General features: G+C 64.6%; 54 protein-coding genes (2 of these 54 cut by a window edge). 16 read left to right on the forward strand and 38 right to left on the reverse strand.

Annotated elements, in window-relative coordinates; translation table 11 throughout:
* A protein-coding gene (gene fabV, locus AC1DSJ_RS18670) for an enoyl-ACP reductase FabV (RefSeq protein WP_175169028.1) crosses the window boundary here: on the forward strand, positions 1-1,070 show its 3' portion. 121 nt of this gene lie to the left of the window's left edge; only the last 1,070 of its 1,191 coding nucleotides appear in the window; its start codon lies off the left edge, out of view; the stop codon is at positions 1,068-1,070.
* Between the two features lie 45 nt (positions 1,071-1,115).
* On the opposite strand, the gene AC1DSJ_RS18675 is transcribed toward fabV, so the two are convergent.
* From AC1DSJ_RS18675 to AC1DSJ_RS18685, 3 genes are all read right to left on the reverse strand, one after another.
* A complete protein-coding gene (locus AC1DSJ_RS18675; RefSeq protein ID WP_342065963.1) occupies positions 1,116-1,424 on the reverse strand; it encodes a hypothetical protein in 309 nt (102 codons plus the stop codon).
* Positions 1,425-1,636: 212 nt separating this feature from the next.
* Positions 1,637-2,359 carry a phosphoserine phosphatase SerB gene (serB, locus tag AC1DSJ_RS18680; RefSeq protein ID WP_175169030.1) on the reverse strand — a complete coding sequence of 241 codons (723 nt, stop codon included), beginning with the start codon at positions 2,357-2,359 and terminating at the stop codon, positions 1,637-1,639.
* 18 nt (positions 2,360-2,377) lie between these two features.
* Positions 2,378-3,283, reverse strand: coding sequence for a LysR substrate-binding domain-containing protein (locus AC1DSJ_RS18685; RefSeq protein WP_175169031.1), 906 nt, complete (start codon positions 3,281-3,283; stop codon positions 2,378-2,380).
* Positions 3,284-3,533: 250 nt separating this feature from the next.
* On the opposite strand from AC1DSJ_RS18685, the gene AC1DSJ_RS18690 reads away from it, so the two are divergent.
* From AC1DSJ_RS18690 to AC1DSJ_RS18700, 3 genes are read left to right on the forward strand one after another with little or no spacing between them, the layout of a single operon-like run.
* Positions 3,534-4,610, forward strand: coding sequence for an ABC transporter ATP-binding protein (locus AC1DSJ_RS18690; RefSeq protein WP_441371013.1), 1,077 nt, complete (start codon positions 3,534-3,536; stop codon positions 4,608-4,610).
* 13 nt (positions 4,611-4,623) lie between these two features.
* The gene (locus tag AC1DSJ_RS18695; protein WP_441371012.1) at positions 4,624-6,270 is read left to right on the forward strand and encodes an ABC transporter permease; all 1,647 of its coding nucleotides are present in this window, start codon (positions 4,624-4,626) and stop codon (positions 6,268-6,270) included.
* Positions 6,271-6,293: 23 nt separating this feature from the next.
* Positions 6,294-7,277 (forward strand): ABC transporter substrate-binding protein, encoded by a 984-nt coding sequence (locus AC1DSJ_RS18700; protein ID WP_441371011.1) that lies wholly within the window; start codon positions 6,294-6,296, stop codon positions 7,275-7,277.
* A 25-nt stretch (positions 7,278-7,302) separates the two neighbouring features.
* Here AC1DSJ_RS18700 and AC1DSJ_RS18705 read toward each other — a convergent pair whose 3' ends face one another.
* On the reverse strand, positions 7,303-7,980 hold the full coding sequence (locus tag AC1DSJ_RS18705) for an ABC transporter ATP-binding protein (RefSeq protein ID WP_054421812.1): 678 nt from the start codon (positions 7,978-7,980) through the stop codon (positions 7,303-7,305).
* Between AC1DSJ_RS18705 and AC1DSJ_RS18710 the strand changes: the two genes are divergently transcribed.
* Positions 7,979-8,629: an arylesterase gene (locus tag AC1DSJ_RS18710; protein ID WP_054421810.1), complete on the forward strand. Its 651-nt coding sequence runs from the start codon at positions 7,979-7,981 to the stop codon at positions 8,627-8,629. The genes AC1DSJ_RS18705 and AC1DSJ_RS18710 overlap by 2 nt on opposite strands.
* Before the next feature lie 118 nt (positions 8,630-8,747).
* Here the strand turns inward: AC1DSJ_RS18710 and AC1DSJ_RS18715 are convergent, their stop codons facing one another.
* Positions 8,748-10,712, reverse strand: coding sequence for a SurA N-terminal domain-containing protein (locus AC1DSJ_RS18715; RefSeq protein WP_054421809.1), 1,965 nt, complete (start codon positions 10,710-10,712; stop codon positions 8,748-8,750).
* A 356-nt stretch (positions 10,713-11,068) separates the two neighbouring features.
* Between AC1DSJ_RS18715 and AC1DSJ_RS18720 the strand changes: the two genes are divergently transcribed.
* The 3 genes from AC1DSJ_RS18720 to AC1DSJ_RS18730 all read left to right on the forward strand — a co-directional run bounded on the left by AC1DSJ_RS18720 (position 11,069) and on the right by AC1DSJ_RS18730 (position 14,216).
* Complete coding sequence (locus tag AC1DSJ_RS18720) at positions 11,069-12,361, forward strand: M20/M25/M40 family metallo-hydrolase (protein ID WP_476760364.1); 1,293 nt, start codon at positions 11,069-11,071, stop codon at positions 12,359-12,361.
* Between the two features lie 201 nt (positions 12,362-12,562).
* The gene (gene ugpQ, locus AC1DSJ_RS18725) at positions 12,563-13,312 is read left to right on the forward strand and encodes a glycerophosphodiester phosphodiesterase (protein WP_441371010.1); all 750 of its coding nucleotides are present in this window, start codon (positions 12,563-12,565) and stop codon (positions 13,310-13,312) included.
* A gap of 13 nt (positions 13,313-13,325) precedes the next feature.
* Entirely contained in the window at positions 13,326-14,216 is an 891-nt protein-coding gene (locus AC1DSJ_RS18730; protein WP_054421803.1) for a 23S rRNA (adenine(2030)-N(6))-methyltransferase RlmJ, read from the forward strand.
* Between the two features lie 136 nt (positions 14,217-14,352).
* Here AC1DSJ_RS18730 and AC1DSJ_RS18735 read toward each other — a convergent pair whose 3' ends face one another.
* The 3 genes from AC1DSJ_RS18735 to AC1DSJ_RS18745 form a co-directional block, all read right to left on the reverse strand.
* On the reverse strand, positions 14,353-15,789 hold the full coding sequence (locus tag AC1DSJ_RS18735; protein ID WP_441371009.1) for a dihydrolipoyl dehydrogenase: 1,437 nt from the start codon (positions 15,787-15,789) through the stop codon (positions 14,353-14,355).
* Between the two features lie 293 nt (positions 15,790-16,082).
* Positions 16,083-16,814 carry a glutathione peroxidase gene (locus AC1DSJ_RS18740; protein ID WP_054421800.1) on the reverse strand — a complete coding sequence of 244 codons (732 nt, stop codon included), beginning with the start codon at positions 16,812-16,814 and terminating at the stop codon, positions 16,083-16,085.
* 180 nt (positions 16,815-16,994) lie between these two features.
* Positions 16,995-17,195 carry a heavy-metal-associated domain-containing protein gene (locus AC1DSJ_RS18745; RefSeq protein WP_054421799.1) on the reverse strand — a complete coding sequence of 67 codons (201 nt, stop codon included), beginning with the start codon at positions 17,193-17,195 and terminating at the stop codon, positions 16,995-16,997.
* A gap of 163 nt (positions 17,196-17,358) precedes the next feature.
* On the opposite strand from AC1DSJ_RS18745, the gene AC1DSJ_RS18750 reads away from it, so the two are divergent.
* Both AC1DSJ_RS18750 and cueR read left to right on the forward strand, forming a co-directional pair.
* Positions 17,359-19,638, forward strand: a complete 2,280-nt coding sequence (locus AC1DSJ_RS18750) for a heavy metal translocating P-type ATPase (RefSeq protein WP_175169036.1) — start codon at positions 17,359-17,361, stop codon at positions 19,636-19,638.
* Positions 19,639-19,655: 17 nt separating this feature from the next.
* The gene (cueR, locus tag AC1DSJ_RS18755; protein ID WP_054421795.1) at positions 19,656-20,048 is read left to right on the forward strand and encodes a Cu(I)-responsive transcriptional regulator; all 393 of its coding nucleotides are present in this window, start codon (positions 19,656-19,658) and stop codon (positions 20,046-20,048) included.
* A 130-nt stretch (positions 20,049-20,178) separates the two neighbouring features.
* Here the strand turns inward: cueR and rlmD are convergent, their stop codons facing one another.
* From rlmD to surE, 10 genes are all read right to left on the reverse strand, one after another.
* Positions 20,179-21,714, reverse strand: coding sequence for a 23S rRNA (uracil(1939)-C(5))-methyltransferase RlmD (gene rlmD / locus AC1DSJ_RS18760; RefSeq protein ID WP_441371008.1), 1,536 nt, complete (start codon positions 21,712-21,714; stop codon positions 20,179-20,181).
* Between the two features lie 105 nt (positions 21,715-21,819).
* Complete coding sequence (locus tag AC1DSJ_RS18765; protein ID WP_441371007.1) at positions 21,820-23,001, reverse strand: MFS transporter; 1,182 nt, start codon at positions 22,999-23,001, stop codon at positions 21,820-21,822.
* A gap of 96 nt (positions 23,002-23,097) precedes the next feature.
* On the reverse strand, positions 23,098-23,994 hold the full coding sequence (locus AC1DSJ_RS18770; RefSeq protein ID WP_441371006.1) for a LysR substrate-binding domain-containing protein: 897 nt from the start codon (positions 23,992-23,994) through the stop codon (positions 23,098-23,100).
* A 43-nt stretch (positions 23,995-24,037) separates the two neighbouring features.
* Positions 24,038-24,385 carry an Imm51 family immunity protein gene (locus AC1DSJ_RS18775; RefSeq protein ID WP_054421790.1) on the reverse strand — a complete coding sequence of 116 codons (348 nt, stop codon included), beginning with the start codon at positions 24,383-24,385 and terminating at the stop codon, positions 24,038-24,040.
* Between the two features lie 241 nt (positions 24,386-24,626).
* Entirely contained in the window at positions 24,627-25,379 is a 753-nt protein-coding gene (locus AC1DSJ_RS18780) for a TorF family putative porin (RefSeq protein WP_054421788.1), read from the reverse strand.
* A 425-nt stretch (positions 25,380-25,804) separates the two neighbouring features.
* Positions 25,805-26,431 carry a hypothetical protein gene (locus tag AC1DSJ_RS18785; protein WP_441371005.1) on the reverse strand — a complete coding sequence of 209 codons (627 nt, stop codon included), beginning with the start codon at positions 26,429-26,431 and terminating at the stop codon, positions 25,805-25,807.
* 167 nt (positions 26,432-26,598) lie between these two features.
* Positions 26,599-27,378, reverse strand: coding sequence for a 3'-5' exonuclease (locus AC1DSJ_RS18790; RefSeq protein ID WP_054421784.1), 780 nt, complete (start codon positions 27,376-27,378; stop codon positions 26,599-26,601).
* The gene (locus AC1DSJ_RS18795; RefSeq protein WP_054421782.1) at positions 27,375-28,238 is read right to left on the reverse strand and encodes a peptidoglycan DD-metalloendopeptidase family protein; all 864 of its coding nucleotides are present in this window, start codon (positions 28,236-28,238) and stop codon (positions 27,375-27,377) included. Before AC1DSJ_RS18795 ends, AC1DSJ_RS18790 begins: the two co-directional genes overlap by 4 nt.
* A 17-nt stretch (positions 28,239-28,255) precedes the next feature.
* Positions 28,256-29,080: a protein-L-isoaspartate(D-aspartate) O-methyltransferase gene (locus AC1DSJ_RS18800; RefSeq protein WP_054421780.1), complete on the reverse strand. Its 825-nt coding sequence runs from the start codon at positions 29,078-29,080 to the stop codon at positions 28,256-28,258.
* Positions 29,065-29,823: a 5'/3'-nucleotidase SurE gene (gene surE, locus AC1DSJ_RS18805; RefSeq protein ID WP_054421778.1), complete on the reverse strand. Its 759-nt coding sequence runs from the start codon at positions 29,821-29,823 to the stop codon at positions 29,065-29,067. Before surE ends, AC1DSJ_RS18800 begins: the two co-directional genes overlap by 16 nt.
* A 180-nt stretch (positions 29,824-30,003) precedes the next feature.
* Here surE and plsY point away from each other — a divergent pair, with 180 nt between their 5' ends.
* Positions 30,004-30,645 (forward strand): glycerol-3-phosphate 1-O-acyltransferase PlsY, encoded by a 642-nt coding sequence (gene plsY, locus AC1DSJ_RS18810; RefSeq protein WP_054421776.1) that lies wholly within the window; start codon positions 30,004-30,006, stop codon positions 30,643-30,645.
* Positions 30,646-30,815: 170 nt separating this feature from the next.
* Here the strand turns inward: plsY and tsaD are convergent, their stop codons facing one another.
* Entirely contained in the window at positions 30,816-31,847 is a 1,032-nt protein-coding gene (gene tsaD / locus AC1DSJ_RS18815) for a tRNA (adenosine(37)-N6)-threonylcarbamoyltransferase complex transferase subunit TsaD (RefSeq protein WP_175169040.1), read from the reverse strand.
* Positions 31,848-31,957: 110 nt separating this feature from the next.
* Here tsaD and AC1DSJ_RS18820 point away from each other — a divergent pair, with 110 nt between their 5' ends.
* From AC1DSJ_RS18820 to AC1DSJ_RS18830, 3 genes are all read left to right on the forward strand, one after another.
* On the forward strand, positions 31,958-33,250 hold the full coding sequence (locus tag AC1DSJ_RS18820; protein WP_054421772.1) for an NCS2 family permease: 1,293 nt from the start codon (positions 31,958-31,960) through the stop codon (positions 33,248-33,250).
* Between the two features lie 260 nt (positions 33,251-33,510).
* Positions 33,511-34,533: an LLM class flavin-dependent oxidoreductase gene (locus tag AC1DSJ_RS18825; protein WP_054421770.1), complete on the forward strand. Its 1,023-nt coding sequence runs from the start codon at positions 33,511-33,513 to the stop codon at positions 34,531-34,533.
* Positions 34,534-34,708: 175 nt separating this feature from the next.
* Positions 34,709-35,083: a thioredoxin family protein gene (locus AC1DSJ_RS18830; RefSeq protein WP_006222300.1), complete on the forward strand. Its 375-nt coding sequence runs from the start codon at positions 34,709-34,711 to the stop codon at positions 35,081-35,083.
* Between the two features lie 63 nt (positions 35,084-35,146).
* On the opposite strand, the gene AC1DSJ_RS18835 is transcribed toward AC1DSJ_RS18830, so the two are convergent.
* From AC1DSJ_RS18835 to AC1DSJ_RS18915, 17 genes are all read right to left on the reverse strand, one after another.
* Entirely contained in the window at positions 35,147-35,734 is a 588-nt protein-coding gene (locus AC1DSJ_RS18835; protein WP_346550026.1) for an IMPACT family protein, read from the reverse strand.
* Between the two features lie 34 nt (positions 35,735-35,768).
* Positions 35,769-36,572, reverse strand: a complete 804-nt coding sequence (locus AC1DSJ_RS18840) for a transporter substrate-binding domain-containing protein (RefSeq protein WP_054421768.1) — start codon at positions 36,570-36,572, stop codon at positions 35,769-35,771.
* Between the two features lie 16 nt (positions 36,573-36,588).
* The gene (locus tag AC1DSJ_RS18845) at positions 36,589-37,362 is read right to left on the reverse strand and encodes an ABC transporter permease (protein ID WP_175169043.1); all 774 of its coding nucleotides are present in this window, start codon (positions 37,360-37,362) and stop codon (positions 36,589-36,591) included.
* Positions 37,359-38,357, reverse strand: a complete 999-nt coding sequence (locus tag AC1DSJ_RS18850) for an ABC transporter substrate-binding protein (protein ID WP_054421765.1) — start codon at positions 38,355-38,357, stop codon at positions 37,359-37,361. The genes AC1DSJ_RS18845 and AC1DSJ_RS18850 overlap by 4 nt, the downstream gene beginning before the upstream one ends.
* A 65-nt stretch (positions 38,358-38,422) precedes the next feature.
* The gene (locus AC1DSJ_RS18855) at positions 38,423-39,193 is read right to left on the reverse strand and encodes an ABC transporter ATP-binding protein (protein ID WP_175169044.1); all 771 of its coding nucleotides are present in this window, start codon (positions 39,191-39,193) and stop codon (positions 38,423-38,425) included.
* Positions 39,194-39,356: 163 nt separating this feature from the next.
* A complete protein-coding gene (locus tag AC1DSJ_RS18860) occupies positions 39,357-40,595 on the reverse strand; it encodes an MFS transporter (protein WP_175169045.1) in 1,239 nt (412 codons plus the stop codon).
* A gap of 150 nt (positions 40,596-40,745) precedes the next feature.
* Positions 40,746-42,350: an ABC-F family ATPase gene (locus AC1DSJ_RS18865; RefSeq protein ID WP_476760365.1), complete on the reverse strand. Its 1,605-nt coding sequence runs from the start codon at positions 42,348-42,350 to the stop codon at positions 40,746-40,748.
* Positions 42,351-42,467: 117 nt separating this feature from the next.
* Positions 42,468-43,454: an LD-carboxypeptidase gene (locus AC1DSJ_RS18870; protein ID WP_346550031.1), complete on the reverse strand. Its 987-nt coding sequence runs from the start codon at positions 43,452-43,454 to the stop codon at positions 42,468-42,470.
* Positions 43,451-43,975: a tRNA adenosine(34) deaminase TadA gene (gene tadA, locus AC1DSJ_RS18875; protein WP_346550032.1), complete on the reverse strand. Its 525-nt coding sequence runs from the start codon at positions 43,973-43,975 to the stop codon at positions 43,451-43,453. Before tadA ends, AC1DSJ_RS18870 begins: the two co-directional genes overlap by 4 nt.
* Positions 43,968-44,816 (reverse strand): HAD family hydrolase, encoded by an 849-nt coding sequence (locus tag AC1DSJ_RS18880; RefSeq protein ID WP_175169048.1) that lies wholly within the window; start codon positions 44,814-44,816, stop codon positions 43,968-43,970. The genes tadA and AC1DSJ_RS18880 overlap by 8 nt, the downstream gene beginning before the upstream one ends.
* A gap of 346 nt (positions 44,817-45,162) precedes the next feature.
* Positions 45,163-45,690, reverse strand: a complete 528-nt coding sequence (locus tag AC1DSJ_RS18885) for a hypothetical protein (protein ID WP_245636267.1) — start codon at positions 45,688-45,690, stop codon at positions 45,163-45,165.
* Positions 45,691-45,961: 271 nt separating this feature from the next.
* Positions 45,962-46,303 (reverse strand): monovalent cation/H(+) antiporter subunit G, encoded by a 342-nt coding sequence (mnhG, locus tag AC1DSJ_RS18890; RefSeq protein ID WP_054421756.1) that lies wholly within the window; start codon positions 46,301-46,303, stop codon positions 45,962-45,964.
* Positions 46,300-46,581, reverse strand: coding sequence for a K+/H+ antiporter subunit F (locus AC1DSJ_RS18895; RefSeq protein ID WP_054421755.1), 282 nt, complete (start codon positions 46,579-46,581; stop codon positions 46,300-46,302). Before AC1DSJ_RS18895 ends, mnhG begins: the two co-directional genes overlap by 4 nt.
* A 2-nt stretch (positions 46,582-46,583) precedes the next feature.
* Positions 46,584-47,066, reverse strand: coding sequence for a Na+/H+ antiporter subunit E (locus AC1DSJ_RS18900; protein WP_054421752.1), 483 nt, complete (start codon positions 47,064-47,066; stop codon positions 46,584-46,586).
* Positions 47,066-48,697: a monovalent cation/H+ antiporter subunit D gene (locus AC1DSJ_RS18905; protein ID WP_342065976.1), complete on the reverse strand. Its 1,632-nt coding sequence runs from the start codon at positions 48,695-48,697 to the stop codon at positions 47,066-47,068. Before AC1DSJ_RS18905 ends, AC1DSJ_RS18900 begins: the two co-directional genes overlap by 1 nt.
* A complete protein-coding gene (locus AC1DSJ_RS18910; RefSeq protein WP_054421748.1) occupies positions 48,694-49,038 on the reverse strand; it encodes a Na+/H+ antiporter subunit C in 345 nt (114 codons plus the stop codon). Before AC1DSJ_RS18910 ends, AC1DSJ_RS18905 begins: the two co-directional genes overlap by 4 nt.
* Positions 49,038-51,953: a monovalent cation/H+ antiporter subunit A gene (locus AC1DSJ_RS18915; protein WP_054421746.1), complete on the reverse strand. Its 2,916-nt coding sequence runs from the start codon at positions 51,951-51,953 to the stop codon at positions 49,038-49,040. Before AC1DSJ_RS18915 ends, AC1DSJ_RS18910 begins: the two co-directional genes overlap by 1 nt.
* 555 nt (positions 51,954-52,508) lie before the next feature.
* Between AC1DSJ_RS18915 and AC1DSJ_RS18920 the strand changes: the two genes are divergently transcribed.
* Entirely contained in the window at positions 52,509-53,495 is a 987-nt protein-coding gene (locus tag AC1DSJ_RS18920) for a tripartite tricarboxylate transporter substrate binding protein BugE (RefSeq protein ID WP_441371004.1), read from the forward strand.
* 396 nt (positions 53,496-53,891) lie between these two features.
* Positions 53,892-54,923, forward strand: coding sequence for a hypothetical protein (locus AC1DSJ_RS18925; protein ID WP_441371003.1), 1,032 nt, complete (start codon positions 53,892-53,894; stop codon positions 54,921-54,923).
* Here AC1DSJ_RS18925 and AC1DSJ_RS18930 read toward each other — a convergent pair.
* Positions 54,877-55,785, reverse strand: coding sequence for a DMT family transporter (locus AC1DSJ_RS18930; protein WP_476760366.1), 909 nt, complete (start codon positions 55,783-55,785; stop codon positions 54,877-54,879). The genes AC1DSJ_RS18925 and AC1DSJ_RS18930 overlap by 47 nt on opposite strands.
* Positions 55,786-56,268: 483 nt before the next feature.
* On the reverse strand, positions 56,269-56,442 hold the final stretch of the coding sequence (locus tag AC1DSJ_RS18935) for an AAA family ATPase (RefSeq protein ID WP_441371001.1). The gene runs 2,454 nt beyond the window's last position; 174 of the gene's 2,628 nt are visible here — the last part of the coding sequence; the start codon falls outside the window, past its right edge — the gene reads right to left on this strand; it ends in the stop codon at positions 56,269-56,271.

The raw sequence follows: 56,442 nt of genomic DNA on the forward strand, positions 1-56,442 counted from the left end.
CCAAGCGCGTGCTGGTGTTGGGCGCGTCGACCGGATATGGCTTGGCGGCGCGCATCAGCGCAGCGTTCGGCTGTGGCGCACAAACGCTGGGCGTGTTCTTCGAACGCCCGGCCGAAGCCACCAAGGCGGGCACGCCCGGCTGGTACAACAGCGCCGCCTTCCATCGCGCGGCCGACGCCGCCGGCCTGTATGCCAAGAGCATCAACGGCGACGCCTTCTCTGATGAGATCAAGCAAAAGACCATTGCCGCCATCAAGGCGGATCTGGGCCAGGTTGACCAGGTGATCTACAGCCTGGCCGCGCCGCGCCGCACGCACCCGACGACGGGCCAGGTCTTCAATTCCACGCTGAAACCCATCGGCCACGCCGTGAACCTGCGCGGCCTGGACACCGACCGCGAAGTGGTGAAAGAGTCTGTGCTGGAACCGGCCACGCAAGCCGAGATCGACGCCACCGTTGCCGTCATGGGCGGCGAAGACTGGCAGATGTGGATCGACGCGTTGCTTGAAGCCGGCGTGCTGGCCGAAGGCGCCACCACCACCGCCTTCACGTACCTGGGCGAAAAGATCACGCACGACATCTATTGGAATGGCTCGATCGGCGCCGCCAAGAAAGACCTGGACCAGAAGGTGCTGGACATCCGCGCCAAGCTGGCTGCGCGCGGCGGCGACGCGCGCGTGTCGGTGCTGAAAGCCGTGGTCACGCAAGCCAGCTCGGCCATCCCGATGATGCCGTTGTACCTGTCGTTGCTGTTCAAGGTAATGAAGGCGCAAGGCACGCACGAAGGCTGCATTGAACAGGTCTACGGCCTGTACAAAGACAGCCTGTGCAGCGACACGCCCATCCTGGATGCGGACGGCCGCCTGCGCGCCGACTACAAGGAACTGGACCCGAGCGTGCAGGAACAAGTGCAGGCGCTGTGGAACCAGGTCACCAGCGACAACATCTATCAGCTGACCGATTTCGCCGGCTACAAGCAGGATTTTCTGCGCTTGTTCGGCTTTGAAATTGAAGGTGTGGATTACGAAGCCGATGTGGACCCGGCCGTTGAAATTCGCGGTTTGATCTAAGCGCTTGGCGCCAAGCGGGGGGATTGCCCCCCCGCATTTACCGCATCAGAGATATTCCAGCGTCACCACGCGGCGCTGCCGCTCGGGCGCGCCATTGGCGGCGGGTTCGGGGGTAAAGGTTCTGGTGCTGACCTTGACGACATTGTCACGCACCAAGGCCGGCTGGCCGGCGGGCGCCACGCAATTCACCTGAGGCATCGACCGGGCGGAGAGGCCCGTCGTACCCACCTGACAGCGGGTCTGCTCAACAATGGCGCCCACGAACCGGATGGTGCCTCCCGCGGCATTCGCTGCCAGCGGAACCCACATCGACACAGACAGCGTGGCGGCAATAACGGAGACGCGAATAGTCATGATCACTCCCAGTCGTTGGCAGAAAGACACAAATAAATGTCTTTCTTGTTAGTGATTACGGCTGGTTAGCGAACAACTTAAGTCATGCACGGCGGGCATGACCGTGCCGCTTCCATCAACGCTCCTTGCCGTAACCTTCGTACCTAACGATGTCAATCAGACTACGCTCAAGTTTTATTCGGATCAATCCGAAATTTATCTAAAAGCGCCGCTTACTTTGCGTCTTCTGTCCGAATCAGCGCCAGCAGCTGATCCAGTCCGCCTTCATCAATCGCGACATTCACTTCCTGGCGCACCGCCGGTTTGGCGTGATACCCCACGGACAAACCCGCTGCCCGCATCATGGGAAGATCGTTCGCGCCATCGCCCACGGCAATGGCGCGTTCCGGCCCGACGCCACGTTGTGCGCACACTTCCAGCAACTTGCGGCGCTTTTCCTCGCCGTCGCAGATGTCGCCCCACGCTTGCGGCAACAGCTTGCCCGTCAAGCGTCCATCGACAATGTCCAGCACGTTGGCGCGTACATCGTCCAAGCCCAATCGCACACGCAAACGGTCGGTGAAACACGTGAAGCCGCCCGTCACGAGCAGGCACGTCAAGCCGGCCGCTTTGCATGCGGCGATCAACGTTTCAGCGCCTGGGTTGATGCGCACGCGCTGTTCGTAGACCTCATCCAGCAAAGCTTCAGGCATGCCGGCCAGCAACGCCACGCGGTCTCGCAGGCTTTGCTTGTAGTCGACGATGTCGCCACGCATCGCGGCTTCGGTCAGGGCAGCCACTTCGGCCTTCTTGCCCATCAGGTCGGCCATTTCGTCCAGCGTCTCGATGGAGATCAGCGTGGAGTCCATGTCGAAGGCGATGACGGCGTAGTCGGACAATGCAAGCGGCGGCGTGATGCCACGCCACTGCACGCCGGGAATGGCAGAGGGAAACATGGGGGAGTCCTTCGTCTTTCAGGGATGAGCCAGGCCGTGCTGCTGCGCACACAGCCATGCGATGAACAATTGCGCCGACGCCGCCGCCGGGCCGTCTTGCCGGTACAGCGCATGAATGCCGGCGTTGGGCAGGTGCGGCTGGGCAAAGAGCGGACGCAGGCGGTCCGCGCGGATATCGTCTTCCAGCAAGCACCACGGCGCCAACGCAATGCCCAGGTCATTCATGGCGGCCTGCATGCACAGAAATTGATGATCGAAGACCGGCCCTGGCAATTGCGCCGGCACATCCACCTTGGCCAACGCAAACCAGCGCGGCCAGTGATCCATGCCGCCGGATATTTTCAATAACGGATGCGCAAGACAATCGGCCGGCGTGTTCAGCCGGTTGCGTTCGATGAAACGCGGCGACGCCACTGGCACATGGAAATCATCCAGGCAATGCACGCAAGCCAATTCGGCGTGCGTCATGAATCCATGGCGGATGAGCACATCGCTGCCGGTGTCACCCCCACGATCCAGAAACGGACGGGCCTGCGTGCTGAGCTGCACGTCGATACCAGGGTGCTGCGCCTGGAACGTCGACAGGCGCGGGATCAGCCACTTCATGGTCAGCGACGGYGTGGCGCACACGCGCAGCACGCCSCCATAGGCGGGCGACTTCAGMGCGGCSGTGGCGGCAGCGATGCGTTCCAGGCTGGCCTGCACTTCCGGGAAGTACGCCTGCGCGCACGGCAGCAGCGCAACGCCTCGCGCTTCGCGCGCGAACAGCGGCTGCCCCACATACTCTTCAAGAATGCGGATCTGCTGGCTGACGGCGCTATGCGTAATGCTCAGCTCGTCGGCGGCGGCGGTGAAGCTGCGCAAACGCGCCGCCGCTTCAAACACGCGCAACGCCTTCAATGGCGGCAGACTCGGCCCCGCCATCTCAGCGCGCGTCCGCCCGTGCGCCGGCGCGGCGCAAGCCTGTGCTGCTCTTGTTCACGTTTACCCTTGTGATTTATGTATGGGCAGCGTGGCCATGCCGTCCGCGCCTGCCCTATTCTGTTCTGCCGCATTCTAGGGGATAGCGGCGGCGCCGACCTCTTAGAAAATCTAACGCCATGTCTTAAAAAACACTGCTGGTCGACCGCAACAGCCGTTCCTATGATGCCGGGAACCTAAGCAGGAACTGAATATGGCATCGATCACAGTAGACGGCATCGCCAAGACTTTCGGCGGGCAGCAGGTGTTGCGCAATCTGTCGCTGCACATTCCCGACGGCGCGTTCTATACGCTGCTTGGCCCCAGCGGTTGCGGCAAGACCACCTTGCTGCGCTGCATTGCGGGTTTTTACGCGCCGGATGGCGGCCGCCTGCTGTTCGATCAAGACGACGTGACGCATGTGTCCGCGCATCGCCGTGACATCGGCATGGTGTTCCAGGACTACGCCCTCTTCCCCGACAAGACCGCGTTTGACAACGTGGCGTATGGCTTGCGGGCGCGCGGCGTGGCGCGTGCAGAGCTCACGCGCCGCACTAACGAAGCGCTGGACAATGTGGGCCTGCTGGCGCTGGCTGACCGCTACCCCGCCCAGATGAGCGGCGGGCAGCGGCAACGCGTGGCGCTGGCGCGCGCACTGGTGATCCGGCCGCGCGTGCTGCTGATGGATGAGCCGCTGTCCAACCTGGACGCCAAGATGCGCCTGCAAATGCGCGACGTCATTCTGGACCTGGTGCGCGAAGCTGGCATCACCACCGTGTTCGTCACGCACGACCAGGAAGAGGCGCTGGCAATGTCAGACCGAATCGCCATCATGGACCACGGCAACATCGCGCAGTTGGGCACGCCCGAAGAACTGTACGGCACGCCGGTGAATGCGTATGTGGCCGACTTCATTGGGTCGGCCAACGTCATTCCCGTGCCCGCGCAAACGGGCCTTGCCGGCGCGCCGGATGGGCATGTGCGCTATGAATTGTGTGGCCTGGGGTTTGATGGCGTGCAAGGCAGCGCGCGCCTGGACGCCAATGGCGTGCTGATTGCCCGGCCCGAGGAACTGGCGCTGATGTCGCCCGCGCCTTACGTGCCCAACACGCTGCCTGGCAAGGTGCTGCGCCGCCAATACCTGGGCTTCAAGACCGCGTACCGCATCCTGTTGGACAGCGGCGCCGAGATTCGCGTGGAGCTGCATGCGGGCAACATGGTTGCGCAGTTCCAGCCGGGCGAAGCCGTGCAGGTGCTGATCCCCGCCGACAGCCGCGTCGTCAACGCCTGAGGACACGCACGCCATGAAAATCAAATGGTGGCCTTGGGGCATCCTGACCGCAATCAGCCTGGTGCTGCTGCTGTTCTTCGTGCTGTATCCGCTGGGCGTGCTGTTCAGCAACAGCATCACCGGCCAGGACGGCGGCTTTTCGCTGGAAGGCTTCAAAGCCCTGCTGGCAGATTCGCAATATCTGGAGGCCTTCGGCAATACGCTGATCCTGGGCTTGGCGGTTACCACCTGCACCGTGCTGGTGGGCGTGCCGTTCGCGTATCTGGTGGCGCGCTACGACTTTCCGCTGAAGAACCTGGTGGCGATCCTGCCCGTGCTGACCATCGTGATCCCCGAGATCATCGTGGGCCAGTCGTGGCTGCTGATCCTGGGCAACAACGGGCTATTGACCAATCTGTTGGGTGACGCGGGCATCTCGCTGCCGTCGTTCTATGGCTGGACGGGCATGGTGTTTTCCATGACGCTCGTCTACTACACGTACATCTATCTGGGCGTGCTGGCCGCGCTGCGCGGCTTTGACGGGCAGCTGGAAGAAGCGGGCTTAAGCCTGGGCACCCCGCCGCTCTTGACCAAGCTGCGCGTGCTGGTGCCGGTGCTGCTGCCCGCCGTGCTGGTCAATGCGCTGGTCGTGTTCACGCTGGTGGTCGGCAACTTTGCGCTGGCGATGCTGCTGGGCAGCCGCGTGCCGCTCTTGTCGGTCATGACGTACAACACCTTCGTCAGCGAAATGGGCGGCAGCCCCACGCTGCAAAGCGCGATGTCGGTGGTGTCGATCGCCATCGTCGCCATCGTGCTGTTCTTTCAAAAGCGCGTGGTGGAACGCAAGGTCTACACCATGACGCAAGGCCGGGCGCCGGCCGCCGTGCGCGTGCGGTCATGGACCGCCGTGCTGTATGCGGGCGGCGTGGGCCTGGTGATTCTGGTGTCGATGCTGCCGCTCATCATCGTGTTCATTGCCGCGTTCACGAAGACCAGCGGGCCCGTCATGCAATGGGGCCAATGGTCGCTGGCCAGCATGCAGCGCGCGGTGCATGGCGCGCCTGAACCGATCTTGAACTCGCTGAAGTTCGCCTCGCTGGCGACGGTGCTGGGCGTGGGGTTCGCGGTGCTGGTCAGCTATCTGACCATCAAGAAGCGCAGCGCCTTTACCCAGGTGCTGGACTACATCGTGGTGCTGCCGCTGACCATTTCCGGCACGGTGCTGGGCATTGCGCTGGTGCAAACCTTCAACACCGGCTGGCTGGTGCTGGCGGGCACCTCGGGAATCATGGTGCTGTGCTACACGGTGCGCCGTTTGCCGTTTGCGGTGCGCAACGCGTCGTCGGTGCTGTTCAACATTCCCGACTCCATCGAGGAAGCGTCGATCAGCCTGGGCGTATCGCCGCTGATGACGTTCTTCAAGGTGATCCTGCCCGCCATGAAGGCGTCGATCATCTCGGCCGCCATCCTGATGTGGCTGACCACGATTTCCGAGCTGTCGGCGTCCATCGTGGCCTACAGCGGCGGCCTGGAAACCATGCCCATCGCCATCTTCCGCCAGGTTGACGGCGGCAGGCTCGGCATGGCCTCGGCCTATGGCGCGGCGCTGGTCACGGTGATCGTGCTGCCCATCATCGTGTCGGTCAAAGCATTCCGCATCAAGCTGTTCTCCGGCAAATAACCCTCTCGACCCAAAGGCTCATCATGCAACTCAAGCACCTGATTCAGACCAGCGTCCTGGCCGCCTCGCTCGCCGTTGGCGCCGCGCACGCCCAGAACGTCGTGCTGTACTCGTCGAACAACACGGAAACCATCGAGACCGCGCTGGATGCGGTGAAGAAGACGCAGCCGAAGCTGAACGTGCAGCCCGTCACCGGCGGCACGGGCACGATGATGAAGCGTATTGAAGCCGAATCGCAGAACCCGCGTGGCGACTTGTTCTGGAGCGGCGGCTTTGGCACGCTGGGCGCCTACCGCCAGCACCTGCAACCGTATCGCCCTGCCGATCTGGACAAGATCCCCGCCGAGTTCCGTGGCCCGGACGACCTGTGGGTGGGCACGAACGTGCACGTCATGGTGATGATGGTGAACGAGCGCCAGCTGAAAGGCCTGCCCGCGCCCGCCACGTGGTCGGACCTGATGCAGCCGCAATGGAAGAACAAGTTCGCCATCACGGACCCGTCCAAGAGCGGCACGGCCTACATGCTGGTGTATGGCTTGTATAAGCAGTTCGGCCAGGAAGGCCTGGACAAGATCGCGGCCAACGCCGTCATCACCGCATCGTCCGGCACCACCTACAAGGGCGTCGCGGCAGGCGAATACGCCGTGGGCATGACGCTGGAATATGCGGCGCAGGAATATGTGGCGGGCGGCCAGAAGGAGATCAAGCTCGTCTACCCGAGCGAAGGCAGCTACCTGGCGCCCGAAGGCATGTTCATCATCAAGGGCGCAAAGAACCTGGACGCGGCCAAGGCCTTGTACGACGGTCTGCTGAGCAAGGAATCGCAGGAAGCGCAGCTGGTGAAGAACTTCCGGCGCCCCACGCGTACGGACGTCGCCGTGGCCAGCCTGACCACGCTGCCTGATCTGGCGAAAGTGAAGATCTTCCCCGTCAGCCAGGAAGCGGCCGCTACCGATTATGAAGCGGTGGTTGCGGCCTGGAACCAGGCAGTGGCGAAGTCGAAGTAATCAAGGCCGGGCCGGCCAGCACGCATTAGTCGTTCTGAACCATCCGGCCCGCGGCCAGCACCAGTTGGCGCCCGCAACGGGCGGCCAATTGCGGGTCGTGCGTGACGAGCACCAGCGTGGTGCCGTGCTCACGGTGCAGGTCGAACATCAGGTCGATAACCGTGACGCCGGTGGCCGCATCCAGGCTGCCGGTGGGTTCATCGGCAAACAACAGATCGGGTTGCACGACAAAGGCGCGTGCAAGCGATACGCGCTGTTGCTCGCCGCCCGACAAGGTGCGCGGGTAATGATGCAGCCGCGCGCCCAGGCCCACACGTTCCAGCATGGCCTGCGCGGCTTCGCGCGCGGGCTGCCCCGCGAGCTCCAGCGGCAGCATGACGTTTTCAAGCGCCGTCAGGTTGGGCAAGAGCTGAAATGACTGGAACACAAACCCGACGTGATTGGCGCGCAGCCGCGCCCGGCCGTCTTCATCCAGGGCGAACAAGTCCTGCCCGGCCAGGTGCACGCTGCCCATGCTGGGAACATCAAGACCTGCCAGCAGTCCCAACAACGTGGACTTGCCCGAACCGGAGCTTCCGGTGATGGCCACGGCGCTGCCCGCCTGCACCGTAAAATCAATACCTTCCAGGATAGACAGCGTCCCGCCGGCATCGGCTACCCGCTTGCCCAGCCCTTTCACCTCGATCGAATTCTTGCTATCCATGCGCCTATTTTCCCTTCTGCGTCTTACGTCTGCCCTGGCGATTGCCGCCACGGTGCTTCCCGCCCACGCTCAGACCGCCGCGGCGGCCGAGGGTTCCGCATCGCGCACCGTGCTGGTAGTGGGCGATAGCCTGTCCGCCGAATACGGCATCAAGCGCGGCACGGGTTGGGTGCCGTTGCTGTCCGCTCGGGTTTCCGAACAATACCCTAAGTACCAGGTCGTCAACGCCAGCATCAGCGGCGATACCACCAGCGGCGGCGTGGCGCGCTTGCCTGCGCTGCTGCGCCAGCATGCGCCGGCTGTCGTGGTGTTGGAACTGGGATCGAATGACGCCTTGCGCGGCCTGTCGCTGTCGATGACCGAACAGAACCTGCGCGCCATGACGCAAGCGGCGAAGCAGGCGGATGCCCAAGTGCTGATCGTGGGCATGCAGATCCCGCCGAACTATGGCCGCGATTACACGCAACGCTTTGCCCAGCTGTTCCCTGCGGTCGCCAAAGACGAAAACGCCCGGCTCGTGCCCTTCCTGATGGAAGGTATCGCAACGAACCGGGCGATGTTTCAGGCTGACGGCATCCATCCGAACGAGGATGCCCAGCCGCAATTGCTGGACAACGTGTGGCCGACGTTGCGGCCTCTGTTGAACTAGGGCCTGCCGATCAGCAGGCCCCGGCGGGGGTGCCCCAGACGGGTACGCCCCGGGCGAGTCAGCCCCAGGCGGGTACGCCCCACGCGGGTACGCCCCACGCGGGTACGCCCCAGGGGGGTCAGCCCGCCGCTTGCGGCGCTTCGCCGCGGATGACTTCAGCGGCGTTGGGCAGCACCTGCACCTTGTACTGCTCGCGCAGCATCTTCACGACCGCTTCCGCTTCGGCTTGGCCCAGGCCACCCGACAACTGCTGCGTCAGGCGTTCCTTGGCGGACGCGTCCACCGAGCCGGCTTCGATCTTTTCCAGACGAACCAGCGTGTAGTCCACGCCCGATTGCACGCCGGCGTAGCCGGGCAACGGCGAAGACGGCAGACGCATGGCGGCGTCCACCACGGCTTGCGGAACGTCCTTCGGATCTTGGCGCGACACGACCACGGCAGGCGAGAAGCCTTCCGGCGCTGCCGCCGGGTTGGCCTTGTCAGCCGCCAGCGCAGCTTCACCGGCCTTCTTGGCGGCTTCGGCCGAACGCTCGTCCATCAGCTTGGCGCGGATGGATTCGGTGACCTTGTCCAGTGCAGGAATGTGCGCCGGCTCGATGTTGGCGACACGCACGGCCACCATCATGGCGGGCGACAGTTCGATCACGCCGGAGTTCTGCTTTTCACGCAGCACGTCGGGCGAGAACAGCACTTGGCGCACGCGCGGGTTGTCCAGCACTTCGGCATCGGGGCTGTCGGCAGCCGAACCCGGGCCAACCTTGTCAGCGGGCAGCAGGCCTTCGCGGGTGACGCCCGTGGCGGTGCGCAGCTTCAGGCCAACCGCATCGGCGGCGGGTTGCAGGCTGTCGCGCTGGTCATAGACCTGCTTGTTCAGCTGGCTGGCCATTTCCGAGAAATGCACGGCGGCAAGCTGCTTGCGCACTTCGCCGGTGATCTGGTCCTTGACCTCGGCCAGCGGCTTGATGGCGGCGGGCTGAATTTCAGTGACCTTGATGATGTGCAGGCCGGACGGGCTTTCGACCACGCCAGACACCTGGTCCTTGGCTTGGCTGAAGATCGCCTTTTCCAGCGGGCCAGACAACATGCCCGGCGCCAGCCAGCCCAGATCGCCACCGTTGGTGGCCGAGCCGGCGTCCTGCGAGTTCTTGCGGGCCAGTTCAGCAAACTGCGCCGGGTCGGCGGCAGCCTGGCGAGCCAGGTCGTCGGCCTTCACGCGGGCAGCCTTGCGAGCCTCTTCCGAGGCGCCGGGGGCCAGCTCGATCATGATGTGGCTGGCGCGGCGGCGTTCGGGCTGGCCGAAGCGGTTCTTGTTCTGCTCGTAGTAGGCCTTCAGGTCTTCGTCCTTGACCTGAATGCCCTGCGTGGCGGCGGCTTCGTCGAGCACCAGGTATTGCACCTGAACCTGCTCGGGAATTTGAAGCTGCTGCTTGTTGGCGTCGTACCAGGCCTGGATGTCGGCCGGGGTAACGGTCACTTGCGAGCGGAAGTCGGCGGCGGCGAAGCGGCGCAGTTGCACCGTGCGCTGCTGCGTCAACGCCGTTTCCAGCGAGGCCACCACTTCAGCGGGCGCGCGGGCCGATTGGCCAACGGGCTCCAGCACGCGGGCAACCGCCAGATCACGGCGCAGGCCGGCTTCGAACGACGTCGGCGACATGCCTTGCGCCGCCAGCACCTGGCGATAGCGCTCGGGCGAGAAGCGGCCGTTGTCCTGCACTTCCGGAATGGCGGCGATGGTGTTGCGCAGCGTTTCGTCCGACACCGTGAAACGGTTGTCGACGGCAACGTTGGCCAGCAAACGCTGATTGATCAGCTCGTTCAGCAGGCGCTCGCGCATGGCCGGGGTGTCGACCAATGCCGGGTCAAAGCGTGCGCCCATACGGGCACGCATCTGCTCCAACTGGTTGCGGTGAGCCTGATCAAACTCGGCACGCGAAATAGGCTGGCCGGCGACAGTCGCCAACTCAGGCTCTTTGCGCATGAAGCTGTCATAGCCTTGAATCCCGACCAGGAAGAAGGACGGCACAATCAGAAGCAGCAGGATGAGCTGCATCCAGCGCCGATGGCTGCGAATAAATTCGAACATGGAATCCCTGTTGCCGCACTCCGGGGGTGTCCACCCAGAGCCGCACGAAAACGCATAAAAAAAGGCGAAGTCGATTCGCCCTATTCCCATACCGGTTATTACCGGATCAGCGGGCGGATTTTAGCATTTCTCATTCATATGGGAGCTTGAGATTCTCTTCAGATTTTTCCGAACCCCTTGGATCTGTCCCCGCCGCATGGAACCCGGGCGCCGTCAACCCGGGAAATACCTATTTCGGGCGCCTTTCCGCGTCCGTATCTTGGGTGCCGGGACTGGCCTCGCGCAACGCGCTGCCGCCCGACGCCGCGACCTCCGCCGGCGCCCCTTTCCTAAGCAACAGTTAAAGGGTTCGATCAATGCCACTCACCTCCCCCCGCCTGCACGTCCTGCGCACCTGCCTTGCTCTGGCCTTTCTGGGCGGCGCGCACGCCGCGCTGGCCGCCCCCGTCGCCCCCGTGCACGAGGCCGCGCAAGCCCAAAAGCAGGGCATGCTCGACACCATGCGGGACCTGGTCAATATCGAGTCCGGCAGCAAGGACGTCGAAGGCGTCGAACGCATCGCCGAACTGATCCGCGACCGGTTGAAGGCGCTGGGCGGCACGGTGGATATCATCCCGGCCACCGACGTGTTCCGCCTGGACGACACCCCCGAGAAGGTCGGCCCCATGGTCCACGCCGAATTCAAGGGCACCGGCACCAAGAAAATCATGCTGATCGCGCACATGGACACGGTCTACCGCAACGGGATGCTGAAAGACCAGCCGTTCCGGGTGGATGGCGACAAGGCTTACGGCCTGGGTATCGCTGACGACAAGCACGGGGTCGCGACCATCATCCACACGCTGACGCTGCTGCAAAAGCTGGGTTTCCGCGATTTCGGCACGTTGACGGTGCTGATCAATGGTGACGAGGAAATCAGCTCGCCCGGCGCCCGCAGCACCATCACGCGCCTGGGCGCGGACCAGGACGCCATTTTCTCGTTTGAAGGCGGCGGCGTGGAACCCCGCCTGACGCTGGCCACCAGCGGCATCGGCGCGGCGTACCTGACGGTGCAAGGCAAGACCTCGCACGCGGGCGCCCGCCCCGAAGGCGGTGTGAACGCGCTATATGAACTGGCGCACCAGCTGCTGCAGCTGGACAAGCTGTCCAAGCCCGAAGACGGGCTGAAGCTGAATTGGACGGTGGCCCAGGCCGGCACCAACCGCAATGTCATTCCTGGCCAGGCCACCGCCCAAGCCGACGCCCGCGCGCTGCGCGTGTCGGACTTTGACGCCCTGGCGCGCACGCTGGAAGAGCGCGTGCAGAAAAAGCTGCTGCCGGAATCCAAGGTCAGCGTGAAGTTCGAAGTGCGCCGCCCGCCGCTGGAAGCCACCGAAGCGTCCCGCGCACTGGCGCAACACGGCGTGAAGATCTACCAGGAGCTGGATCTGCCCATGAAGGTGGTTGACCGCGCCAGCGGCGGCGGCACCGATGCCGCCTTTGCGGCCTTAAAGGCGCGTGGCCCGGTGATCGAAGGCATGGGCCTGMGCGGCTTTGGCGCGCACTCCAATGATGCGGAATATATCCAGATCAACAGCATCGTGCCGCGTCTGTATCTGGCCAGCCGGATGATCATGGACGTGTCGCAGGACAAGGTGTCGTCGAAGTAAGCGGCTTTGGTTCGCCGCCGCGGCCCGTCATGGCCCGGCGGCGCAGCGCCTGCGACTGGCGCCCGCGCTTGAGCCCGCGTCTTGAGCCCGCGTCTTGAGCCGGGGCCTGTGCCCTATGCCGCGCCCGCTCTCCCCTCAAATCGCCCCCCAAGAAGGAGTATCCTTGCAACCCTGTCCATAAGAACCCCAAGCAACACCAAAATGACCGCAAAACTCCCGTCCTGGCCCTATTCCCGTTACATCGCGCACCGCGGCGGCGGTCGTCTGGCTCCGGAGAACACGCTGGCCGCCATGCGCGTGGGCGCCGAGCACGGTTTCACGATGTTCGAATACGACGTGAAGCTGAGCCGCGACAACGTGCTGGTGCTGATGCACGACGACAACGTCGATCGCACCTCGAACGGGCAAGGCCCGGCCGCGGACAAGACCTACGCCGAACTGGCGCAACTGGACTTCGGCAACTGGCACTCGGCCGCCTACGCCGGCGAACCGCTGCCCACGTTTGCCGCCGTCGCCCGCTACACGGTCGCCAACCACATCGCCAGCAACGTCGAGATCAAGCCCTGCCCCGGCCGCGAAGCCGAAACCGGCGCCGCCGTGGCGCTGGCCTGCAAGCAATTGTGGGCAGGCGCCAGCACGCCGCCGCTGCTGTCCTCGTTCGCCGAAGAAGCGCTGCAAGCCGCGCTGGAAGTGGCGCCCGAGATCCCGCGCGCGCTGCTGGTGGAAAAGGTTCCCGCCGATTGGCGCGAACGTCTGGTCAAATACGACTGCGTCGCCCTGAACATCAACCAGAAAGACGCAACCCGCGAACTGATCGACGCCGTGCATGCCGCCGGCTACCGGATCGCGGCCTGGACCGTCAACGACCCCGAACGCGCCCGCTTGCTGCTGGACTGGGGTATTGACGGCATTTTCACCGACGAGCTGGCCGCGATCCGGCCGGCCGCCTGAGGCAGAACGCCCCGTGTTCAGTTACCGCCACGCCTTTCACGCCGGCAACCATGCCGACGTGCTCAAGCACGCCATCCTGGTTCACACCCTGGATTACTTCAACAAAAAAGACGCGCCCTATTGGGTCGTGGACACGCATGCCGGCGCCGGCCTGTACAACCTGGACGGCGACTGGGCGAATAAAACGTCCGAGTTCGTCGACGGCATTGGCCGCCTGTGGGACGCCAAAGACCTGCCCCCGCTGCTGGCCGACTACGTGGCCCGCATCCGCGACTACAACACCAATGGCCGCCTGAAGCGCTACCCCGGTTCGCCGTGGCTGGCGCTGGACGTGATGCGCCCGTCGGACCGGCTGCGCCTGTTCGAAATGCATCCGACCGAAATCGACACGCTGGTCGTCAACCTGGAACACCAGGGCCGCGCTGCGCAACGCCAGACGACCATCTACGGTGACGACGGTTTCGAAGGCGTCAAAGCGCTGCTGCCGCCGCCAACGCGCCGGGGCATGGTGCTGATCGACCCGTCGTACGAAGACAAGCACGACTACCGCCGCACCCTGATCACGGTGAAGGAATGCATCAAGCGTTTCGCCACCGGCACGATCGCCGTGTGGTATCCGCTGGTGCAACGCCGTGAAGCCAGCGAAATGGCCCGCCATTTCGAAAACCTGAAGGTCAAGAGCTGGCTGCACGCGACGCTGACCGTCAAAAAGGCGACGATTGACGGCTACGGCCTGCACGGCAGCGGCATGTTCCTGATCAATCCGCCGTGGACCTTGCACGAAGGGCTCAAGCAAGCGATGCCGTACCTGGCCCGCGAACTGGGGCAGGACGAACGCGCAGGCTTTACGTTGCAATACCGCGAGAATCCGTTCCCCGTGCCGAAGAAGCAGTCGGACGATTGACGGGTTTTGTGCGAACGAAAAAATGCCGCGATTTTTGATCGCGGCATTTTTTTTGACCGAGTGATGGGGTTTCGCGCGATGGGCGAAGCGCGATACGGCGATCACAAGCACACCGCTGACGATCGCGCTTAACCCATCACACCGTTTCCTGCTCCGCCGCCTCGCTACGCAACGCTTCCTGCGCCCGAGCCAGCTTCGCCGCCGCATCCCGCAACGCGGTACGCAGGCCTTCTTCGATGACCGGGTGGTAGAACGGCATTTCCAGCATGCGCGCCACCGTCAGTTCCTGCTGCACGGCCCAGGCCAGCAGGTGACCGATGTGTTCGGCACTCGGCCCCACCATTTCGGCGCCCAGGAAGCGCCCCGACGCGATGTCGGCGTACACGTGCAGCATGCCCTTGTTCTTCAGCATGACGCGCGAACGGCCTTGATCGCTGAAATCCACTTCGCCGACCACGAACGTACCCGGGATCAACCGGCCATAACCCTGCCCCGCCAAGGCAATCTGCGGGTCCGAGAACACCACCGCCAGCGGCGCGCGGCGCAAGCCTTGGCGCACCTCGGGGAAGCGCACCGCGTTTTCACCCGCGATGCGGCCTTCGTCCGCGGCTTCGTGCAACAAGGGCGCATCCGCATTGGCGTCACCCGCGATGAAGATGGGCGAATCGCCCGCCTGCATCGTTTCGCGGTCGAACACCGGCACACCGTGCGCATTCAGTTCCAGCGACGTGTTCTCCAGCCCTAAGCCGTCCACGTTCGCGCGGCGGCCCGTGGCTACCAGCGCATAGTCAAAGCGTTCCGTACGTTCGCTGTTATCCAGCGTCACGTAACGCACTTCCACTTCGTCGCCCACGCGGGTGGTTTCCAGCACTCGGGCATCCGGGTCCAGATAGAACTCGCGCTGGAAAATCTTGCGGGCGGACTGGCGCACTTGCGGGTCGCTGATGCCGCCCAGGCTGCCGCTGACGCCAAAGACGCGCACATCCACGCCCAGCCGCGCCAGCGCCTGCCCCAGCTCCAGCCCGATGACGCCGGGGCCGAACACGGCCACGCGGCGCGGCAGGTCGTCCCACGCAAACACGTCATCGTTCACGACGAGGCGGTCGCCCAGCGCGCGGAACGGCGGCGGCACCGACGGGCGTGAACCCGTTGCGATGACAACGCGCGACGCATGCACTTCAGTGTGCTCGTCCACGCGCAGCACCGTATCGGACACGAAGCGGGCATAGCCGCGCAGCTTGTCTTCGGCGGGAATGTTCTCGACGCCTTCCAGCACAAAGCCCACGAAGCGGTCACGCTCACGCTTGACGCGGTCCATCACTTCCACGCCGTCCACCGAGATCTCGCCACTGACGTGCACGCCAAACGCCTCGGTATGCGCGGCGTTGTGGGCGGCTTCGGCCGCGGCGATCAGCAGCTTGGACGGCATGCAGCCCACTCGGGCGCAGGTGGTGCCATAGGGTCCGCCTTCAATCAGCAGCGCGCGCTTGCCCGCGGCCTTCGCGGCGCGATAAGCGGCCAGACCGGCGGTGCCGGCGCCAATGACGGCGATATCGGTGTGCAGAGTTTTCATGATTGGGGTTCCCCCATAGGTTGCGGGTAGCAGGGATTCAAAAGGCGAGTTCCGCCTTATTACGCATCCTTGGGACGAACAGCGTCCGGCGGCGCCCGTGACGGGCCGCAGCAGGAATGCAATAAGGGTGCGTAAAAAGGGAAACTCGAGCGGCCTGGCCTGGCCTTCAACTCGGCGGGCTTTAACGTGTCAGCCTCAGCCCGGCGGCAACGGGACGGCGAACTTGCGCCGCCCCGTTGCGCCGGCCAGGCGGGGAATGCTCCCCTGCCCGGCTGACAGACTGGCTGACCGACTTAGGCTGCGAAGTGCGCCTTCAGGTCTTCCAGGCCGCCGATCAGCGCGCCATTGATGAACACCTGAGGAGCGGTGCCCTTGCCGGACACAGCGCCGATCACACGGCCCCGGACCTTGTTTTCCAGCGGGATTTCGATCGGGGCGTAGCCCTTTTCATCCAGCAGCGCCTTGGCTTCCACGCAGAACGGGCAGCCCGGCTTGGAGAACACGACCACCTGGTCGGGCTTCTTGGCCGTGGGGGCAATGTGAGCCAGCATCGTGTCGGCGTCCGACACTTCAAACGGGTCGCCTTCCTTTTCCGGTTCGATGAACATCTTCTGGACGACGCCGTCCTTCACCAGCATCGAATAGCGCCAGCTGCGCTTGCCGAAGCCCAGGTCGCTCTTGTCGACCAGCATGCCCATGCCTTCGGTGAACGCGCCGTTACCGTCGGGCAGCAGCGTGATGTTGGCCGATTCCTGGTCCTTGGCCCATTCGTTCATCACGAACGTATCGTTGACCGACACGCAGACGATGCTGTCAACGCCAGCGTTGAAGAACGCGGGAGCCAGTTCGTTGTAGCGCGGCAAGTGGGTGGACGAGCAGGTCGGCGTGAAAGCGCCGGGAAGCGAGAAGACGACAACCGTCTTGTTCTTGAACAGATCGTCGGTCGTGACCTTCTTCCACGTGTTGTCTTCACGGACGGGGAACGTTACGTTCGGAACACGTTGGCCTTCGCGGTTTTGCAGCATTCAAATCTCTCCTTGGGTAGCGGGGTTTGTTTAACCACCATGGAAAGAATGATAAATCTCAGCTATCGATTAAGCAAATTTAATTAACTAAATTGATCGATAGCTTTTTGCAATGAACAAATAACTGCTGGAAAAGAGGATCTATCATAAACCGCCTTTCCAGCAGTGCAGCATGCAGGCTTATACGCGCGCCGGCTCGTAGCCCGCATCGCGGATGGCGGCTTCGACCTTGTCAGCCTGGTCCGTCCCCGTGATGGTCACGCGGTGCGTGGGCAGGTCCACGGTAACGGTCGCGCCCGGGGCAGCCTGGTTCACGGCGCCGGTGATGGTCTTCACGCAATGGCCGCAAGTCATGTCAGGCACTTGGAATTCGATGCTCATCGTTTTTCTCCGTAAGTTCTTCAGGGTAGCGGGACGTTTTTTCCACGCCATGGAGCGAACTTTAAACGTTCCCATCATGGCAAGGTCAAGCGTAGAATGGCGCTTGACCTTCCCACGATGGGAAGGATGAAACTGCAAGCTCCCCTCCAAAACGAGAACAGCCATGAGCGTTGCCAGCCCCTCAACCACCCAGTTGGAACTCGCCATTGAAGGCATGACGTGCGCGTCGTGCGTCAAGCGCGTGGAAAAGGCCCTGACCCACGTTCCCGGCGTCGCCCAGGCTCAGGTCAACCTGGCGACCGAACGCGCGCTGGTGTCGTATGACCCGTCCTCGGCCCAGCCGCAAGCGATGGTCGATGCCGTCATCAAGATGGGTTACGAAGCCCGGCCCATTGCCGCGCAGGACGACCACGCCGAACGCCAGTCCCAAGCGCGGGACGCCGAAGCCCAGCGCTTGCAGCGCGCCTTCACCGTGGCGCTGGTGCTGACCTTGCCCGTGTTCCTGCTGGAAATGGGTTCCCACCTGATTCCCGCCATGCACCATTGGGTGCTTGCCACTATCGGCCAGCAAAACAGCTGGCTGCTTCAGTTTGTGCTGACGACTGCGGTCTTGGTCTGGCCGGGCCGCCATTTCTTCACCAAGGGGTTTGTGGCCCTGTGGCGCCGCGCGCCCGAGATGAATTCGCTGGTCGCGCTGGGCGCAGGCGCAGCGTGGGGCTATTCGGTGGTGGCGACCTTTGCCCCCGATTGGCTGCCCGAAGCGGCGCGCAACGTCTACTTCGAGGCCGCCGCCGTCATCGTGACGCTGATCCTGCTGGGCCGCATGCTGGAAGCGCGCGCCAAGGGCAAGACCGGCGCCGCCATCAAACGTTTGATCGGCCTGCAACCGCGCACGGCGCGCGTCATGCGTGATGGCCAGGCGCTGGATGTGGAAATCGAAAAGGTAAAAACGGGCGACATCGTCGTCGTGCGGCCGGGCGAAAAGATTCCGCTGGATGGCGACATCATCGAAGGCACGTCCTACGTTGACGAATCCATGCTGACCGGCGAACCGGTGCCCGTCGAAAAGCAGCCCGGCATGCAAGCCACGGGCGGCACCTTGAATACATCGGGCAGCTTCACGCTGCGCGTCACGCACACGGGCGCCGACACCATGCTGGCCCGCATCATCCGCATGGTGGAAGCGGCCCAAGGCGCCCGTTTGCCCATCCAGGCGCTGGTCGATCAGGTCACCGCCTGGTTCGTGCCCGCCGTGATGGCCGCCGCCCTGCTCACTTTCCTGACGTGGTTTTTCCTGGGGCCCTCGCCCGCGCTCTCGCATGCGCTGGTGAACGCCGTGGCCGTGCTGATCATCGCCTGCCCCTGCGCGATGGGGCTGGCGACGCCCACGTCCATCATGGTGGGCACGGGCCGCGCGGCCGACATGGGCGTGCTGTTCCGCCAGGGCGATGCATTGCAAACGCTGCGTGATGTGAACGTGGTGGCCTTTGACAAGACCGGCACGCTGACGCTGGGCAAGCCCACGCTGACGGAACTGGAACCGGCTGCGGGCCATGACGGCAACGACGTTCTGCAATGGGTAGCTTCGGTGCAAGCGCGGTCAGAGCATCCGATTGCGCTGGCCATTGTGGCCGCCGCATCGGAACGCAAGATGGAACTGCTGCCTGCCGACGGCTTTGCCGCCATCACCGGGGCGGGCGTTGAAGCGACCGTGGCCGGCCGCAAGGTGCTGGCGGGCGCCGCGCGCTTGATGGCCGAGCGCGGCGTGGACGTCAGTGCGTTTGGCGCGCGCGCCACGGATTGGGGCAATGAAGGCAAGACGCCCATCTATGTGGCGATCGACGGCCAGGCCGCCGCCATGATGGCCGTAACGGACCCGATCAAGCCGTCGGCCGTGTCCGCCATCGCGGCGCTGCATGCGCAAGGCTTGAAGACCGCCATGATCACCGGCGACAACCGCTACACGGCCAACGCCGTCGCGCGCCAACTGGGCATTGATGAGGTGCGCGCCGAAGTGCTGCCCGACGGCAAGGTGGACGCCATCCGCACGCTGCGCGAAGGCGGCCGCAAGGTGGCGTTCGTGGGCGACGGCATCAATGATGCGCCGGCGCTGGCGGCGGCCGACACGGGTATCGCCATCGGCACCGGCACGGACGTCGCCATCGAAGCCGCGTCGGTGGTGCTGATGGCCGACGACTTGCACGGTGTGCCCAACGCCATCGCGCTCAGCCGCGCCACGCTGGCCAACATCCGCCAGAACCTGTTCTGGGCATTTGCCTACAACGCCGCGCTGATTCCGCTGGCGGCCGGCGCCTTGTATCCGGCGTTCGGCTTGTCCTTGTCGCCCATCTTCGCCGCGGGCGCGATGGCCTTGTCCAGCGTCTTCGTGCTGGGTAATGCGTTGCGCCTGAAGGCGTTCCGGCCGCGCGCGGCGCAGGCCTGATCTACCGGAGACCCATGATGAATATCGGCGAAGCCGCAAAAAGCTCGGGCATTTCGGCCAAGATGATCCGTTACTACGAAAGCATCGGCCTGATCGGCCCGGCCGTGCGCACCGACTCGGGCTACCGCGTGTATAGCGACCATGATCTGCACACGCTGCGCTTCGTGCGCCGCGCGCGGGACCTGGGCTTTTCCGTGGAGCAGATGAACGAGCTGCTGGCGCTTTGGAAGGACCGCAGCCGCGCCAGCGCCGACGTCAAACGGATTGCGCTGGAACACGTAGAGGAATTGGAGCGCAAGGCGCAAGCCCTGCGCGACATGGCGGCCACGCTCAAGCATCTGGCGCAGCATTGCCATGGCGACGACCGGCCGGATTGCCCGATTCTTGAGAACCTGGGGCAGTCGCACTAAGAGGCGTCAGCGCAGACGCGTCGGCAAGCCACCAAGGCCTGCCGGCTCAGACGCATCAAACTCCAAACGGACCGGAGCAAACAGGCCGGAGCAAACGGGCCGGCGTTGCGACCGGCCCGATTGCTTGGGACTAGCTTTGCGCTTCGCCCGGGGGCTGTTCGGCCTGTTCAGCCTGCTCTGCCTGTTCCGCTTCCGCCGCAACGCGTGCGTGATACGCATCCGTCGCCGCTTGTTTGGACGCCGCCTTCTCCGCCGCTGCAGCAGCCTTGGCTTCTTCCGCCGCGATGGCATCAGCCGCGGCCTGGATGGCGCGCTGACGGGCGCGTTCCTTCACTTCCGCAACACCCGCCGCATCCAGCGATTTGAACACGGCGATGGATTCCACGTGGCCCGTGTGCGGGAACATGTTGATCACGCCGGCGCTCTTCAAAACATAGCCGCCTTCATGCACCAGGATGGCGGCGTCGCGCGCCAGCGTGGCCGGGTTACAGGACACGTAGACGATGCGGCGCGGCCGTTCTTCCGCCGACAATTCCGACAGCGCCTGCGACACGGCGTGCGCGCCTTCGCGCGGCGGGTCGATCAGCATGCGGTCGAAGTAACCCAGGCTGCGCAGCCAATGCGCATCCACTTCAAACAGGTTCAGCGTGGCGAAGCTGGTGCGGTCGCCCAAGCCATGGCGCGATGCGGCGTCAAACGCGCGGTCGGTCAGCGCCTTGCTGCCTTCCACGCCCACGGCTTCGCGGCCTTGGGTGGCCAGCGGCAACGTGAAGTTGCCCAGGCCACAGAACAAGTCGGCCACGCGGTCGGTGGGCTGCACGTCCAGCAGCTTCAACGCGCGCGACACCATCGCGCGGTTGATGGCGTGGTTGACCTGCGTGAAGTCTGTGGGCCGATACGGCATGCGCAGGCCGAACTCCGGCATCGTGTAGGACAGCGTGTCGTCGTGTTCCCGCTCCAACGGATGGACGGTGTCCGGGCCCTTGGACTGCAACCACCACTGCACGTTGTGCTCGGCGGCGAAGGCGCGCAGGATCGCGATGTCGCCATCGGTCAGCGGCAGCAGATGGCGCAGCACCAGCGCCGTCACGCCTTCACCCAGCGACACTTCAATTTGCGGCATGCGGTCGGGCGCGGACATCGAGCCGATCATCGCGCGCAGCGGCATCAGCAAGTCGCTGACGTGACGCGGCAGCACATGGCATTCGCGCATGTCGGCCACGTAGCTGCTCTTGCGCTCGTGAAAGCCCACCAGCACGCCGCCCTTCTTCGGCACGACCCGCACCGACAGGCGCGCGCGATAGCGGTAGCCCCAGGTCGGGCCTTGCAACGGCGGCAGAATCAGCGCCGGGCGCAGCTTGCCCACGTGCCAGAAGGTGTCTTCCAGCGAACGCTGCTTGATGGCCACTTGCGTGCTGGGCTCCAGGTGCTGCATGGCACAGCCGCCACAGACGCCAAAGTGCGGGCAACGCGGCACCACCCGTTGCGACGACGGGCGCAGCACTTCGTCCACCCGCGCAATCTCATAGGACGGCTTGCGGCGCAGCGTCACGGTGGTGACCCGCTCGCCCGGCAAAGCGCCTTCCACGAACACCACTTTCCCCTCGCGGCGGGCGATCCCCCTGGCTTCCAGATCCAGGGACTCGATACTCAAAACGTCTGACATCTCACGCAGTCCAGAATTACACGCAACCCATGATTGTAAAAGGACTCCGGGCTTTCACGGAAATGGTCTTTGAGGGGGCCGGTGCACCGCGCCCTGCATTGGGGGTCAGGCTGCTTGCCTGAGGCGCTTTCGAGACGATTGCAGCCATACCGCCGCCATCGCCGCCCCAGCCGCCACCGCCCCCATCAAGGGCAGCGCCGGCAACCCCGCCCAGGCGATCGTCAGGCTGCCCAGCCCGCCTCCCACCGCGGTTCCCAAATTGAACGAGGCAATGTTCAGGCCAGCGGCCACCGCCGTGGATTGCGGCGCGTGGCGTTGCGCCAGCTTCAACAGGCGCAGCGTCAGCACGGTCACGATGCAGAAGAACACCAGCCCCAGCGCCCCCGCCAACGCCACCACCATCCAGGCGGAATGCCTGGCCAGGTAGAGCCCCAGCAAGGTGGCGGCCAGCCCCGTCAGCGCCAGCAGCGCGGCGCGGTCCGGGTCCATCTTGTCGACCAGGTAACCGCCCAGCAGGTTGCCGGCAATGGAGAAAAGGCCGAACAGCAGCATCGCGGTGCTGAGCCAGGTGACGTCTGCCCCCGAGATTTGCAGCAGATAAGGCGAAATGAAGGTGAAGAAGCAGAACGTCGACACGCTGACCAGCGCGCCCACCCCCGCCGTCATCAGCATGCGCGGGTGGGCGATGGCCCGCAAACCCGCCCAGGCGCTGGGCCGGTGTTGCGGCGATTGCGCGCCGGCGTCGCGAGCGGGCATGCACCACCACAAGCCCGCCATCCCGACCAGCGCCAGCACGCCGATGGCGGCAAAGACCGCGCGCCAGGACCAGACGCTGCCCAGGAAAGTGCCTAGCGGCACGCCCAACGCCAGCGCCAGCGTCAGGCCGATCCACACCACGGCCACCGCCCGGCCGGCGCGCGCCTCGTCCACCAGCCGGGTGGCCGCATCGGACGCTACCGCCATGAACACGCCATGCGCCAACCCCACGCCGAAGCGCACGACCAGCAAGATGGGCAGGGTTGCGGACACGCTCATCAACGCGCTGCCCAACGCCAGCACGGCCATCGCCCAGCCCAGAATGCGGCGGTCTGGCCAATGGGACACCAGCGCCGTAATCAAGGGTGCGCCAATGGCCGCGCCAAAGGCATAGGCGGCGATGGCGCTGCCCACCGCTTCGATGCGGGTGTGCAAGCCATCGGCCATGGCAGACACAAGCCCCGCCACCACAAATTCAGACAGGCCGAATGCAAACGTGCAGACGGAGAACAAATAGACAGCAACAGGCATGGAGCATTCCGACTCAGCAACAGGAAAGCCGAGCTTAGGGAAACGCCCTCAGGCCGTAAAATATATTATTTATTAGCTAATAAGACGCTAAAAGTCTTATTTGATCTGACGAATCGTGTCGATCAGGCGGTCGCGCACGGGAGACACCTGGCCCGGGTTCCACGCCATCAGCAGATCCAGATGCTGCATCGGCGCAGGCGCATCCACCGCAATGGGCCGGAACACGATATCGCCCCGCCCCGGCTGGGCCAGCGACGCGGGCAACAGCGCCACGCCAAAGCCCGCCGACACCAGCGCGGCCACCGTTTGCAACTGCCGAGCCTCTTGCGCCACGCGTGGAACGAAACCCGCCGCTTGGCACAGCTGAATCAACTGATCGTGAAAGCCCTGCCCCAGCCGCCGCGGCGACGCCACAAAGGGCTCGTCCTTCAATGCAGCCAGCTCCACCACACCGGCGGCAGCCAGCGGGTGCTCCGCCGGCAATGCCACGTGGATGGGCTCGCTTAGCAGGGTCTCGAATTGCAGGCTGGGCGTGGTGGCGCCCGGCGCGCGCATGAAGCCGATATCTGCCCGGCCGGCCTCCAGCGCCAGCACCTGTTCCTGCGTGGTGGCCTCTTGCAGCGTGAATGCGACGGCCGGGTAGCCGCTGCGAAAATCACGCAGCGCGCGCAGCAGCGACGCGTAAGGCGAGATGTTGATGAACGTCAGCGTCAGATGCCCGTCCATGCCCTGCGCCACACGCCGCGCGTGCGCCACGCCTTCCTCCAGCGAATCAAGAATACGGCGGGCCGATTCCAGGAACGCGGCGCCAGCCGGTGTCAGCGCCACGCTGCGGTTGGTGCGTTCGAACAGGGTTGCGCCAATCTCGCTTTCCAGACGGCGTATGGCCTGGCTAAGCGGCGGTTGCGCCATGTGCAGGCGCTGCGCCGCGCGATTGAAATGCAAGGTTTCGGCAACGGCGACGAACTGCCGCAACAAGCGAGTTTCAATCATCGAAATATTCGGCTGCCCCATTCGACTGGCCCGCTTCGAAAAATCAATCCAGCTCGGCGCGTGAAAACAAATCTTGCACCAGGCGCCAGTCTTCGCACGCGGCCTTGAATGCCAGGCTAAACGCCTTGAGCGCGTCGCTATCTTCCGAATACGCGCAGAAGGTATCGGCTTCGGGATCAAAATCGATCTGATCAGAAAGTTCGGGCATCTTCTCGTTCAGGAAGACCAGCGCCAACGACACCCAGTCGTAGCCGGTACCCAAAAAGCCCTCTTCCCTTCTGCGCCTGAAGACTTCGGCCTTGTACTCCCCCACGGTGAGGGTTACCGAATAGCTGCCTTCATATTCCGTCCAGGAAAATGGCTTGATTGATTCTTCAAAATCGATGGTCACTGCGCTCGAAGCTCCTTGAATAGCCTGCCGCCACGGTGGCGGACATGCATCGATGCCGCGCAAAACGCGTGTGCGCGGCGTCGCGGCCGCGACCATTAAAGGCAATTATCGGGATTCCCGCAAACCGGATGCGCGCAATCCGCATAAAAAAAGGGGAATTGAAGGGGACTGCCCCATCAGGCAGTCTCCATCAATCCCCCCAAAGGTCGACGCCGATGAAAGCGCCTCCACGGATTTCACATCAGAACGAGCGCGATACCGAGAAGACGGCGCCCAGGCGGCCGGACGGATGGCCGTACTTGGTGGGCAGCCAGTTGTCCTTGGTGGCGCCCACTGCCGCCAGGCCCAGCACCCAGCCCTTCAAGTCCTTCGTGACGCCAACTTTGTAGTCGACGTAATGGCCGATGGAGTCGCCGTCCATGTTCGATTGGTTCTTCAGCTTCTGATAGCCCAAGTGGCCCAGCAAGCCCCAGCCATCACCCAGGTCAAAGGTGGCGGTGCCATCCAGATACCAGGTGCCTTTGCTGTCAGGCGTGCTGAAAAAGTCGCTGGGCGTGTACGAATACTTCAGCGAGTAGTTGCCGTAGGACGCGCCCAAATAAAGATCGGTGTTGTTGTAGTTACCACCCTTGGGCGAGCTCGATCCCGGGTAGTAGTAGTGCAGCACCCCGGCGTCCAGCGTGAAGCCGCCGCCGACGTCGCCCTTCCAGCCGCCGTAGAAGTCCATTTCCAGGTTGCCGTCGGTGAAGACGAAATTGGACACGTTGGAGTTCCAGTTACCCAGGTAGAAGCCCGAGCTATGGGTCAGGTCAACGCCCAATTGCGCGGCAGGCCGGAAGTCGGTCTGGGAGTAGCCGCGGAAACGGTAGTCGCTGGCGATGGTGGCGTTACCGCTAAGCGAAAAACCGCCCCCCAGATCGGTGGGTTCGGCCTGAGCCGTCGAGGCGAAACAAGCGGCAAGCGCAAAAGGCAAGGCTAGCAACGTCTTCTTCATGGTGCGGAGTCCTGATCGGATTTAACGAGGAGGAGGACGGCCTGTGGCGCATCCATCTGACCGGCTTTGCAGCGGTGGTTACCGGCTCTCTTTCCATGAAGCAATGTCCGTGCCAGGTTTCAGCGGGGTGACAAACGGCTTGCAGCGCGTTGAATCTTTGCGGCCATGCACCAGAATCGTGCGAGCGGCGGCGTGGCGATGATGGCTGATGCATCAAAACGGGGAATCCGCGCCAACGTGGTTCATAGGCGGGATACCGTACCCGGTGCGAATGAGGGGGTGGCCGCGGGGCCGATAAAAAAGCCCCGGCACGCGTGGGGCATGACCGGGGCTGGGCGGGCGTTGCCCGCTGCCGTTCAAGCAGCGGCGGGCGGCGGGCGGCGGGCTTACTTTGCCCAGTGGTGAGGCAGCGGGTGCCTGCGGGCTTAGTTCGCTGCGGGCGGAGGCGGCGGGGGAACGTCACCGGCAGGCGGCGGCGGGGGCAGACCACCGCGGCCCTTGCCGTGACGCTCTTCCATCTTGGCGTGACGTTCCTGCATCTTGGCTTCGCGTTCCTTGACGATCTTCGTCACTTGGCCGCGCTGGGTGTCGTTCAGGCTGTCCCAAACGGCCAGCCATTGGTCGCGCACCTGCTTGGCCTGCGTGCTGAATTGGTCACGCGACTGCTCGGATTGCGTGGCCAGCGCACGCGGGTCCAGTTTGTTGCTGTCCAGTTGCGCCTTCAGCAGATCATGGCGCTTGCCACCGGCCGCGCGCATGGCTTCATGCAGGCTGCGCTGGCCGTCCTGCGCGGTCTTGAACAAAGCTTGCTGCTTGTCGTCGAGCTTCAGCTGGTCAACTTGCGCCTTGGACACGGGGCCCAGGCCGGGAATGAACAAACCGTCGCGCATGCCCTTATGGAACTCGCCGCGCGGGCCGTGGTGCTGCATGGCAGCGGGGCCGCCGTCAGCGGGAGGCGGCGGTGCGGCCACGGCGGAGCCCGCCACCAGACCGCTCGTCGCGGCGACAAATGCAAGAGCGGCCAAATTGGTGCGAATCGCGAATCGGGACATGTGTGTCTCCTGAAAGTGAAGAAAGCGAGGCCATTGTGCGGTGCGCCCGGTTTCAACCAGGTTTCGTGCCTGCCGACCATGTTTCAGTCGATTGCGCCTGCGCCAGACGTGAAGACGGGGCCATGACGGCCCCGCGCTTCGTGTTGCCGACCTCGTCCGCAAGCGGATCAGGTCGCGTCCCACGCCGCCATGTATTCCTTCCAATGCGGCGCATCGCTAGCCGACAGCGTGTCGCGCACCAGCGCAACTTCGGCGTCGTAGCCCGTGCGGTCAAGCTCGCCGCGCAAAAAGCGGAAGCGGCAATAGACCAGCCAGGTGTTGACGACATCGGTTTCGCAATAGGCGCGGACTTCGTCGGCGCGGCCCGTGTTCCAGGCTTCCCACACTTTGCTGCCGTCCATCCCCAGCTTGCCGGGAAAGCCGCACAGCTTGGCCAGGTCATCCAGCGGCGCGTTGGCGCGGCCGTTGTACTTGGCCAGCACGTCCATCAAATCCACATGGCGCGTGTGATAGCGGGCGATGTAGTTGTTGAACTTGAAGTCGCGGTCTTCTTCGCCCATGTCCCAATAGCGCGGCGCAGGCACGCCCAGGATCAGGCTGCGGTAATGCAGAACGGGCAGGTCGAAACCCGAGCCGTTCCAGCTCACCAGCTTGGGCGTGTAGCGTTCGATGGTCTTGAAGAAGCCGGCCAGCAAGGCGGCTTCGGGATCATCAGGCTGGCCCAGCGTCTTGACGCGGAAACCCTGGTCGTCGCGAAACACGCAGCCCACCACCGCCACCTTGTGCAGATGCAGCGGCAGGAAGTCGTGTCCGACGGCCTCGCGGCGCGCGGTCAGCGCGCGCTCGACCACTTCCTGGTCAGGGACCTCGGGCCCCCAGCCGTTGAGCTTGCGCAGCCCATCGGCATCGGGGATGGTTTCAAGGTCGAATACCAGGGTGGGCGTCATTTGGTGGGCAGGTACTGCATCGGGTCAACCGGCGTGCCTTGGCGGCGAATCTCGAAGTGCAGGCGCGGCGACGTGGTGTCGCTTTGGCCGAGCTCGGCGATCTTGGCGCCGCGCTTGACGTTCTGGCCCGTCTTCACCAGCAAGGCGCGGTTGTGCGCATAGGCGGTGATGAAACCGTTTTGGTGTTCAACGATGATCAGGTTGCCCAGGCCGCGCACGCCGTTGCCGCTGTACTTGACCAGGCCATCGGCTGCGGCGGTGACGGGGTCACCCAGCGCGCCGGAGATATCGATACCCTTGCTGCTGGCGTTGAACGTCTGCACGATCGAGCCATTGGCGGGCCATGCCCAGTTGATGACGTTGGCGTCTGCCGCGCGCGGGGCGGGCTTGGTGTCAACGGGAGCTGGCGCTGGCGCGGGCGTGGCATCCGGAGGCGGCAACGACGCGACCGGCGCGTCGGGCTGCTGATCCAGAGGACGCGGCTGCGGCTTGGCGCTGGCAATGGGCGCCGACTGCGCGCCACCGCCGCTGCCGGCCGACATCTTCAACACCTGGCCAACCGAAATCTGGTTGGGATCGCTAAGGTTGTTCCAGCGCTTGACGCTTTCCATGTCCACATTGTTGGCGCGGGCGATCTTGTAGAGCGTGTCGCCCGGCTTGACCACATAGCTGCCACCGGGCGCTGCCGTCGGTGCAGGTTGCCCGCCGGTCATGTCGACCACCGGAGCGCGAGTTCCTTTTGATGCGCAGCCCGCCAATATGGCCAGGCTGAGTGCCCCCGCAATAAAAAGCGGACGGCGAAGGCGCGTCATGGACGCGCCCATAGTCATAGCGGTCAGTTGCGACTGCCCGTTGAGCATACGTTTCTCCTGTTTGCTCAAGATTGTATTCCGGCGCGTAGCGGCACAAAGCGCACGGCCTCTAATTCAGTTCTTTTCCAGCTGGCCGCGCCCGTGCGTTCGATCAGCACCAGGCGCTGGTTCGTGCCCCCTTCCGGGGCGATGAGGCGTCCGCCTGGCGCAAGCTGCGTGAGCAGCGCTTGCGGAATGGCCAGGCCAGCGGCAGCCACAACGATAGCATCGAACGGCGCCACGCCGGGCAGGCCCAAGGTGCCATCGCCATAGATCAGGCGAATCCTGGTGGTCAGCCGCAAGGCGCGCAGATGCTCGCGCGCCAGCTCGTACAGCCCGCGGATACGTTCGATGGAATGGACCTCGCGCACGAACTGCGCCAGCACCGCGGCCTGGTAGCCGCAACCGGCGCCCACTTCCAGCACGCGCGTGGGTGCGCGGTCTTCGCAGGCGGCGGCAATCATGCGCGCCACGACCCACGGTTGCGAGATGGTTTGCGAATGGCCGATGGGCAGCGCCGCGTCTTCATAAGCGCGGCTGGCCAAGGCCTCGTCCACGAACAGATGGCGCGGCACGGCGGACATGGCGTTCAGCACGCGTTCGTCGCTGATGCCCTGCCCGCGCAAGCGCTGCACCATGGCCTGGCGCAAGCGGTCAGAGTTCAAGCCCAGGTTGCTGCCGGCGGCAGGCACAGGTGCTTGCGCTGGACGCTGCAACGTCGGCGCAGAGATACGCGTGTTGCTGTTCGTGGCCGTGATGCCGGGGCCGAGGCGGCCTGAGTCGTAGCGGACCGGGCTGGGCCGGCCTGGCACGGCCTGGGACACGTCAGGTTGGCTTACGCGTTTACGCATAGCGGCTCTGCCCAAGTGCGGATTTCATCCAGTTGGCTGTGCTGCGTCAGGTCCAGCCGCAGCGGCGTCACCGACACGATGCCCTGCTCCACCGCGTGGAAATCCGTGCCGGGGGTGGCGTCGGCCGCCAAGCCTACGGGGCCGATCCAGTAAACGGTATCGCCGTACGGCGTGGTGGTGCGCACCACGGGCTGCGACGGATGCCGCTTGCCCAGCCGAGTGACGGCGAACCCGTGCAGGTCGTCGAAGCGGCGGTTGGGGATGTTGACGTTCAGCAAGACGGGCGCGGCCAGGGGCTTGGCCAGATGGCGTTCGACGACCAGACGGGCGGCGCGCGCAGCGGAGTCGATGTGTTCCCAGCCTTTCTCGGCCAGCGAAAACGCAATGGCCGGGATGCCGAACAGATAGCCTTCGCTAGCCGCGGCGACCGTGCCCGAATAGAGCGTGTCGTCGCCCATGTTGGCGCCGTTGTTGATACCGGACACGACCAGATCCGGCCGCGTATCCATCAGCCCCGTCAGCGCCACGTGGACGCAGTCGGACGGCGTGCCGTTGACCGCGATGAAGCCGTTGGACGCCGTACGCACCGACAAGGGGCGGTTCAGCGTCAGGGAGTTCGAGGCGCCGCTGTGGTTGGTCTCGGGCGCAACGACGGTGAGATCGCCCAGGCCTTCCAGCGCGGCAACCAGCGCTTCAAGCCCAGGGGCTGAGTAACCATCATCGTTCGAAACCAGAATTCGCATTGTGCATCCGAAAGAAAATAAAACGCGCGTGGACGTGTCGGATTGTACCGTCCGCAGCCGGACCCTGTATGACTGCCTGCGACAAGCGGGCGCCGACGCCACGCTCGATAACCCGTACCCAGGGCCGCCCCCGGGCGCGGTAGAATCCGCGCCATTACGACAACAACGGACTCCCTTTCCATGGCGATTACCGAACCCTCCCTGGCGTTCACCGCTGCGCTCATCCTGCTGGCCTACCTGATCGGCTCCGTGCCGTTCGCCGTAGTCGTCAGCAAGCTGATGGGGCTGCAAGACCCCCGTAGCTACGGGTCCAAGAACCCTGGCGCCACGAACGTGCTGCGCACCGGCAACAAGACGGCGGCTGCGCTGACCTTGCTGGGCGACGCCGCCAAGGGATGGTTCGCGATCTGGCTGGCTGAGCAGCTGGCCCCCGGCATCGCTCCGGCTGGCCTGGCCCTGGTGGCGCTGGCCGCCTTTGTCGGCCACCTGTACCCCGTATTCCTGGGCTTCAAGGGCGGCAAGGGCGTTGCGACGGCGCTGGGCGTGCTGGTGGCGATTCAGCCCTGGCTGGCCGTGGCCACCGCGGCCACCTGGCTGATCATTGCCATCTTTTTCCGCTATTCCTCGCTGGCCTCGCTGGTGGCGGCGTTCTTTGCGCCGGTGTATTACGTGTTCGGTTCAGGCCTGGCCTGGTATGCCCAGCCCGCCATGGGCATCGCGCTGGCCGTCATCGGCGTTCTGCTGTTCTACCGCCACCGCGCCAACATCACGCGCCTGGTGCAAGGCACCGAAAGCAAAATTGGCGGCGGCAAGAAAAAATAAGCGGTCTTCCGAGACGCGCTTTTCGATGAAAAAGGCGGCCTGGCCGCCTTTTTTTATTGCCGGATGCGCTTGCCGGATGCGTTTGCCGGATGCGTTTGCCGACTGCGTTTGCCGGATGCGTCTGCCTACTGACTTTGCCTACTGCCTTTGCCGACTGCCTTCACCGACGGCTAAGCGATATCCGCCAAGTCCCAGCGTGGCTTGACCGTAAAGCTGTGCGCATCCGGGTCCAGCGTCACCAAGCCCGCCTTGACTCGCTCGGCCGCCGCAAAGGCGATCATCGCGCCGTTATCGGTGCACAGTTCCAACGGGGGAAAGTACGCCTGGGCGCGCAACGGCTTGAGGGCCGCGGCCAGCTTGGCGCGCAGCAGCTGATTGGCGCCTACACCGCCCGCCACCACCAGCCGGCGCAGCCCGGTCTGCTTCAGCGCCTTGATGGCCTTGGCCGCCAGCACATCCACAATTGCGCCCTGCGTGGCCGCCGCCAGATCGGCGCGGGTCTGGTCGTCCAGCCCGCCCGCCTTTTCCGCCGCCTTGACCCGCGTCAGCACAGCCGTTTTCAAACCGCTGAAGCTGAAATCCAAGTCACCACTGTGCAGCATCGGCCGGGGCAGCTCGAAGCGCGATGCGTCGCCCTGGCCCGCCAGCTTGGCCAACGCGGGGCCGCCGGGGTAGCCCAGGCCCATCAGCTTGGCCGACTTGTCGAAGGCTTCGCCTGCGGCGTCGTCCAGCGTTTCGCCCAGCAATTCGTAGCGGCCCACGCCGTCCACCCGCATCAGTTGCGTGTGGCCGCCAGACACCAGCAGCGCCACGAAGGGAAAGTCGGGCCGCGGGTCGGCCAGCATCGGCGACAGCAGATGCCCTTCCAGGTGATGGATGCCGATGGCGGGCAGATGGCGAGACCACGCAAACGACTGCGCAACGCTCGCGCCCACGAGCAGCGCGCCCGCCAGGCCCGGGCCGGCCGTATAGGCCACGGCGCCGATGTCCGACATTTGCAGGCCTGCCTCTTCCAGCACCTGACGGGTCAAGGGGACGACGCGGCGAATGTGGTCGCGCGAGGCAAGTTCCGGCACCACGCCACCATATTCCTGGTGCATGGCGATCTGGGTATGCAGCGCGTGCGCGAGCAGACCTCGTTCCGTACAAACGGCTGCGACACCGGTTTCGTCGCAGGAGCTTTCAAAGCCGAGAATAATCATGGCGGCAGAGTTTACAACTGATGCGAAAATACGCCTGTTTCAAAATTGCGGAGGCCCTCCGGCCGCCGCCCACAACAACCTATAAGCCTGCAAACCCATTGGGGACTCGAATGCTGGAGAAGCTATTCAAGCTGCGTGAACACGGGACTACCGCGCGCACCGAGATCGTGGCCGGTCTGACGACCTTCCTGACGATGTCATACATCATCTTCGTCAACCCGGACATCCTGTCGTCCACCGGCATGGACCGCGATGCGGTCTTCGTCGCCACCTGCCTGGCCGCCGCGCTGGGCTCGCTGGTGATGGCGCTGATCGCCAACTGGCCGATCGGCATGGCGCCGGGCATGGGCCTGAACGCGTTCTTCGCCTTCACCGTGGTCAAGACCATGGGCTACACGTGGGAACAGGCGCTGGGCGCCGTGTTCATCTCGGGCGTAATCTTCCTGATCCTGACGATATCGGGCATACGGGTATGGCTCGTCAAGGGCATTCCGCATTCGCTGCGCAGCGCCATTGCCGCGGGCATCGGGCTGTTCCTCGCCATTATCGCGCTGTCCAGCGCCGGCATCGTCGTTGCCCACCCGGCCACCAAGGTCTCGTTGGGTAACCTGACAACGCATGGCCCGCTGTTCGCGATTCTGGGCTTCTTCATCATCGCGTCGCTGGACGCGCTGCGCGTGCGCGGCGCCATCCTGATCGGCATCATCGTCGTGACGGTGTTGTCGATGGCGATGGGCTACAACGAGTTCAAAGGCATCTTCTCGGCCCCGCCCAGCCTGGCGCCCACGTTCTTGAAGCTGGACATCATGGGCGCGCTGCACAGCGGTTTCGTCCACGTGATTCTGGTGTTCGTGCTGGTGGAAGTGTTCGACGCCACCGGCACGCTGGTGGGCGTGGCCAAGCGCGCCGGCCTGGTGCCGGAAGGCAAGCCCAACCGCTTGGGCCGCGCCCTGTTCGCCGACAGCACCGCCATCGTCGCAGGCTCCGCACTGGGCACCAGCAGCACGACGGCGTTTGTGGAAAGCGCCTCGGGCGTGCAGGCAGGCGGGCGCACCGGCATGACCGCACTGGTCGTCGCCCTGCTGTTCCTGGCCGCTTTGTTCATTTCGCCGTTGGCCGGCGCCGTGCCGGCCTACGCCACCGCCCCCGCCCTGCTCTATGTGGCCGGCCTGATGATGCGCGAGCTGATCGACATCGACTGGAACGAAGTCACCGAAGCCACGCCGGCCGCCCTGACGGCGCTGGTCATGCCTTTCACGTACTCCATCGCCAACGGCATTGCCTTCGGCTTCATCAGCTACGTGGTGCTGAAAACCGCCACGGGCAAGGTCCGCGACGTGCATCCGGCCACGTGGCTGGTGGCGGTGCTGTTCGTGATCCGCTACGCGTTCTTCCCGGAATAAGCGGCGTCTGCTCGCAACGAAAGCCGCCCGGCATGGCCGTGGCGGCTTTTTTATTGCGCGCGCGCGGGGCCGATCAGCGCAGGCAATCATCAAGATAGTCTCAGCCAATACAACCCGCCCGCCCACAAGGTTGCTGCCGGTTCAGCTTGATTTCGCCGATACACTCCCCATGTATCACGGTATATGGAGTCCACCTTGCGCCTTACCCGATTTGCCCCCGCACTGCCGCCCTGTCACGCCTTGCACGCTGAGGTGTCCGCATGAGCGCCCTCGCCCGCATTCCGTTCTCGGTCCTTGACCTGGCCCCGATTGTTCAGGGCCGCGATGCGGCTGACGCCTTCCGCAATACCGTGGCGGTGGCGCAGCACGTTGAACGCTTGGGCTACAAGCGCTTCTGGCTGGCCGAGCATCACAACATCAATGGCGTGGCCTCCAGCGCCACGGCGGTGCTGATTGGCCACGTTGCAGGCCATACGAGCACGCTGCGCGTCGGGTCTGGCGGCATCATGCTGCCCAACCATGCGCCGCTGGTCATCGCCGAACAGTTTGGCACGCTGGAAACGCTGTACCCGGGACGTATCGACCTGGGCTTGGGCCGTGCGCCCGGCAGCGACGGTGCGACCCAGCACGCGCTGCGCCGCGGCCCCCGCAGTGGCCTGGAGTTCCCGGCGCTGGTCGAGGAATTGCGCGGCTTCCTGGCGGCGTCACGCCCGGGACAGCCGGTGCGCGCCATTCCCGGCGAAGGCCTGGATATTCCGATCTGGCTGCTGGGCTCCAGTGATTTCAGCGCCCGTCTGGCCGCGGAATTGGGTCTGCCCTTCTCGTTTGCGGGGCACTTCTCGCCCGAGGGCATGGCGGCAATGCGCTTGTACCGGCATCTGTTCAAGCCATCGGCCACACTGGCCCGCCCGTACGCCATGATCGGCGTGCCGGTGGTGGCGGCGGAATCCGACGAGGCCGCTCAGCGCCAGGCCACCACGCAGCAGCTGAAATTCCTGTCGCTCGTGCGCGGCCACCGCCTGCAATTGCAGCCGCCGGTCGAGAATATGGACGGTTTGTGGAACGAATGGGAGCGTGAAGCGGTCAATCAAAGATTGGGCGCGTCCATCGTGGGCGGACCCGATACCGTCAAGCGCCGTCTGGAAGCGCTGGTGGCCGAAACGGAAGCCGACGAAGTCATGATCGTGTCCGACTTCTTCGACATCGCCGACCGCCTGCGCTCCTTCGAAATTGTCGCGTCGTTGAAGAACGACGCCGGCGTCTCCACAAAAACCGCGGTCTAAAGCACCGCTGACTGCGCTCTCCATAGCGCTAACCATTGCGACGCAGCTATCGACGGCTCTACTATTACCGACAGAGCGCGTGGCACATCAAGCGTCGCCGAATCAGGTCCGGGGCAGGCACACCCTGAATCTCTGACACCGCCTTTTGCGCCGTGCATCGCGGCAAGGATACAAAATGAGTATTGTTGAACTCACCAAAGACAGCTTCCAGGACGCCATCACCCCCGACGGCACCCTGATCGTCGACTTCTGGGCTCCCTGGTGTGGCCCCTGCCGTGGTTTTGCTCCCGTGTTCGAGCAAGCCGCGACCGAGCACACCGACGTCACGTTCGCCAAGGTGAACACTGACGTTGAGCAGGAATTGGCCGGCGCCCTGGGTATCCGCTCGATCCCCACGCTGATGGTCTTCCGTGAGAAGGTCCTGCTGTTCTCGCAACCCGGCGCCTTGTCGGGCGGCCAGCTGAACGAGCTGCTCGCCAAGATCAAGGAAGTGGACATGGAAAAGGTCCACCAGGAAATCGCCGCGGCGCAAGACAGCCAGAACGCGTAAACAACTAAGGGGCCCCACAGCGGGCCCCTTTTCATTGTTGCGCGGGATTCATTCAGGTCCGGGTCACGACACCAGTTCCCAGGCCGAGCGCCCCCGCGTGATGTTGGCGACGGTGACCTCCAGGTCACTTACCGCAGTGCGCGGCACCACGAAGCACAGCGCCACGCCCTCTTCATTGAAATCTTCCTGCAGCACCACCGCGCCCGCCTGCGCCAGCCGCGACTTCAGCAGCGCCAGTTCCGCAAAGCCGCACGTGCAGGTCACGGTTGCCAGGTCCACGATTTCGGTGCGTTCGCCCAGACGCAGGCAATTTGCGGCGCAGCCGCCGTAGGCCCGCACCAAGCCGCCCGCCCCCAGCTTGATGCCGCCATACCAGCGCACGACCAGCACCGCCACGCGGTCCATGTCCTGCCCTTCGATGGCTTGCAGAATGGGACGGCCGGCCGTGCCGCCGGGTTCGCCATCATCGTTGAATCGGTATTCCTGCCCGATGCGGTAGGCCCAGCAGTTGTGGGTGGCTTCGGGGTCGCTGCGCTCGGCAAAGAATCGCATCGCCTCGTCCACCGTGGCGACCGGCGCGGCGTAACCGACAAAGCGGCTTTTCTTGATGTCTTCCTGATACGAGCAAGGAGCGGTCAACGTGTGCGTCATGCCCGGCATTGTAAGTGCTGGCGCACGCGCGTCTCTAGCCGTGGCAGTCGGGGACTTCCTGGTCCAGATAGACGTCGAAGGCGACGTCGCGCGCCCATTTCGCCGTCATCGCTTTCCAGGCGCCCGCGCGATCCCAGGCCCGCATTTCGTCCGCCAGCCAGGCGCGGCCCGCGGCGTCATGGGCGGGTAGCAGCCATACGCGATCGCGGCGCGCGCCATCGGGAGCCAAGGTCGAAGAGAATTTTTTCCATTCGGGAAAGCGCACCAGCGGTTCCCAGACGGTGTCGTCCACCAGACCGATATCGCACGCGCCTTCACGCACCGCGACCAATGCATCCGACGGCACGCGGTACGTGCGCACCACCGCGCCCCAACTCTCGGCGAGCTTGCGGGCATCAGTAGCCGCTTCGGCCATGCAGACGCTGCGGCCTTGCACATCAGACGGCTTGCGCCAGCGCGTGTCGCTGCGGATAACGGCCTTGGGCCGCGTGCCGTAGCCCGTGGGCTGCACTGCCACGGCTTGCGGTTGGCCGGCGGCGCTATCCGCCAGCACCACATCCACCTGCCCTGCGGACAAGGCCGCGGCCGCGTCTGCCGCGGCCACCTGATGCAAGCGCACCGGCAGCCCCAGGCTCTGGCCGAGCTTGTCGGCCATGTTTGCGTCCAGCCCATCGGGCGTGCGGATCTTTGCGCCCGCCACGGGAGGCGGGGCCAGATACGGCACGCCCACCACCAACTCACCGCGCGCTTTCGCGGCGGCAAAGCCAGCGGGTTGCGCATGCGCCATGCCGGTCAGCAAGGCGCATGCGGTCAGCAGAGCAAGGGAAAGGCGGCGCATGATGCGTGTCCGATGCTTACACGTACTGATAGCGCAGCAGCCGATGCTTGAGGTTTTCAAGCACGAACTGATCGATCAGCGCGGCCAGCACGGCAATGACCAGAATGTTGGTCATCACGCCGGTCATGTCGGCGATCTCGCCTGAATACGCCAGCGAACGGCCCAGGCCCTTGCCGAAGCCGATCAGCATCTCGGCCGAAATCAACGCGCGCCACGCATTGCCAAACGCCAGTTGCGCGCCGGTGATCAGCTCGGGCATGACGGCGGGCAGGTACACGCGCTTGACCAGCCCCCAGCGCGTGGCGCCCATGACGCGCGCGGCCGACACGTGCACGCGCTGCACGGATTCGGTGGCGTTCATGACGCTGAGCGCGGCCGGGAAGAACGCCGACAGCGCCACCACCACGATGATGGGCGTGTTGCCAAAGCCCATCACGATCAGGAACAGCGGCACCCACGCAATCGACGGAATCGATTGCAGAATGACGATCGCGCTGCGCAGCACTTCGCGAAAGAAGAACAGCACCGCAGCCACCAGGCCAAAGCCGATGCCCGCCGCCAACGCCAAGCCGTAGCCCGCGCCCAGGCGGCCCAAGGTGCCCAGCAGGCTTTGATGGAACGATTGCTTGCCCAGGTCTTCGAACAGGCGTTCAACCACCGCAGGCACGCCCGGCATCAGGAAATCAGGCAACGCGAACGCCGCCAGCTGCCACAACGCAAGAATGAACAGGACACCCAAAACGCCCGCAAAATGCTTGCGGGCGCCGGTCACTCGGGTAGACGAGCTCAAAGTTTGCGCGCCTCTTGCCAGGACAAATCAACGATGCTGGACACGTCATACGGCTTGCCGTCGCGCGTCTTCAGCGAACCCTGGGCTTGCAGGATGTCGGCAATTTCCTGCATGCGCGCGGTGTCCTTCTGCGTCAGCTTCGGCGTGAACACCTGCGTGCTGATGGCTTCGGCAATGACGGTTTCGCGCGGCAGTTCGCCACGGGTCAGCGTCTTGAGCGTGGGCTCGGCAATGAAGTACGACGCGATCAGCTTGGACGCTTGCGCCGGTTCCTTTTGCAGCAGCGTGATGGCTTGATTCTGCGCGTCCAGCGCCTTCCAGACGTCGTCCTTGCGCTTGGCCAGCGTTTCGCCCGACGTGATCACGACCATGCACGGGAACGGCCAGGCTTGGCCCACTTCATAGATCTGCTTGACCGGCGCCACCAGCTGCGCGATGCGGTCATAGGGTTCGAACAGGAAGGCCGCGTCCACGCGCTTGCCTACCAGCGACTGCACCGCCACGGCCGGGCTCACGCCCATGACGTTGACGTCGTCTGCGCCCAGATTGCCCTGCTTGAGCACCACGCCCTTCAACACGACGTCGGCCGTGCTGCCTTCGGCTTGCGATGCCAGCGTCTTGCCCTTCAGGCCGGCGATGTCCTTGATGCCGGAATCGTCACGCACGATCAGCGAGTGATAGCCCTGCTGCGCGCCGCCCACCACTTTCAGGTCAGCGCCCTTGGAGGCCCACGCCACCGCGTTGGTGAAGCCCAGCACGCCGATGTCGAGCTGGCCGCCGACAATCGCCTTGATCAGATCGGTGCCTGACTTGAACTCGATGAGTTCGGAATCCAGGCCCGCATTTTTGTAGAAGCCGCCCTCTTGCGCCACGATCGCTTGCGCGTCGTCCATCACGCGCAGATAGCCCACGCGGAATTTTTCGGCAGCCATTGCGGGGGCCGCGGCCAGCAGCGCAGCCGCCAGCGGCAGAGACAGCCATTGCTTCAATTTCATGAGAGGGAGCTCCAGGGAATTCAAGGTCGGCGACGCCGCAGCGCCGCCACAGATGGAAGAGGACGTCAGGCCGCCAGAGCCAGATCAGAATGCGCTTGCGAACCGTCGACCGCGATGCCCAACAGGCGCAGGATTTCGCGCTTTTCAGCAGCCAGGTCCGACAGGTCGTGCGTTTTTTCGCGATGCGCCAGATTGAATTCGCGCAGCACGCGCGCCGGGCGCGGGCTGAAGACGACGATGCGGTCGGCCAGGAACAAGGCTTCGTCCACATCGTGCGTAACCAGCAGCACCGTGGGCTTTTCCTGGGCGATCAATTGGCGCAGCACATCTTGCAGACTCAGGCGAGTCAGCGCGTCAAGCGCACCGAAGGGTTCGTCCATCAGCATCGTCTTGGGCTGCGCGATGAACGCGCGGGCCAGCGCGGCGCGTTGGCGCATGCCGCCGGACACCTGATGGGGGTAATAGTGTTCGAAGCCGCCAAGGCTGACGCGCGCCAGCCAGTGGCGGGCGGCTTCGCGAGCGCGCTTCTTGGGCGTGTTCTGGAATTCCAGCGCCAGCGCCACGTTGTCTTCCAGGGTCAGCCACGGATAAAGCGCGTGTTCCTGGAACACCAGCGTGCGGCTGGGATGCGGGCCGGCCACGGCTTGGCCGTCGGCCAACACGCTGCCTTGCGTCGGCTTTTCCAGGCCGGCCGCCAGATGCAGCAGCGTGGATTTGCCGCAGCCCGACGGGCCGACCAGGGCGACCAGTTCACCGGTCTTGATTTCGCTGGTAAAGCCATCCACAACGGGCAGGTCGCCGAAGTGTTTGTGGACGTGGTCGAAGGTCAGGTTCATGGAACGAATCGTGGGCGCGCGTGGAGACGAGGCCTAAATCTAACAATTCGTTATATGAATTCAAACGATCAATATTGAATGTCTTTAAAGCTTCAGGTTATATCCAACCACTTCCCGCCACGACGCATCCGCGCGCGCCTCGCCCCCACCCAGGGCGCTGCGATCACCCTGCCGAAGCCGGCGTCGACACGGCAGCCGCTTGCCGATTGGCGTGCCGTTGCAGGCCAAACGCGATCATGAAGCCGATCAGCACCGCCAGCGCGGCGGACAGGAAGATCGACGGATAGCCGTAGCCGCTGGAGATATACCCGGCGACGGGGCCGGTTACGCCCAGCGCCAAGTCCAGGAATGCCGAGTACGCGCCCAGCGCCGCACCACGGCTGCCGGCCGGCACACGCGCCACCGCTTCCACGCCAATCGCCGGGAAAACCAGCGCGAAGCCGCAGCCCGTCAGCGCGGCGCCCAGCAGCGCGGCGGTGGGATTGGGCGCCAGCCACAGCAGCAGCAAACCCGCCGCCTCAACCAGGAACGACACCTGCGCCACGCGGAAGCCGCCAAAGCGCGTGATGGTGCCCGCAAACAGCAGACGCACGCCGATGAAGGCGCAGCCGAATGCGCTGAGCGCGTGCGCCGCGCCCTCCCAGGACATGCTGGTGTAATACAGCGCCACAAAGGCCGCCAGCGTGCCGAAACCCACGGAACCTAGCCCCAGCGCCATCCCGTGCGGGAAGACACGCAGCACCACACTCTTGAACGCCATGCGATGGCCGCCCACGATAGCGACCGCCGCGCGCGACACCGCCAAGCCCAAGCCCGCCAGCCCCAGCAGCAGCACCGCACCGCCCAGCGCGCCCATGCTCCATTCCTTTTCAAGCTGCACGCCCAACGGTGCGCCCAACGCCAGGCCACCATAGGTGCAGATGCCGTTCCAGGAAATGACGCGCGCGGTATGCAGCGGGCCGACGCGGGCAATCGCCCAGGTCGCTGACCCGGTGCCCACCCAGCTTTCGCCAAAGCCCAGCGCCAGCCGGCTGACGATGATGGCGCTCAGGCTCAGCCAGGCGCTGCGTTCAAACGCATAGGCCAACAACAGGAACACGCCGCTGGCCGCGCAGGCCACCATGCCGATCACCACCGTCTGCTTAGGGCCCACCGTATCGGCCATGCGGCCCGCGTGCGAGCGGCTGAGCAAGGTCGCCACGTACTGCACGCTGATCGCCAAGCCCGCAAGCACGGTGCCATAGCCCAGGTTGTCATGCACGTAGCCCGGCAGCACGGCCAGCGGCAGGCCGATGGCCAGGTAGCAGATGAAGGTGAAGAACGCGATGGAAACAATGCGAGCCGTCAGCGTGAACGTGCTGATCTGCGCGCCGTCGGGCGCGGTATGCGGTGTGGGAGACATGGGAGGCGTGGAGTTGCCTGACCGAACGGTTCAGGGTAAACCCGATGATAGCGCAATCAATATTGCAGCTTGCTGAACATCGGCGGGCTGAAAACAACACGGCGCGCCCCTGAGGGACGCGCCGTGCTGGACGACTTCAGGCGGAAATCATCAGGCTTCGATGCCGCGCGATTCCAGATAGTCTTCGTAGCCGCCGCGGTAGTCGATGATCTCGCCAGACGGCAGGATTTCGATCACGCGGGTAGCCAGGCCGCTCACGAATTCGCGGTCATGCGACACGAACACCAGCGTGCCTTCGTACTTTTCCAGTGCGAATTGCAGGGATTCGATCGATTCCATGTCCAAGTGGTTGGTGGGCTCGTCGAGCAGCATGACGTTGTGCCGGCCCAGCATCAGGCGGCCGAAGGTCATGCGGTTCTTTTCGCCGCCCGACAGCACCTTGGGCGCCTTGGGCAGATCATCCGCCGAGAACAGCAGGCGGCCCAGCACCGAACGGATCGACTGGTCGTCGTCACCCGGCTGGCGGTGGTCGCCCATCCAGTCCAGCAGGTTGATGTCGGTTTGCAGGAATTGGTCGGACACGTCCTGCGCCATGTAGCCCAGGTCGGCGTTGTCGGACCATTTCACCGAACCCGAATCCGGCTGCAATTCGGTGGCCAGCAGGCGCAGCAAGGTGGTCTTACCCACGCCGTTCGCGCCGATGATGGCGATCTTTTCACCCGCATCGACCATGGCCGAGAACTTGGTGATGACGGGCGCGTCGTACGCCTTGGTCAGGTTTTCAACCGTGACGGCCAGACGGTGCATGACCTTGTTCTGCTCGAAACGGATGTAGGGGTTCTGGCGCGACGACGGCTTGACCACGACCTGGTCGGCCTTGATGCGGTCAATCTGCTTCAAGCGCGAGGTCGCCTGGCGCGACTTCGACTTGTTGGCGGCGAAGCGGCGCACGAAGTCTTGCAGTTCGGCGACGCGTTCCTTGGCCTTGGCGTTGTTGGACACCAGGCGTTCGCGGGCCTGGGTGGAGGCCAGCATGTAGTCGTCGTAGTTGCCCGCGTAAATGCGGATTTCGCCGTAGTCCAYGTCGGCCATGTGCGTGCACACMKRGTTCAGGAAGTGGCGRTCGTGGCTGATGATGATCATCGTGCTCTGGTAGCCGTTGAGCACGTTTTCCAACCAGCGGATGGTGTTGATATCCAGGTTGTTGGTGGGCTCGTCCAGCAGCAGGACGTCGGGGTTCGAGAACAGCGCCTGCGCCAGCAGCACGCGCAGCTTCCAGCCCGGGGCCACTTCGCGCATCGGCAGGTTGTGCTGGTCAACGGCAATTTCCAGGCCCAGCAGCAATTCGCCTGCGCGCGCTTCGGCSGTGTAGCCGTCGTACTCGGCRWACTTGGCTTCCAGGTCGGCCGCGCGCATGTAGTCGTCTTCGGTGGCTTCCGGGTTCGCGTAGATCGCGTCACGCTCGGACATGGCGGCCCACATTTCGGTGTGGCCCATCATGACGACGTCCAGCACGCGCAGGTCTTCAAACGCGAATTGGTCCTGGCGCAGCTTGCCCAGGCGCACGCCCGGCTCCAGCGACACGTTGCCACCGGAGGACTCGAGGTCGCCGCCGATGATCTTCATGAACGTAGACTTACCGGACCCATTGGCCCCGATCAGCCCGTACCGGTTGCCTTCCCCGAACTTGACGCTGACGTTCTCGAAAAGGGGCTTGGGACCGAACTGGATGGTGAGATTGGCTGTGGATATCACGGTGTATTTGAGTCTGTAGGCGTCCGAAGACGCATGCGAGGAAACCCGATAGTGTAGCAAATGACTTTGCGGGTCCGGCTTGCGCGGGACCCGTAAGGGTGACGCTGACTGCGGCGATCAGTGGTGGTGTTCGTCCAGTACCAGATGCGCCAGGCCCTTTTCGGTGGCAATGCCCACCTTCTGCCCGATCGGCAAGGTGGCCTTGGTGGCCACGTGGCCGTAGGGCAAACCGGTGATGACCGGCACCTTGACTGTCTTTCGCAGCCACGCCACGACTTCATGCAGGTCGTAGCCCTTGTCGTGCGGCGCCAGCTTGTAATCGGTGAAACGGCCCAGCACGATGGCCTTTTGTTTGGCCAGGATGCCCGCCTGCCACAGCTGGATCAGCATGCGTTCGACGCGGTACGGATGTTCGGCCACGTCTTCCAGGAACAGAATGCCGCCGCGAATCTTCGGCATGTAGGGCGTGCCGATCAGCGACGTCACCATCGCCAGGTTGCCGCCCCACAGGATGCCGCGGGCGTCGACGGCGTCGGCGTCCTGCGTTTCGAAGCTCAAGATTTCCAGTTCGCCGCGCATGACTTCGCCAAACAGCGCTTCGGTCAGGTCGTCGACTTTCTTGCCGCCGAAGTCCGCCACGGCGGTCGCGCCGGAATAGCTGACCGCGCCGGTTTTGGCCAGCAGGCCCAGGTTGAACGCGGTGAAGTCGCTCAAGCCCACGAAGCGCTTGCCGCTGTCGGCCATGGCCTTCCAGTCGATCTGGTCCAGCAGCCGGCCCATGCCGTAGCCGCCGCGCGTCACCATGACGATCGGCAGCTTCTGCTTGGTGGCGCGCGTCAGGCAGGCCAGACGCTGGGCGTCCGTGCCGGCAAAGCGCTGATGCTCGGCCAAGGCAGTGCGGTCCAGCGCGGTCTTGAAGCCTTGCTGCTGCAAGCGTTCGCGCGCCAGTTCCACCGTGGCCGGGTCGCGCACGGCCGAAGACGGCGAGATCAGGTAGATGCCACGCGCGTCCGGCAGCGAGTGGGCGTGATCATGGCTGTGGTCATGCCCGCAATCATCCCCGCAGGTGGGGCCGTGATCGTGGTCATGCTTATGGGTGCTCATGCGATGGATTCCTTGGCGCGGCGTTCGCGGAAGAACCGGCGCAGCAGGTCGCCGCAGGGTTCCGCCAGCACGCCGCCGGTGACTGAAGTGTGATGATTGAGTTTCGGGACCGAGCCCACGTCCAGCACGCTGCCGCACGCGCCGGTCTTCGGGTCGTAGGCGCCGAACACGACGCGCGCGAGCCGCGCATGCAGCATGGCGCCGATACACATGACGCAAGGCTCCAGCGTGACGTACACGGTGATGCCGGGCAGACGGTAGTTTTCCAGTTGGCGCGCCGCGTTGCGCAAGGCGACGATCTCGGCATGCGCGGTGGGGTCGTGGTCGATGATGGTGCGGTTGTAGCCACGCCCCAGGATCTCGCCCTTGGCCGACACAACCAGCGCGCCCACCGGCACTTCGCCGATGTCGTACGCGGCCTGCGCTTCTTCAAGGGCCAGACGGATGTAGCGGGCGTCTTCTTCGGTCCAGGCCGAAAACGCGGCGGCAGTGGCAGCCGCAGTGCCGTCGACCTCAACCACGGTACACCCGCGATTTCAGGGCGATGCGGCCGGCCAGGCTGGTCACGGCCTCTTCCAGCCATTGGTAGAGCTCCGCTTCTTCGTCGTAGCGGGCCTGGTTCAGGTTCGACACCCGCCCTTCTTCGATGAAGCCCCAGGCGCGGCTGCGCTTGTCGCGATGCTTAGGGTCCCAGACGCCGAACGCAAAACCGCCTGCGCGGCGGATCAGCGAGAAGCACGGAATGTCGGTATAGCCGTCGCCCACGAACACCATCTGGTCGAACGGGACGCGCAAACGGTCTTCGGGCACCTTGCGGTTGACCTCGAAGGGCTTGTTGCGGAAGTCGCGCCCGATAATGCCTTTCTGAATGTGGAACAGGTAGCGCGTCTTGTCGGTGAAGCTGACGATACGGCGCGGGAACGTGATGCCGCCGTCTTCGCCGTAGACGAATTCGGACGCCCAGATCTCGGTGAATTCATGCGCGATGGGCGTGGAGCGCACCACGTCGCCAATGCCGCTTGAGATCAGATAGAACTCAAGCTGCACTTGCGGCTGTTCGGCGCGCACGGCCGCGCGCAGGCGCTGGAACAAGGTCGGCACGCCGTCATGCAAGTCCAGGCGGGCGCCCCACTCTTTCAAGCGCTGCTGCGTGATCAGGCCGTGCGTGCCGGCCTGCGACAGCTGGATCATCTTGTACAGATAGGCGGGCACGGGGTCCCAGTCTTGCTGCGACAGCAAGGGGTCCACCTCGTCTTTCCAGAACGAGGCCGTGTCCACACCGATGCTTTCGAGAAAACCCGACGTGCTGTCTGACGCCAGCGTGTCGTCGAAGTCGAAAATCAGGGCGATGACGTCGGACATGGAATTGGGGGATAAGGACGAGTGGAAACGAAACGGCGGGCGCGAAAGGACGCAAACGGACGGCGCAAAAAAGCGCACAGCCGCCATTTTGCCTGAATGTGGTGGCGGCTGTGCGCGGCGTTGCTTGTGGGTATTGCTTGCCGGTGTTGCTTGCTGGTGGCGCTTGCTGGTGTTGCTTGCCGGTTTTGCTTGCCGGTTTTGCTTGCCGGTTTTGCTTGCTGGTGTTGCTTGCTGGTGGCGCTTGCGCTTCGGCCATGATCGGGCCGCAAGCTCAGGAATGGGCGCAGGTATGGGCTGCACCTGCGCACGGCCACGTTATGCCCGTGGCCGCGCGCCCTTCCCGCGTTTACTGACGCATCGGCGCGTTCATCGTGCCGGTAGCGGGCGGCACCGAGCCCGGGGCGGGAGGCGGAGGCGCCATGCCCGAGGCGGGCGGAGGCGGCGCCATACCCGGGGCCGGAGGCGGCACGCTGCCGGCCGGCACCTGGATCACGGTTTCGCGCAGCACGCCGCCGCCCTGCACGCTGCCGCGCACGTTGGTGGGCGACGACATCTGGGTCAGGCAGTCCTGCCGCGCCGTGGCGGGCAGCCGGTTGCAGCGGTCAACCATGTTCTGCTGATGCTGGTCCGTGCTTCCATCCTTCAAATTCTGGCGATTGGCTTCATCGCGCGCGGCGCCGGCTTCGCGCATGCAGGTTGCGCGGTCCTGGTTGGTGTTGCCGCTTTTGCACTTGGCCACATCCTGTTCGTACTGGGACTGGATGCCGGCGCGGCCGATGGCATCCGCCGCGTGGACCGCTCCCGCGGCCAACATCAAGCCCGCCGCGCAAAGGGATGCCGCAAGGCGTTTGGTATGCATGGGTCGTTTGTTCATGGCCAGCTCCTTTAAGAATTGAACCGAAAACGGCAGTGACCCGACAGCGGTCACGCCGCTTGCTTGGAATCCACTATCCCACGATGCCGCGCCGGGGACATGTCGAGCAACATGAATTCGTAAGTTGTCGTATCAGGCACCGAATTTGCGCAGGCCGGGGGCCAGACGGAATTCCAGACGAAAAAACAGGGGCGGTTGGCCCCTGTTGCGTTCAATTCCGCGGCGCAGCACGGCGTGTGCCGTTCACAAGCCGTGGCGCTTGTTACCAGTGCTAGCGGGCGTCCAGGTCGGCGTCGGCCTTGGTCAGGCGCTTGCGGTAGGTCGCGGCGCGCATCAGCAGCATTGCCGTCACGGGCGACGACACCACCAGCAGCAGCGTGATGATCACTTCGTGAAACACCGGCCGCGCGGACAAGGCCGAGAACACCAGGATCGATGCAGCCAGCACGCAGCCGCAACCCAGTGTGTTGCCCAAGGTAGGCGCGTGGATGCGGGCGTAGAACGAGCGAAAGCGCAGCAGGCCGGCCGAGCCGGTCAGCGCCAGCAAGCCGCCCAACACCAGCAGGATGCAGGCGGGAATGCCGGCCCACAGGGGGATGGTGGCCTCGATCATGGCTCGATCACCTCGCCGCGCAACAGGAAGCGCGCCATCGCGGTGGAACCGACGAAGCCGAACAAGGCGATCAGCAGCGCGATGTCGAAGTACAGCGACGAGCCCGAGCGGATGCCGAAGACCAGCATGGTCAACATGCCGTTGATATACAGCGTGTCCAGCGCCAGCACGCGGTCCTGCGCGGTGGGCCCGCGCAGCAGGCGGATCGCGGCAAACACCATGCCCAACGCGAAACACACCAGGGCGAAGGACGCCGCCCAATACAGTGCGGTGTTCATAGTCATTCAAACATCTCCATCAACGGGCGCTCGTAGCGCTCCTGCACCAGCTTGACCCAGTCGTCTTCGTTCTGAAGATCAAGCACGTGCAGCTTCAGGCTGTGATCGGGCGTCAGGTCGACCCAGACCGTGCCAGGGGTATAGGTGACGATGCAGGCCAGCATCGCCAGGCCGTGCGGGTCGCGCATCGTCAGCGGGATCATGATGAAGCCGGGCGAAAAATCGTTTCGCCGGGGGTTCAGGATCAGTTTGCCCACGGCAATGTTCGACTTGATGATGTCGACCGTCACGTGCAGGAACAGGGGCACGGCCTTCCAGAGCCGGTGCGGACGCGCATGCAGCGGACGCAGCCGGGATGCAGCCCAGGTGAACCACAGCGCCAACGCCGCGCCCAGCGCGATCTGCCCGGCCGACAGGCTTTCGTTCAGCACCAGCCACAGGACGAACAGGAATACCGGCAGAAAAAGGAAGTAAACACGGCGCATCAGCTTCCTCCTTGAGCGCCGCGCACGGTCTGCGCGGACATGACGGCATCAATATAAGACTTGGGTTGATCCAGCGAGCGCGCCGCGTCGTCCAGGTAGGCCGACACCGGGCCTGCGCCCGCCGCCAGGCCCACGCACAACAGCAGCAGCACGGCCACCGGACCCGCTTCGATCACGCGCAGACGCGGCGTGCTGCGATCGTCGCTGGCCCAGAACACGCGGATACCCGTGCGGCTCAAGCCGACCAGGCCCGCCAGGCCCGACACGAGCACGGCGGCCACCAAAATCCACGCGTCCATCGGCGGTGCGGATTCCGTGGCGGCGGACACCGCCGCCGACAACAGCGAGAACTTGGCCACGAAACCCGACAAGGGCGGCAAGCCCGTCACCAGCAAGGCGCAACAAATGAAGGCCAGCCCCAGGAAAGCCATGGCCGCCGGAATGGCCACGCCCACCACGTCGTCGGACCGGTTGACCGAGGCTGGGTCGTCCAGGTCGAACGCGTCGAGCGTCACGGCCAGCACGTTCGCGCCGAAGCTGCGCGTGCGCTCGATGAGTTCAGCCAGCATGAAGAACGCGCCCGTCGTCAGCACGGAACTGATCAGGTAGAACAGCGCGGGGCCGGTCAAGGTGACGCCCGGCATGCCCAGCGCCGTCAGCAGCGTGCCGGCCGAAACGATGACGCAGTAGCCCACCATCTTCTCCAGCTGCTGCGTGGCCAGCAGGCCCAGCGCGCCGAACAGCAGCGTGGCCAGACCCGCTGCGAACATCCAGTCCAGGCTGAAGGCCGCGGGCGCGCCCGAGGGCAACAGCAGCGAGCCGATGCGCAAGAGCGCATAGATGCCGACCTTGGTCATGATGGAGAACATGGCCGCAATGGGCGCACCGGCCGAACCGTAGCCCTTGACCAGCCAGAAGTTCAGCGGCCACGCGCCCGCCTTCACCAGGAAGGCCACGCCCAGAATGGCTGCGCCGGCTTCGAACAGCATGCGGTCGGGGCCCGCCAGATTGCCGGCACGCAGGGCCAGGTCGGCCATGTTCAAGGTGCCGGTAACGCCATAGATGAGCGCGATGCTGATCAGCAGCAGGAACGACGCCACGAGGTTCACGGCGATGTATTGCAGGCCGGCGCTGACGCGCGCCACGCCCGAGCCATGCAGCAGCAGGCCATAGGAGGCTGCCAGCAGCACTTCGAAGAACACGAACAGGTTGAAGAGGTCGCCCGTCAGGAAGGCGCCATTCAAGCCCATCAGCAGGAACTGGAACAGCGAATGGAAATGGACGCCTGCGCGGTCCCAGCGGGCCAGCGCGTAGGTCAGCGTCGCCAAGCCCAGCACGGCGGTCAGCGTCAGCATGACGGCGGCCAGGCGGTCGACGACCAGCACGATGCCGAAGGGCGCCGGCCAGTCGCCCACCAGGTAGACCCCTACCCCGGTCGGCCAAACGTCTGGCACGCCGCCGCCCGCCACCACCAGCAAGGCGATGGCGGCCGCCAGTTGCGCCAGGGTCGCAACCATTGAAATGGCGCCCCGCGTGTAGCGGCTGGTATCGGCCAGCAACAGCATCACCGCGCCCGCAACGAGCGGCGTGATGATCGGCAGAATTGGAAGGTGTTGAAGCCAGAAACTCAAGATTGGGACTCCCGTCCATCAACGTGGTCGGTACCCGTAAGGCCGCGGGAGGCCAGCAGAACAACCAGGAACAACGCGGTGGTGGCGAAGCCGATCACAATGGCCGTCAGCACCAGTGCTTGCGGCAAGGGGTCGGCGTACCAGGAAGGGTCATGCGCCGTGGCGGGGTCCAGCACCGGCGGGCGGCCCGACGTGAGCCGGCCCATGCCGAAGATGAACAGGTTCACCGCATAGGAAACCAGCGACAGGCCCATGATGAATTGGAAGGTGCGCGGGCGCAGCAGCAGCCAGACGCCCGAGCCCGCCAACACGCCGATCGCAATGGCATAAATCAATTCCATCAGGCTTCCCCTGTTTGTGCGGCGGCCGCTTGCATCTCGGCGGCGGCCTTGCGTTGTGCGCGCAGCGATTGGTGAGCCAGCGCCACCAGCACCAGCACGGTGGAGCCAACGACCAGCATGTATACGCCCAGGTCGAACAGCAGCACGCTGGACAAATGAATATGGCCGATCACCGGCAGCGACACATCCCAGGCCAGCGCGGCCAGGAACGGCTTGTACGCCAGCCACGCCGTGACCGCCGCGGCGCCTGCCGCCAGCAAGCCCAGGCCGATCCAGTTCTGCGGGTTGAGGCGGCTGCGCGATTCCACCCAGTACACGCCGCCCACCATGTATTGCAGGATGACGGACGTGGCGAAAATCAGGCCGCCCACAAAACCGCCGCCCGGCTGATTGTGGCCGCGCAGCAGGAAGTAGACCGAGATCAGCGCCGAGGTAGGCAGCAACAGGCGCACCAGCACCGTCGGCACCATCATCGACCCCGTCGGCACTACCGACTTGATATCGGGTGCGGCCGGCACGCCGCCATCCTGTTCCTTTTGCTGGCGCGGCAGGTCGGCGCTTTCGGCGGCCGGACGGAAGCGGCGCAGCAGCGCGTAGACCGTCAGCGCCACGATGCCCAGCACCGTGATTTCGCCAAAGGTATCGAAGCCGCGGAAGTCCACCAGAATCACGTTCACCACGTTGGTGCCGCCGCCGTCAGGCAGCGCGCGGTCCACGAAGTAGGACGAAATGGTGTCGCCTTGCGGGCGCACCAGCACGGCGTAAGCCAATGCCGCCATGCCCGTGCCGGCAGCCGTGGCCATCAGCAAGTCGCGCAGGCGGCGGCCGCGGGCGCGCAACGTGGCCTTCAGGGTTTCTTCGTCGTCCTGTTCAATCCGGCGCGGCAGCCAGCGCAGGCCCAGCAGCAACAGCACCACGGTGACGACTTCAACCGACAACTGGGTCAACGCCAGGTCAGGCGCCGAGAACCAGACGAAGGTCAGGCAGGTGATCAGCCCCGCGCCACCGGCCAGGGCCAGTGACGCCAGACGGTGGTATTTGGCCTGATAGGCGGCGCCCAGCGCGCAGGCCGCGCCCACCCCCCACATCAGCGCAAAGGCCGGGTCAATAGCCGACATGCGTTCGGTGCCATCCAGCCAGCCGCCGCCGCGCAGCGGCAGCCAGGCCACGAACAAGGCCCCCAGCACGATCAGCAGCATCTGCACTTGCAGGCGCGTGGATGACACCCAACGCAGCAGCCAGGCAGCGGCCACGCTGGAGCCGTCCAGCAAGGCCTCAAACGTGCGCCGGCCATCCAGGCGATAGATGAACGGCACGCGGCCGGGGTTGGCGCGCTGATGCGCCCGCAACGCCAGATACAGCAGCACACCCGCAGCGGTTGCGACCATGCTCATCACCAGCGGCAGATTCACCCCGTGCCAGACGGCCAGACTGTATTCGGGCATGTTCTCGCCCAGGATGCTGCGCGCAGCGGTCGCCAGGAACGGGCCGACCGTCAGGCCCGGCACCACGCCCACCAGCAGGCACATGAACACCAGCAATGCACTGGGGAATAGCATCCAGCGCGGCGGCTCGTGCGGCGCACGCGGCAGATCAGTCGCCGGCGGGCCGAAGAAGACTTGCAGAATGAAGCGCAGCGAATAGGCCACGCTGAACGCGCCAGCGATGGTCGCCATCAGCGGCAGGCCGATCTCGGTAAAGCGGTCGCCGCTGACGAAGGTGGTTTCGGCGAAGAACATTTCCTTGGACAGGAAGCCGTTCAGCAGCGGCACCCCAGCCATGGACGCCGCCGCCACCATCGCTAAGGTGGCGGTAATGGGCATGGCTTTATATAGGCCCGACAAGCGGCTCAGGTCGCGCGTGCCGGTTTCATGGTCGACCACCCCCGCCGCCATGAACAGCGASGCCTTGAAGGTGGCGTGGTTGATCATGTGGAAAATGGCGGCCACCAGCGCAAGCTCGCTGTTCAAGCCCAGCAGCAGCGTGATCAGGCCCAGATGGCTGATCGTGGAATACGCCAGCACGCCCTTCATGTCTTGCTGGAAAATGGCGGCGTACGCGCCCAGCACCAGTGTGATCAGCCCTGCTCCGCCAATGATCCAGAACCATTGATCCGTACCCGCCAACACCGGCCAGAACCGCGCCAGCAGGAACACGCCGGCCTTCACCATCGTGGCCGAGTGCAGGTAGGCGGACACCGGCGTCGGCGCCGCCATGGCGTTGGGCAACCAGAAATGGAACGGGAATTGCGCGCTTTTGGTCAGCGCGCCCAGCGCCACCAGCACCAGCACGGCGGGATACCAGGGGTCGGCGCGGACGAGATCGCCCGAGGCCAGCACGCGATCCATGTCGTAGCTGCCCACGATATGGCCCAGGATCAGCACGCCGGCCAGCAGGCAGAGCCCGCCCCCACCCGTCACCGTCAACGCCATGCGCGCGCCGCGGCGGGCATCCAGGCGGTGGTGCCAGTAGGCGATCAGCATGAACGACGCCAGGCTGGTCATTTCCCAGAACAACACCAGCTGGATCAGGTTGCCGGACAGCACTACGCCCAGCATGGCGGCCATGAAGGCCTGGAAGAAGGAGAAGAAGCGCGGCACCGGGTCTTCCGGCGACATGTAGTAGCGCGCATACAGCACCACCAGCGCGCCCATGCCGGAGACGATCAGCGCGAAGAGCCACGCGTAGCCGTCCATGCGCAGGGTGAATTGCAGGCCCAGGGCGGGCGCCCAGGGCATGTCCGCCCGGATCACGCCGCCGTTGGCGACTTCCGGGTACAGACTGGCAATCAGAACCACACAGGCCAGCGCGATGAGGCCGGCCAACCACGCCTCGGCATTGCGAGCGTTGGAAGGCAGCAGCGCGGCGCACAGGCTGCCGGCAAACGGCAGAGCGAGGATCAGGATCAGCGACATGGCGTTCCGAGAATGTCCGGGCCCCCTCCCGCCAGCACGTGGCAGCGAAAGACGAAACAGACCGGGGATTAACAACAAAGACGGAACCCTGGCCCGGTGCGTCGCTGCACTACACGTTGCCCCGCGGGGACATCAACCAACGCCCATTGAACGGCGCAGACAGAAACAAACGCAATAGCTTTCTTGCAAGACCGGCCAAGAATCTCATCCGAAAAATATCAGATTCTTGTAAGTTATGCAGAGATTTATGCGTGAACCCGGCTAATGACAGCACGATGACTGCGCAATGATTGCGCAATGACAGCTAATCGGCATCTGTTCATCTTGTTGTCAGGCTTGGCTTTTTCGCCTAACTGACGTCATTTTCAGACACCGCTGCAACACCGAAAAAATATTTTGGCACGAGGCAGGGTGAATCCTGAGTTGACCGTAGGGGGATTCCTGTGTGGAATTGCGTCCACGAAGTGTATGCAACTCCCGTATCCGGCTACGCACGCTTCACCGACGCCGGCCCAAGAAGCCGGCCGGCTCGGAACAACAATATGGAGAAGACTCTTGACCGTGCTGTCTCATGCCAAGGCCGTTCTGGCCGCCGCCATTGCAGGCGTCTGCTTTAGTTCCGCGGCCCTCGCCGCCGACCCCTACCCCAACAAACCCATCCGCCTGATCGTCCCGTTTGCGGCCGGCGGCACCACCGATATCGTGGCCCGCATCGTGGCCGAAGGCCTGGGCCGTGAGCTCGGCCAAGCCGTCGTAGTTGAAAACCGGGGCGGTGGCGGCGGCTCGATCGGCGCCGACGCGCTGGTCCGTTCCGCGCCGGACGGCTACACGCTGGGTGTTGCCACCGTCAGCACCATGGCCACCAACCCGGCCACCAACCCCAAGAACCCGTACAACCCGATCAAGGACTTCACGCCGATCACCAACCTGGTGAATGTGCCGAACGTGCTGACGGTGAACCCGGCCGTGCCGGCCAAAAACCTGGCCGAATTCATCAAGCTGCTGCAAGACAACCCGGGCAAGTACAGCTATGCCTCGTCAGGCGCAGGCGGCATCGGCCACCTGGACGGCGAATTGTTCAAGTCCCTGACGAAGACCGACATGGTCCACGTGCCCTACCGCGGTTCGGGCCCGGCGCTGAATGACGTGATCGCCGGCCAGGTGAACGCCCAGTTCGACAACCTGCCGTCGTCCATGCCCCACATCCAGGCCGGCAAGCTGCGCGCCCTGGCCGTGGCCGCCCCCAAGCGCCTGCCCGCCCTGCCGGACGTGCCGACCTTCAAGGAAGGCGGCCTGCCTGAAATGGACAACATGGCCTGGTACGGCCTGGTGGCCCCTGCCGGCACCCCCAAGGCTGTGGTGGATCGCATCCATGATGCCGCCATCAAGGCGCTGAAAGACCCGAAGATCGTGCAACGTCTGGCTGACGGCGGATCGCTGATGGACGGCAACACGCCCGCCGAATACGCCGCCCAGATCCAGCGCGAGCTGGAACTGCGCCAGCGCATCGCCAAGGAACGCAACATCGTTTCGACGAACTGATCGTCACTGCGGGCGAGCCGCCCTCTTTATTGGGGACGGCTTGCCCACTTGACTAGCGATGCCTGGGTGTTAGCATCTGGCCCCGTGCGATCCGATTTTTCTCCCATCCCTCCCGCTGCTTGCGTCCTTTGCGCCCTGCGCTCGACTCTGTTGAGCTCGCAGGAAGTCGCCGCGCGTTCCGCTTACGCGCGCTCCAAGCCCGGCTAATCAGCCGGCGTCTTCGCTCCCCCCTCTTTCATTCCGGCCAGTCGCCGGCGGCCTGAGCACATCGCTGCGGGTTGCCGCCAGACATCGGCCGGCGGTTGTCCTGCCGCGTGGCCGGACGCCCGCGCCTGAATCTTTGCTGCCTGCCGCGCGCTGGCGGCCCGGCCACGCACCGATCTTCGTCTAAGCGCCATGCAACTCACCAAGAAATTCGTCAAAGCCAAGAACCCCTGCGCGGGAGGCTACAAATGGTTCATCCGCGACCACAACGGACAGGGGGACTACCAGGCCGTGCTTGACGCCTTGGTCGCAGACGGCCGCGTCAGCGACGCCTGCTGGCTGCTGGACCAGTTCGGCCCCACCGATGCGGTGCTGAAACTGGACGCCGTGGACGCGAACGCCATCGTCTTCGCCGGCACGCTGGAAGTGCGCATGGGCATCAACGTGGACTCGGTCGTGCGTGCCGGCCGCAGCATCATCACGGGCGGCGGCATCCGCGCGGGTGAAACCATCATGGCGGGCGAAAACATCACTGCGGCCGCCAATATCGCCAGCGGCGGCAACCTGCGCGCAGGCGGCGACATCATGGCCGACTGGGGCATCGAAGTCGCCACCCGCGTGGATTGTGGCGGTAACGTGCGCGCAAAATGGGACATCTGTGCGGGCCAGGACTTGGCCGTGACCGGCCACCTGCATGCCGGACAAGACGTGCAGACCCAAGGCGCCATCAAATGCGGCCAAGGCATCAAGACGGGCGGCGACGTGCGCGCCGAAAAGGAAATCAACGCGGGCAGCGGCATCCAGGCCGGTGGCGCGATTGACTGCGGCGAACACCTGGCATCAGGCTGGGGCATGATCGCAGGCGGCGACATCCGCGCCCAAGGTTCGATACGGGCCGGTGAAGGCGTGCAGGCCGACGGCCTGATCCAGGCGGGCGACGGCCACGGCGTGTACGCCGGCCTGAGCGTCCGGCTGGACGCCTGGTCCGTGTGCGCACGCGTGGTGGCGCAAAGCCGCCCCGCCCAATTGGTCAGCGGGCACTGGGCGGGACGGGACGCGGCAGACGCGCGGGATAGGCAAGACGCCGCGGACGAACTGGACAGCCCCCACGACCCGCAGAGCCAGCACTACCCGCAGGGCCAGCACAAGGACCCTGCCGGCCAGCCCCCCGCCAGCGCTAACCGCCCCGCGTGGCCGATGAACGCGACGCCCGCGTTGGCGTGATGGCGGCTGCCGGGTGGCGCAGCACCAGCATCAACCCCAACAGGATCGCGCCCATGCCCGCCAGGCTCAGCACTGACAACCGGTTGCCCAGAATCAGGTAATCCAGCGCGGCGGTGCCGGCCGGCACCAGATAGAACAGGCTGGTGACGTTGACGAGGTTACCGGCCTGGATCATCCGGTAGAACAGCAGCGTCGCGCCCACCGAAATCACCAGTCCCATCCAGATCAGCGGCAGCACCAGCCCCACGCCCCATTCGGCGCGCAGGGGCTGGAACGGCGCGAACACCAGGCACAGCGCCAAGCTGATCACGTACTGCAAGGGCAGCAGGTCCATCGGCGCCTGCTTCACGCGTTTTTGCAGCATGGCGCCCGCTGTCATGCTGAGCAAGGCCGCCAGCGCGAACACCATGCCGGCCACCGAAAACCGCGCCATGCCGATGCTTTGGAACACCACCATCACCAGGCCCGACAACGCCAGCAACAAACCGGCCAGACGCGCGGGGGAGTAGCGGCGTTCCATCACCGCCAAGGTCAGGATGGGTTGCGCGCCCAGCAACGTCGCCAGCACGCCCGGCGTGATGCCGTGGTCCAGCGCCAGCAGATAGCAGATGGAGTAGCTGCCAATCAGCAGCAAGCCCGTCACCGCAACCGTCCAGCGTGTGCCGGGCGCCGGCAGCCAGCGTTTGCGCCACAGGCAGATCAGCGCCAGCGCGGCCAACGCCAGGATGAAGCGCAACAGCAAAAAGCCAAAGGCAGAGGCATACGACAGCCCCCATTTCGCGAAGATTGCGCCGCCGCTCCACAGCAGCACGAACAAGGCCGTGGAGCCATAGGCCGTCCACGAAGATCGATTCAAAGACATGAGGTTTCACCTGTCAGGGTAAAAGCACAGGCTCCAGCCCCCTGCATGGCGATGCGCCAAGCGGGCCGCGCACGGATCAGCTGCGCACGGCGAGCGCCAAAGGCGTCAGCGCATCATGCGACCGATAGTGCGGATAACTGAAAGGGCTGGAGTCGGGAAGACGAACCGGCGTTTAGCCAGCTACGACCGCCGAAGGCGGATACGCGCCGGAAACCCCGCCGGAAGGCGGTGAGGCCGGAGGAGACCCAGGCGGCGAAAGCACCACCGAAGGGACTACCGCAGTGACAGGGGAAAAGACGACAGGGGACGCCACAACAGAAGGCAAGCCCCGGGAAGAGAAGACCCGCGCGAAGACCCGCGCGCATGCAAAACCGCCGGCTGAGTGGGCAGCGGCGGTCGAGGCAAGCAGGTTCGTGGCGGCGGGCATGTGCGTAGCGTAGCGACAGGCCAGAAACCCGTCAAGCCTCGCCGCCACGATTGCCCTCACCCGCCGATGCGCCGCTGCTCCACACCCATGTCCCGCCACGCATCGCCGTGGCAGGTGAACATCAGAATCTGATGGCGGGTGGCGGCGTCGAACAAGGCGCGCTTCATGAAGTCGCGCCGCGCGTCATCCGTATGAACCAGCGCGTCGTCCAGCAGCAGCAAGGTGGGCCG

Source organism: Achromobacter sp. 01N37, from assembly GCF_056399725.1.

Bases quoted from the DNA above. Each gene is read 5' to 3' on its own strand.
- cueR (WP_054421795.1), top strand. From the start codon at position 19,656: ATGAATATCGGCGAAGCCGCAAAAAGCTCGGGCATTTCGGCCAAGATG.
- AC1DSJ_RS18930 (WP_476760366.1), bottom strand. From the start codon at position 55,785: ATGTCTTTGAATCGATCTTCGTGGACGGCCTATGGCTCCACGGCCTTG.
- AC1DSJ_RS18820 (WP_054421772.1), top strand. From the start codon at position 31,958: ATGCTGGAGAAGCTATTCAAGCTGCGTGAACACGGGACTACCGCGCGC.
- AC1DSJ_RS18705 (WP_054421812.1), bottom strand. From the start codon at position 7,980: ATGGATAGCAAGAATTCGATCGAGGTGAAAGGGCTGGGCAAGCGGGTA.
- AC1DSJ_RS18750 (WP_175169036.1), top strand. From the start codon at position 17,359: ATGAGCGTTGCCAGCCCCTCAACCACCCAGTTGGAACTCGCCATTGAA.
- mnhG (WP_054421756.1), bottom strand. From the start codon at position 46,303: ATGATCGAGGCCACCATCCCCCTGTGGGCCGGCATTCCCGCCTGCATC.
- AC1DSJ_RS18700 (WP_441371011.1), top strand. From the start codon at position 6,294: ATGCAACTCAAGCACCTGATTCAGACCAGCGTCCTGGCCGCCTCGCTC.
- AC1DSJ_RS18825 (WP_054421770.1), top strand. From the start codon at position 33,511: ATGAGCGCCCTCGCCCGCATTCCGTTCTCGGTCCTTGACCTGGCCCCG.
- AC1DSJ_RS18740 (WP_054421800.1), bottom strand. From the start codon at position 16,814: ATGCTGCAAAACCGCGAAGGCCAACGTGTTCCGAACGTAACGTTCCCC.
- AC1DSJ_RS18785 (WP_441371005.1), bottom strand. From the start codon at position 26,431: ATGTCCCGATTCGCGATTCGCACCAATTTGGCCGCTCTTGCATTTGTC.
- AC1DSJ_RS18765 (WP_441371007.1), bottom strand. From the start codon at position 23,001: ATGCCTGTTGCTGTCTATTTGTTCTCCGTCTGCACGTTTGCATTCGGC.
- AC1DSJ_RS18745 (WP_054421799.1), bottom strand. From the start codon at position 17,195: ATGAGCATCGAATTCCAAGTGCCTGACATGACTTGCGGCCATTGCGTG.
- AC1DSJ_RS18675 (WP_342065963.1), bottom strand. From the start codon at position 1,424: ATGACTATTCGCGTCTCCGTTATTGCCGCCACGCTGTCTGTGTCGATG.
- AC1DSJ_RS18710 (WP_054421810.1), top strand. From the start codon at position 7,979: ATGCGCCTATTTTCCCTTCTGCGTCTTACGTCTGCCCTGGCGATTGCC.
- AC1DSJ_RS18780 (WP_054421788.1), bottom strand. From the start codon at position 25,379: ATGAAGAAGACGTTGCTAGCCTTGCCTTTTGCGCTTGCCGCTTGTTTC.
- AC1DSJ_RS18830 (WP_006222300.1), top strand. From the start codon at position 34,709: ATGAGTATTGTTGAACTCACCAAAGACAGCTTCCAGGACGCCATCACC.
- AC1DSJ_RS18840 (WP_054421768.1), bottom strand. From the start codon at position 36,572: ATGCGCCGCCTTTCCCTTGCTCTGCTGACCGCATGCGCCTTGCTGACC.
- rlmD (WP_441371008.1), bottom strand. From the start codon at position 21,714: ATGTCAGACGTTTTGAGTATCGAGTCCCTGGATCTGGAAGCCAGGGGG.
- AC1DSJ_RS18870 (WP_346550031.1), bottom strand. From the start codon at position 43,454: ATGAGCACCCATAAGCATGACCACGATCACGGCCCCACCTGCGGGGAT.
- AC1DSJ_RS18925 (WP_441371003.1), top strand. From the start codon at position 53,892: ATGCAACTCACCAAGAAATTCGTCAAAGCCAAGAACCCCTGCGCGGGA.
- AC1DSJ_RS18860 (WP_175169045.1), bottom strand. From the start codon at position 40,595: ATGTCTCCCACACCGCATACCGCGCCCGACGGCGCGCAGATCAGCACG.
- surE (WP_054421778.1), bottom strand. From the start codon at position 29,823: ATGCGAATTCTGGTTTCGAACGATGATGGTTACTCAGCCCCTGGGCTT.
- AC1DSJ_RS18885 (WP_245636267.1), bottom strand. From the start codon at position 45,690: ATGAACAAACGACCCATGCATACCAAACGCCTTGCGGCATCCCTTTGC.
- AC1DSJ_RS18800 (WP_054421780.1), bottom strand. From the start codon at position 29,080: ATGCGTAAACGCGTAAGCCAACCTGACGTGTCCCAGGCCGTGCCAGGC.
- AC1DSJ_RS18795 (WP_054421782.1), bottom strand. From the start codon at position 28,238: ATGCTCAACGGGCAGTCGCAACTGACCGCTATGACTATGGGCGCGTCC.
- AC1DSJ_RS18850 (WP_054421765.1), bottom strand. From the start codon at position 38,357: ATGAAATTGAAGCAATGGCTGTCTCTGCCGCTGGCGGCTGCGCTGCTG.
- AC1DSJ_RS18695 (WP_441371012.1), top strand. From the start codon at position 4,624: ATGAAAATCAAATGGTGGCCTTGGGGCATCCTGACCGCAATCAGCCTG.
- AC1DSJ_RS18735 (WP_441371009.1), bottom strand. From the start codon at position 15,789: ATGAAAACTCTGCACACCGATATCGCCGTCATTGGCGCCGGCACCGCC.
- AC1DSJ_RS18690 (WP_441371013.1), top strand. From the start codon at position 3,534: ATGGCATCGATCACAGTAGACGGCATCGCCAAGACTTTCGGCGGGCAG.
- AC1DSJ_RS18895 (WP_054421755.1), bottom strand. From the start codon at position 46,581: ATGAACACCGCACTGTATTGGGCGGCGTCCTTCGCCCTGGTGTGTTTC.
- AC1DSJ_RS18770 (WP_441371006.1), bottom strand. From the start codon at position 23,994: ATGATTGAAACTCGCTTGTTGCGGCAGTTCGTCGCCGTTGCCGAAACC.
- AC1DSJ_RS18900 (WP_054421752.1), bottom strand. From the start codon at position 47,066: ATGCGCCGTGTTTACTTCCTTTTTCTGCCGGTATTCCTGTTCGTCCTG.
- ugpQ (WP_441371010.1), top strand. From the start codon at position 12,563: ATGACCGCAAAACTCCCGTCCTGGCCCTATTCCCGTTACATCGCGCAC.
- tsaD (WP_175169040.1), bottom strand. From the start codon at position 31,847: ATGATTATTCTCGGCTTTGAAAGCTCCTGCGACGAAACCGGTGTCGCA.
- AC1DSJ_RS18880 (WP_175169048.1), bottom strand. From the start codon at position 44,816: ATGTCCGACGTCATCGCCCTGATTTTCGACTTCGACGACACGCTGGCG.
- serB (WP_175169030.1), bottom strand. From the start codon at position 2,359: ATGTTTCCCTCTGCCATTCCCGGCGTGCAGTGGCGTGGCATCACGCCG.
- AC1DSJ_RS18835 (WP_346550026.1), bottom strand. From the start codon at position 35,734: ATGACGCACACGTTGACCGCTCCTTGCTCGTATCAGGAAGACATCAAG.
- plsY (WP_054421776.1), top strand. From the start codon at position 30,004: ATGGCGATTACCGAACCCTCCCTGGCGTTCACCGCTGCGCTCATCCTG.
- AC1DSJ_RS18910 (WP_054421748.1), bottom strand. From the start codon at position 49,038: ATGGAATTGATTTATGCCATTGCGATCGGCGTGTTGGCGGGCTCGGGC.
- AC1DSJ_RS18790 (WP_054421784.1), bottom strand. From the start codon at position 27,378: ATGACGCCCACCCTGGTATTCGACCTTGAAACCATCCCCGATGCCGAT.
- AC1DSJ_RS18855 (WP_175169044.1), bottom strand. From the start codon at position 39,193: ATGAACCTGACCTTCGACCACGTCCACAAACACTTCGGCGACCTGCCC.
- AC1DSJ_RS18715 (WP_054421809.1), bottom strand. From the start codon at position 10,712: ATGTTCGAATTTATTCGCAGCCATCGGCGCTGGATGCAGCTCATCCTG.